Source organism: Rhizobium sp. BK251 (assembly GCF_004345245.1).
Lineage (GTDB): Bacteria > Pseudomonadota > Alphaproteobacteria > Rhizobiales > Rhizobiaceae > Rhizobium.
Genome location: NZ_SLUQ01000004.1, coordinates 57672 through 112261, shown reverse-complemented (window position 1 = coordinate 112261; position 54590 = coordinate 57672). Strand labels below are relative to the sequence as shown.

At 62.8% G+C, this 54590-nt stretch carries 60 protein-coding genes, 1 tRNA gene and 1 pseudogene (2 of these 62 cut by a window edge); 27 read left to right on the top strand and 35 right to left on the bottom strand.

Going from position 1 to position 54590, the window contains the following annotated elements:
• Nucleotides 1–270 carry the 5' portion of a 50S ribosomal protein L28 gene (gene rpmB / locus EV286_RS10600; RefSeq protein ID WP_132957007.1) on the bottom strand. The gene continues 30 nt to the left of window position 1, outside the view, so the window shows 270 of its 300 coding nt (coding positions 1–270); the start codon lies at nt 268–270; the stop codon falls past the left edge of the window.
• A gap of 237 nt (nt 271–507) precedes the next feature.
• Here rpmB and EV286_RS10595 point away from each other — a divergent pair, with 237 nt between their 5' ends.
• The gene (locus EV286_RS10595; protein ID WP_132957006.1) at nt 508–1281 is read left to right on the top strand and encodes a DUF3108 domain-containing protein; all 774 of its coding nucleotides are present in this window, start codon (nt 508–510) and stop codon (nt 1279–1281) included.
• 28 nt (nt 1282–1309) lie between these two features.
• A pseudogene (locus tag EV286_RS10590) lies at nt 1310–2167 on the top strand (EamA family transporter); the annotation flags it as partial.
• Nucleotides 2168–2217: 50 nt separating this feature from the next.
• Here the strand turns inward: EV286_RS10590 and EV286_RS10585 are convergent.
• The gene (locus EV286_RS10585) at nt 2218–2643 is read right to left on the bottom strand and encodes a cupin domain-containing protein (RefSeq protein ID WP_132957005.1); all 426 of its coding nucleotides are present in this window, start codon (nt 2641–2643) and stop codon (nt 2218–2220) included.
• The gene (gene gloB / locus EV286_RS10580) at nt 2643–3413 is read right to left on the bottom strand and encodes a hydroxyacylglutathione hydrolase (RefSeq protein WP_132957004.1); all 771 of its coding nucleotides are present in this window, start codon (nt 3411–3413) and stop codon (nt 2643–2645) included. Before gloB ends, EV286_RS10585 begins: the two co-directional genes overlap by 1 nt.
• A 53-nt stretch (nt 3414–3466) precedes the next feature.
• Here gloB and EV286_RS10575 point away from each other — a divergent pair, with 53 nt between their 5' ends.
• The 3 genes from EV286_RS10575 to EV286_RS10565 all read left to right on the top strand — a co-directional run bounded on the left by EV286_RS10575 (nt 3467) and on the right by EV286_RS10565 (nt 6394).
• On the top strand, nt 3467–4258 hold the full coding sequence (locus tag EV286_RS10575) for a class I SAM-dependent methyltransferase (RefSeq protein WP_132957003.1): 792 nt from the start codon (nt 3467–3469) through the stop codon (nt 4256–4258).
• Between the two features lie 97 nt (nt 4259–4355).
• The gene (hisC, locus tag EV286_RS10570) at nt 4356–5465 is read left to right on the top strand and encodes a histidinol-phosphate transaminase (protein WP_132957002.1); all 1110 of its coding nucleotides are present in this window, start codon (nt 4356–4358) and stop codon (nt 5463–5465) included.
• Nucleotides 5462–6394, top strand: a complete 933-nt coding sequence (locus EV286_RS10565) for a prephenate/arogenate dehydrogenase family protein (protein WP_132957001.1) — start codon at nt 5462–5464, stop codon at nt 6392–6394. Before hisC ends, EV286_RS10565 begins: the two co-directional genes overlap by 4 nt.
• A 6-nt stretch (nt 6395–6400) precedes the next feature.
• Here the strand turns inward: EV286_RS10565 and EV286_RS10560 are convergent, their stop codons facing one another.
• Nucleotides 6401–7414, bottom strand: coding sequence for a DUF2125 domain-containing protein (locus EV286_RS10560; protein WP_132957000.1), 1014 nt, complete (start codon nt 7412–7414; stop codon nt 6401–6403).
• 50 nt (nt 7415–7464) lie between these two features.
• On the opposite strand from EV286_RS10560, the gene EV286_RS10555 reads away from it, so the two are divergent.
• On the top strand, nt 7465–8028 hold the full coding sequence (locus tag EV286_RS10555; RefSeq protein WP_132956999.1) for a gamma-glutamylcyclotransferase: 564 nt from the start codon (nt 7465–7467) through the stop codon (nt 8026–8028).
• Here EV286_RS10555 and EV286_RS10550 read toward each other — a convergent pair.
• The 4 genes from EV286_RS10550 to ftsE form a co-directional block, all read right to left on the bottom strand.
• Nucleotides 8019–8819, bottom strand: coding sequence for a 1-acyl-sn-glycerol-3-phosphate acyltransferase (locus EV286_RS10550; RefSeq protein ID WP_132956998.1), 801 nt, complete (start codon nt 8817–8819; stop codon nt 8019–8021). The genes EV286_RS10555 and EV286_RS10550 overlap by 10 nt on opposite strands.
• A gap of 99 nt (nt 8820–8918) precedes the next feature.
• Nucleotides 8919–9629: a YdcF family protein gene (locus tag EV286_RS10545; RefSeq protein WP_245500678.1), complete on the bottom strand. Its 711-nt coding sequence runs from the start codon at nt 9627–9629 to the stop codon at nt 8919–8921.
• An 84-nt stretch (nt 9630–9713) separates the two neighbouring features.
• On the bottom strand, nt 9714–10733 hold the full coding sequence (locus EV286_RS10540; protein WP_165932821.1) for an ABC transporter permease: 1020 nt from the start codon (nt 10731–10733) through the stop codon (nt 9714–9716).
• Complete coding sequence (gene ftsE, locus EV286_RS10535) at nt 10726–11385, bottom strand: cell division ATP-binding protein FtsE (RefSeq protein WP_165932832.1); 660 nt, start codon at nt 11383–11385, stop codon at nt 10726–10728. Before ftsE ends, EV286_RS10540 begins: the two co-directional genes overlap by 8 nt.
• A gap of 180 nt (nt 11386–11565) precedes the next feature.
• Between ftsE and EV286_RS10530 the strand changes: the two genes are divergently transcribed.
• The 3 genes from EV286_RS10530 (at nt 11566) to EV286_RS10520 (ending at nt 13444) form a co-directional block, all read left to right on the top strand.
• Nucleotides 11566–12282 (top strand): hypothetical protein, encoded by a 717-nt coding sequence (locus EV286_RS10530; RefSeq protein WP_245500677.1) that lies wholly within the window; start codon nt 11566–11568, stop codon nt 12280–12282.
• 58 nt (nt 12283–12340) lie between these two features.
• A complete protein-coding gene (gene hpt, locus EV286_RS10525) occupies nt 12341–12883 on the top strand; it encodes a hypoxanthine phosphoribosyltransferase (RefSeq protein ID WP_132956994.1) in 543 nt (180 codons plus the stop codon).
• 201 nt (nt 12884–13084) lie between these two features.
• Complete coding sequence (locus EV286_RS10520) at nt 13085–13444, top strand: response regulator (RefSeq protein ID WP_132956993.1); 360 nt, start codon at nt 13085–13087, stop codon at nt 13442–13444.
• A gap of 14 nt (nt 13445–13458) precedes the next feature.
• Here EV286_RS10520 and EV286_RS10515 read toward each other — a convergent pair whose 3' ends face one another.
• From EV286_RS10515 to argH, 4 genes are all read right to left on the bottom strand, one after another.
• Nucleotides 13459–16113 (bottom strand): TIGR02302 family protein, encoded by a 2655-nt coding sequence (locus EV286_RS10515; protein ID WP_132956992.1) that lies wholly within the window; start codon nt 16111–16113, stop codon nt 13459–13461.
• A gap of 268 nt (nt 16114–16381) precedes the next feature.
• Nucleotides 16382–17650, bottom strand: coding sequence for a diaminopimelate decarboxylase (lysA, locus tag EV286_RS10510; protein WP_132956991.1), 1269 nt, complete (start codon nt 17648–17650; stop codon nt 16382–16384).
• A 12-nt stretch (nt 17651–17662) separates the two neighbouring features.
• Entirely contained in the window at nt 17663–17857 is a 195-nt protein-coding gene (locus tag EV286_RS10505; RefSeq protein ID WP_132956990.1) for a lipoprotein, read from the bottom strand.
• A gap of 93 nt (nt 17858–17950) precedes the next feature.
• The gene (gene argH, locus EV286_RS10500; RefSeq protein WP_132956989.1) at nt 17951–19354 is read right to left on the bottom strand and encodes an argininosuccinate lyase; all 1404 of its coding nucleotides are present in this window, start codon (nt 19352–19354) and stop codon (nt 17951–17953) included.
• Nucleotides 19355–19381: 27 nt separating this feature from the next.
• Between argH and EV286_RS10495 the strand changes: the two genes are divergently transcribed.
• The 7 genes from EV286_RS10495 to EV286_RS10465 all read left to right on the top strand — a co-directional run bounded on the left by EV286_RS10495 (nt 19382) and on the right by EV286_RS10465 (nt 22919).
• Nucleotides 19382–20044: a TlpA disulfide reductase family protein gene (locus tag EV286_RS10495; protein ID WP_132956988.1), complete on the top strand. Its 663-nt coding sequence runs from the start codon at nt 19382–19384 to the stop codon at nt 20042–20044.
• A 256-nt stretch (nt 20045–20300) separates the two neighbouring features.
• Complete coding sequence (locus EV286_RS10490; RefSeq protein WP_132956987.1) at nt 20301–20624, top strand: metalloregulator ArsR/SmtB family transcription factor; 324 nt, start codon at nt 20301–20303, stop codon at nt 20622–20624.
• Complete coding sequence (locus EV286_RS10485; RefSeq protein ID WP_132956986.1) at nt 20621–21031, top strand: SRPBCC domain-containing protein; 411 nt, start codon at nt 20621–20623, stop codon at nt 21029–21031. The genes EV286_RS10490 and EV286_RS10485 overlap by 4 nt, the downstream gene beginning before the upstream one ends.
• Nucleotides 21032–21083: 52 nt before the next feature.
• A complete protein-coding gene (locus EV286_RS10480; RefSeq protein ID WP_245500676.1) occupies nt 21084–21542 on the top strand; it encodes a DUF1801 domain-containing protein in 459 nt (152 codons plus the stop codon).
• Nucleotides 21543–21618: 76 nt separating this feature from the next.
• Nucleotides 21619–22053, top strand: a complete 435-nt coding sequence (locus tag EV286_RS10475; protein ID WP_132956984.1) for a DUF1801 domain-containing protein — start codon at nt 21619–21621, stop codon at nt 22051–22053.
• Nucleotides 22054–22097: 44 nt separating this feature from the next.
• Nucleotides 22098–22319, top strand: coding sequence for a hypothetical protein (locus EV286_RS10470; RefSeq protein ID WP_132956983.1), 222 nt, complete (start codon nt 22098–22100; stop codon nt 22317–22319).
• A gap of 291 nt (nt 22320–22610) precedes the next feature.
• Nucleotides 22611–22919, top strand: coding sequence for a hypothetical protein (locus EV286_RS10465; protein ID WP_132957512.1), 309 nt, complete (start codon nt 22611–22613; stop codon nt 22917–22919).
• Nucleotides 22920–22955: 36 nt separating this feature from the next.
• Here EV286_RS10465 and EV286_RS10460 read toward each other — a convergent pair whose 3' ends face one another.
• From EV286_RS10460 to EV286_RS10435, 6 genes are all read right to left on the bottom strand, one after another.
• Nucleotides 22956–23582, bottom strand: a complete 627-nt coding sequence (locus tag EV286_RS10460; protein WP_245500675.1) for a hypothetical protein — start codon at nt 23580–23582, stop codon at nt 22956–22958.
• Nucleotides 23583–23705: 123 nt separating this feature from the next.
• Complete coding sequence (locus tag EV286_RS10455; RefSeq protein ID WP_132956982.1) at nt 23706–24500, bottom strand: DUF899 domain-containing protein; 795 nt, start codon at nt 24498–24500, stop codon at nt 23706–23708.
• Nucleotides 24501–24774: 274 nt separating this feature from the next.
• A complete protein-coding gene (locus tag EV286_RS10450; protein ID WP_132956981.1) occupies nt 24775–26841 on the bottom strand; it encodes an alkyl sulfatase dimerization domain-containing protein in 2067 nt (688 codons plus the stop codon).
• Nucleotides 26842–27313: 472 nt separating this feature from the next.
• Complete coding sequence (locus EV286_RS10445; protein WP_132956980.1) at nt 27314–27598, bottom strand: hypothetical protein; 285 nt, start codon at nt 27596–27598, stop codon at nt 27314–27316.
• Between the two features lie 300 nt (nt 27599–27898).
• Nucleotides 27899–28300: a hypothetical protein gene (locus tag EV286_RS10440; protein ID WP_132956979.1), complete on the bottom strand. Its 402-nt coding sequence runs from the start codon at nt 28298–28300 to the stop codon at nt 27899–27901.
• 250 nt (nt 28301–28550) lie between these two features.
• On the bottom strand, nt 28551–28766 hold the full coding sequence (locus tag EV286_RS10435) for a hypothetical protein (protein WP_132956978.1): 216 nt from the start codon (nt 28764–28766) through the stop codon (nt 28551–28553).
• A gap of 467 nt (nt 28767–29233) precedes the next feature.
• Here EV286_RS10435 and EV286_RS10430 point away from each other — a divergent pair, with 467 nt between their 5' ends.
• From EV286_RS10430 to EV286_RS10410, 5 genes are all read left to right on the top strand, one after another.
• Nucleotides 29234–30499 carry an adenylate/guanylate cyclase domain-containing protein gene (locus tag EV286_RS10430; protein WP_165932820.1) on the top strand — a complete coding sequence of 422 codons (1266 nt, stop codon included), beginning with the start codon at nt 29234–29236 and terminating at the stop codon, nt 30497–30499.
• 354 nt (nt 30500–30853) lie between these two features.
• The gene (locus EV286_RS10425; protein WP_245500674.1) at nt 30854–33022 is read left to right on the top strand and encodes an FUSC family protein; all 2169 of its coding nucleotides are present in this window, start codon (nt 30854–30856) and stop codon (nt 33020–33022) included.
• A gap of 23 nt (nt 33023–33045) precedes the next feature.
• On the top strand, nt 33046–33276 hold the full coding sequence (locus tag EV286_RS10420) for a DUF1656 domain-containing protein (RefSeq protein ID WP_132956976.1): 231 nt from the start codon (nt 33046–33048) through the stop codon (nt 33274–33276).
• A complete protein-coding gene (locus EV286_RS10415; RefSeq protein WP_132956975.1) occupies nt 33267–34136 on the top strand; it encodes an efflux RND transporter periplasmic adaptor subunit in 870 nt (289 codons plus the stop codon). Before EV286_RS10420 ends, EV286_RS10415 begins: the two co-directional genes overlap by 10 nt.
• A 174-nt stretch (nt 34137–34310) precedes the next feature.
• The gene (locus EV286_RS10410; RefSeq protein ID WP_132956974.1) at nt 34311–34592 is read left to right on the top strand and encodes a hypothetical protein; all 282 of its coding nucleotides are present in this window, start codon (nt 34311–34313) and stop codon (nt 34590–34592) included.
• Between the two features lie 60 nt (nt 34593–34652).
• Here the strand turns inward: EV286_RS10410 and EV286_RS10405 are convergent, their stop codons facing one another.
• From EV286_RS10405 to EV286_RS10370, 7 genes are all read right to left on the bottom strand, one after another.
• On the bottom strand, nt 34653–35534 hold the full coding sequence (locus EV286_RS10405; RefSeq protein ID WP_132956973.1) for a 3-hydroxybutyryl-CoA dehydrogenase: 882 nt from the start codon (nt 35532–35534) through the stop codon (nt 34653–34655).
• A 151-nt stretch (nt 35535–35685) separates the two neighbouring features.
• Nucleotides 35686–36615: an electron transfer flavoprotein subunit alpha/FixB family protein gene (locus EV286_RS10400; RefSeq protein WP_132956972.1), complete on the bottom strand. Its 930-nt coding sequence runs from the start codon at nt 36613–36615 to the stop codon at nt 35686–35688.
• Nucleotides 36616–36639: 24 nt separating this feature from the next.
• Nucleotides 36640–37389, bottom strand: a complete 750-nt coding sequence (locus EV286_RS10395; protein ID WP_132956971.1) for an electron transfer flavoprotein subunit beta/FixA family protein — start codon at nt 37387–37389, stop codon at nt 36640–36642.
• A 141-nt stretch (nt 37390–37530) separates the two neighbouring features.
• Nucleotides 37531–38256, bottom strand: a complete 726-nt coding sequence (locus EV286_RS10385) for a rhomboid family intramembrane serine protease (RefSeq protein ID WP_132956969.1) — start codon at nt 38254–38256, stop codon at nt 37531–37533.
• A 34-nt stretch (nt 38257–38290) separates the two neighbouring features.
• The gene (locus tag EV286_RS10380) at nt 38291–38869 is read right to left on the bottom strand and encodes a cob(I)yrinic acid a,c-diamide adenosyltransferase (RefSeq protein WP_132956968.1); all 579 of its coding nucleotides are present in this window, start codon (nt 38867–38869) and stop codon (nt 38291–38293) included.
• A 12-nt stretch (nt 38870–38881) separates the two neighbouring features.
• Nucleotides 38882–39085 carry a twin transmembrane helix small protein gene (locus EV286_RS10375; protein ID WP_132956967.1) on the bottom strand — a complete coding sequence of 68 codons (204 nt, stop codon included), beginning with the start codon at nt 39083–39085 and terminating at the stop codon, nt 38882–38884.
• A gap of 20 nt (nt 39086–39105) precedes the next feature.
• Complete coding sequence (locus EV286_RS10370; RefSeq protein ID WP_132956966.1) at nt 39106–39936, bottom strand: SDR family oxidoreductase; 831 nt, start codon at nt 39934–39936, stop codon at nt 39106–39108.
• Nucleotides 39937–40021: 85 nt separating this feature from the next.
• Between EV286_RS10370 and EV286_RS10365 the strand changes: the two genes are divergently transcribed.
• On the top strand, nt 40022–40945 hold the full coding sequence (locus EV286_RS10365; protein WP_132956965.1) for a YihY/virulence factor BrkB family protein: 924 nt from the start codon (nt 40022–40024) through the stop codon (nt 40943–40945).
• On the opposite strand, the gene gluQRS is transcribed toward EV286_RS10365, so the two are convergent.
• Nucleotides 40910–41791, bottom strand: coding sequence for a tRNA glutamyl-Q(34) synthetase GluQRS (gluQRS, locus tag EV286_RS10360; RefSeq protein ID WP_132957509.1), 882 nt, complete (start codon nt 41789–41791; stop codon nt 40910–40912). The genes EV286_RS10365 and gluQRS overlap by 36 nt on opposite strands.
• A gap of 56 nt (nt 41792–41847) precedes the next feature.
• Between gluQRS and EV286_RS10355 the strand changes: the two genes are divergently transcribed.
• A complete protein-coding gene (locus EV286_RS10355; protein ID WP_132956964.1) occupies nt 41848–42492 on the top strand; it encodes a DNA-3-methyladenine glycosylase in 645 nt (214 codons plus the stop codon).
• 111 nt (nt 42493–42603) lie between these two features.
• Nucleotides 42604–43161, top strand: coding sequence for an HNH endonuclease (locus EV286_RS10350; RefSeq protein WP_132956963.1), 558 nt, complete (start codon nt 42604–42606; stop codon nt 43159–43161).
• 15 nt (nt 43162–43176) lie between these two features.
• Here EV286_RS10350 and EV286_RS10345 read toward each other — a convergent pair whose 3' ends face one another.
• Nucleotides 43177–43689, bottom strand: coding sequence for a disulfide bond formation protein B (locus EV286_RS10345; protein WP_132956962.1), 513 nt, complete (start codon nt 43687–43689; stop codon nt 43177–43179).
• Nucleotides 43690–43719: 30 nt separating this feature from the next.
• The gene (locus EV286_RS10340; RefSeq protein ID WP_132956961.1) at nt 43720–44310 is read right to left on the bottom strand and encodes a YqaA family protein; all 591 of its coding nucleotides are present in this window, start codon (nt 44308–44310) and stop codon (nt 43720–43722) included.
• Between the two features lie 688 nt (nt 44311–44998).
• On the opposite strand from EV286_RS10340, the gene EV286_RS10335 reads away from it, so the two are divergent.
• Complete coding sequence (locus EV286_RS10335) at nt 44999–45196, top strand: hypothetical protein (RefSeq protein WP_132956960.1); 198 nt, start codon at nt 44999–45001, stop codon at nt 45194–45196.
• Between the two features lie 129 nt (nt 45197–45325).
• Here the strand turns inward: EV286_RS10335 and EV286_RS10330 are convergent.
• Both EV286_RS10330 and EV286_RS10325 read right to left on the bottom strand, forming a co-directional pair.
• Nucleotides 45326–45410: transfer RNA gene (locus EV286_RS10330), tRNA-Leu, on the bottom strand.
• 132 nt (nt 45411–45542) lie between these two features.
• Nucleotides 45543–46841 carry an MFS transporter gene (locus EV286_RS10325; RefSeq protein ID WP_132956959.1) on the bottom strand — a complete coding sequence of 433 codons (1299 nt, stop codon included), beginning with the start codon at nt 46839–46841 and terminating at the stop codon, nt 45543–45545.
• 279 nt (nt 46842–47120) lie between these two features.
• On the opposite strand from EV286_RS10325, the gene EV286_RS10320 reads away from it, so the two are divergent.
• On the top strand, nt 47121–47696 hold the full coding sequence (locus EV286_RS10320) for a TetR/AcrR family transcriptional regulator (protein ID WP_132956958.1): 576 nt from the start codon (nt 47121–47123) through the stop codon (nt 47694–47696).
• A gap of 64 nt (nt 47697–47760) precedes the next feature.
• Here the strand turns inward: EV286_RS10320 and EV286_RS10315 are convergent, their stop codons facing one another.
• The 3 genes from EV286_RS10315 to EV286_RS10305 form a co-directional block, all read right to left on the bottom strand.
• The gene (locus EV286_RS10315; RefSeq protein WP_132956957.1) at nt 47761–48951 is read right to left on the bottom strand and encodes an acetyl-CoA C-acyltransferase; all 1191 of its coding nucleotides are present in this window, start codon (nt 48949–48951) and stop codon (nt 47761–47763) included.
• A gap of 111 nt (nt 48952–49062) precedes the next feature.
• The gene (locus tag EV286_RS10310) at nt 49063–49857 is read right to left on the bottom strand and encodes a methyltransferase domain-containing protein (protein ID WP_132956956.1); all 795 of its coding nucleotides are present in this window, start codon (nt 49855–49857) and stop codon (nt 49063–49065) included.
• 176 nt (nt 49858–50033) lie between these two features.
• A complete protein-coding gene (locus EV286_RS10305) occupies nt 50034–51014 on the bottom strand; it encodes an aldo/keto reductase (RefSeq protein WP_132956955.1) in 981 nt (326 codons plus the stop codon).
• A 220-nt stretch (nt 51015–51234) separates the two neighbouring features.
• Between EV286_RS10305 and EV286_RS10300 the strand changes: the two genes are divergently transcribed.
• Nucleotides 51235–52869 (top strand): AMP-binding protein, encoded by a 1635-nt coding sequence (locus tag EV286_RS10300; RefSeq protein ID WP_132956954.1) that lies wholly within the window; start codon nt 51235–51237, stop codon nt 52867–52869.
• Nucleotides 52870–52875: 6 nt separating this feature from the next.
• Here the strand turns inward: EV286_RS10300 and EV286_RS10295 are convergent, their stop codons facing one another.
• Nucleotides 52876–54156 carry a GNAT family N-acetyltransferase gene (locus tag EV286_RS10295; RefSeq protein ID WP_132956953.1) on the bottom strand — a complete coding sequence of 427 codons (1281 nt, stop codon included), beginning with the start codon at nt 54154–54156 and terminating at the stop codon, nt 52876–52878.
• On the bottom strand, nt 54153–54590 hold the 3' end of the coding sequence (locus EV286_RS10290) for a lipopolysaccharide biosynthesis protein (protein WP_132956952.1). Its footprint extends 984 nt past the window's final position; only the last 438 of its 1422 coding nucleotides appear in the window; the start codon falls outside the window, past its right edge; it ends in the stop codon at nt 54153–54155. The genes EV286_RS10295 and EV286_RS10290 overlap by 4 nt, the downstream gene beginning before the upstream one ends.

Genomic DNA, 54590 nt, shown 5'->3' with positions numbered 1-54590 from the left:
CTTGACGATCTGACGGCGCAGCAGACGAGCGCGCATCGACAGTTCGTTCTCGCTAGCCTTCAGCAGGAAGGCATCGAGGCCACCGCGATGCTCGACGGTACGAAGGGCCGCAGCCGAAACACGAAGACGGTAACGCTGGCCGAGCGCGTCGGAAATCAGCGTAACCTGGCACAGGTTCGGAAGGAAACGGCGCTTGGTCTTGTTGTTGGCATGGCTGACATTGTTGCCAACGAGGACGGCCTTGCCGGTCAATTCGCACACGCGAGACATGGAACACCTATTCTTGTTTTTCTAGGCCACTGAATTACATTGCCCGGACAAAGCCCGGTTCGCAATCCAACAGGCCATGATTGGAAAGTTGCGGTTCTATAGTCAGAGGTGCGGTCCGCGTCAAGCCAAACCTTGGCCTTTCCCGCAATTCTGTCAAAAACAGCCTGTTTTCTTAGCTTTCCGGCCAGCGTATAAACGGGCTGTCCAAGTCGCGGTCCAACCTAAAGGCATTCCGCAATGAGTCAAACAGGAAAACGCCTTCTTATCGCGACGGTCGCGACGCTCGTGGGCCTTGGCGCCCAGGCGAAGGAGGTCCAGCACGAGACGAGATACACCGTGGCGCTCGCCGGGCTTCCCATCGCCAGGGCGGCTTTCCGTACCCAGATAGAGGATGACAAGCGCTACACGATTGCCGGCGACATCAATTCGGCGGGCCTTGCCAACCTGCTGACGACGCTTTCCGCCAAGACCGTCGTCGACGGCGTCATCCAACGCAACAAGATGCAGGCATCGCGCTACTGGCTCTATTACAAGAGCGGCAAACGGGCGCGCACCTACGAGGTCCAGTATCGCAATGGCGACGTCTCCTCGACGACGATGAAGCCGGATCGCAAAAGACCGGATTCCTGGATCCCCGTGACGAAGGATGACTTGCGCTCGGTGCTCGATCCGATCTCCGGCCTGATATTCATGACTGATGCACGCATCTGCCAGCAGACGCTGCCGATCTATGATGGCGAGACGCGAATGGATCTTGTCCTCTCGCCGAAGGGATCGCGTCCGTTCTCGACGGATGGTTTCTCCGGCGAGGCGCTCGTCTGTAGCGTCCGCTTCGTGCCGAAATCGGGCTACAAGAAAGATCGCGACGATTACGAATATCTGAGCAAAAGCAATCGGATGGAGATCTGGTTTGCCAAATCCGATGCCGCGAATGTATATGCACCTGTCTATGCCAGGATCCCGACGCAATACGGGCCGGTGACGATTACCGCCGTCAAGTACGGCAGCTAGCGGGGCGGGGACCCCGCAAGGGGGCAGCGTGAAGCTTCGGGCGACTTTGATCGGATTCTCGGCGATCCTCATGTGGTCGTTCCTGGCGCTCTTCACCGCTGCCTCTGGCCAGGTCCCGCCGTTCCAGCTCTCCGCCATCTGCTTTGCCATCGGCAGCCTGCCGGGCATCGTCACCTTTATCGTCAGGCCTGAACGGCTCGTCCTTCTTCGCCAGCCGGCGAAGGTCTGGATCATCGGCATCGCCGGGCTCTTCGGCTATCATTTCCTCTATTTCACCGCGCTCCGGAACGCGCCGGCCGTTGAGGCGGGCCTGATCGCCTATCTCTGGCCGCTTCTCATCGTCGTCGGCTCGGCGCTGCTACCGGGTGAAAAGCTGCGGTGGTATCATGTAATCGGTGCGCTCCTGGGGCTCGCCGGAACCATCCTCATCGTGGGACGCAATGGCGTCGATTTCGACGGTGCCTATGCGGTCGGCTATGGCGCGGCGTTCCTCTGCGCCTTCACATGGTCGGGCTATTCGCTGCTGACGCGCCGCTTCGATGCCGTCTCCACCGATGTCGTGACGGGCTTCTGCCTTGCAACCTCAATCCTGTCGCTGCTCTGCCACCTCGCCCTCGAGACGACAACCTGGCCGAACGGCGCTTTCGAATGGCTTGCGGTGCTGGGGCTCGGGCTCTTCCCGGTCGGGGCCGCCTTCTATGCCTGGGATCATGGCGTGAAGAATGGCGATATCCAGATCCTCGGCGCGGCGAGCTATGCCGCGCCGCTGATGTCGACCCTGATCCTCACGCTGTTCGGTTTTGCCGAGCCGAGCTGGCGCATCGCCGCCGCCTGCCTGCTGGTGACGGGCGGCGCGGTACTCGCCGCCCAGGAGATGTTCCGGCGCAGGAAAGGACGAGTTCGGCCGCGCGGGCCGAGCGGGCCGTCTGAGGTTCGTCAGCCTGCCTTGGGCGCCCAGTTCGGTGACGCCATCTCGAAGCTGGCGAATTCGAAGCCCGGCGCGACCGTGCATCCGACGAGGGTGAAATCCCCGAGCGACTCGGCTGCCTGCCACCAGTCCGCGGGAACCACGGCCTGCGGGCGCTCTCCCTTGAGGATATCGGAGCCCAGCACGAGCGTCTCCGGCTCCTTGCCGTCCTCGGCCCGATGGAGGGCGAGCGGCGCACCGAGATAGTGGTGCCAGACCTCTGCCGCATCGCGCACGCGATGCCAGTGCGAACGCTGGCCGGCTTCGAGGAGATAGTAGATCGCCGTCGAATGAGCGCGCGTGCCCTCGGTCGCGTCGCGGAACGTCTCGACGTACCAGCCGCCCTCCGGATGCGGCTGCATCCCGAGTTCCCGCACGATATCCCCTGCCTTCATCAGAAATTGTCCTTGCGCTTGCGGATCTCGGCAAAGACATCCTCGTTGCTGCGGCTCTCCATCAGCAGGTTGCGGCGGATCGAGGGGTCGGCGGCGCGCAGGAAGGGGTTGGTCTCCTTTTCGAGCCCGAGCGTCGTCGGGATCGTGAACTTGCCCTCCGCCCTTATCGCCTCGATTTCGGCAGCCCGCGATTTCAGGCGCTCGTTATCAGGATCGATCGTCAGCGCAAAGCGTGCGTTGGATAGGGTGTATTCATGGCCGAAATAGATGGCCGTTTCGTCGGGCAGTGCCGCAAGTTTCTGCAGCGAATGCCACATGTCGACCGCTGCCCGCTCGAAGAGCCGCCCGCAGCCGAGCGCGAAGAGCGTGTCGGCCGAAAACAGCAGCTTGTCGTCGACGAAATGGTAGCAGACATGGCCAGCCGTATGGCCGGGCGTCTCGATGACGTCGACCGTATGTCCCGCAAATTCGAAGCTGTCGCCATCGCCGACCGCGCGGTCCAGACCGGGAATGGCGACCGCCTCGTTGATCGGTCCGATGATCTCGCAGCCGAACTGCTCCTTGAGCGCAAGATTGCCCTCGACATGGTCGGTGTGGTGATGGGTCGTGAAAATATGGCTGATCTCCCAGCCGCGGCGGTTGGCGGCTGCCAGAATCGGACCCACTTCCGGCGCGTCGATGCAGGCGGTCTGGCCCGTCTCGGGGTCGTGGACAAGAACGCCGTAATTGTCGGAACGGCAGATGAAAACTTCTATTTCCAAAGGCTTCATGTTGAGAAATACCCTTTCCCGCGTGACCTATGGCCAATGTAGAGGCTTCGCCCTTGAAGTCCAATTGCCGCCTGATAACATTTGCCGCGATGCATACCGATATCGTCGATCTCCGCGAATTCTATCACTCCGAGCTCGGGCATTTTGCCGAGCAGTCGATTGTCATGGCCCTGTCCTCCCTGTGGGTGCGCCTTCCGGAGGAGCGGCTGGTGGGGCTCGGCTATGCCGTCCCATTCCTCGATCGGTTCCGGGCGGACACGGAGCGCACCTTCGCCTTCATGCCCGCGGGCCAAGGGGCCGTGAACTGGCCGGTCGGTGCGCTTTCGGCGACGGCGCTCGTTTTCGACGAGGAACTGCCGCTGCCGGATTCCTCTATAGATCGCGTGCTGATGGTGCATTCGCTCGAATTTGCCGAAAGCCCGCGCGAAACGCTGAAGGAGGTCTGGCGGGTGCTCGCGCCGGGAGGGCGGCTTGTCATCGTCGTGCCGAACCGCCGCGGCGTATGGGCGCGCATGGAGCATACGCCCTTCGGTTCGGGGCGGCCCTATTCGCGTAGCCAGTTGACCGCGCTCCTGCGCGAGACGAATTTCACGCCGGGGGCGAGCGCGGAGGCGTTGTTCTTTCCGCCGTCGAAGCTCAGGACCGTCTTGCGGCTGCGCGGCGCCTTCGAGCGTGTCGGACGGGCGCTCTGGCCCGCCTTTTCCGGTGTCATCGTCGTCGAGGCGCAGAAGCGTCTCTATCAGGGCCTTCCGGTTGCGGCGCGCGCGTCACGCCGCGTCTTCGTGCCGGTCCTCGCGCCCGGCGGCGTGCGCACGACGCGCGGGCATGCCGTGTCCGGACGGTAGACCTGCCCACCCGCTTGCGCACTCGACAAATCTGCGTTTCCGCTTTAATGCGACAGCATATTTCGGCCGCTTGGCCGGCGCATCCAAGGTCGATCCGATGAGTATTGAGATTAGCAAGCCCGTTCCGCGTCCCGGTATACTCGATATCGCCACCTACGTGCCGGGCAAGGCTCATGCGCCGGGTGTTGCGCGCGTGTTCAAGCTGTCCTCCAACGAAACGCCCTTCGGCGCCAGCCCCAAGGCGCTCGAGGCCTTCCATGCGGCTGCCGATCATATGGAGAAATACCCCGACGGTCAGGCGAAGGAGCTTCGGAGCGCGATCGCTGCCGTCCACGCGCTCAATCCCGACAATATCCTGTGCGGCAACGGTTCGGACGAGTTCTTCAACCTGCTCTGCCACGTCTATCTCAGTCCGGGCGACGAAGGCATCGTCACCGAGCACGGCTTCCTGATCCACAAGATCCAGATCATGGGCGCAGGTGCTGTGCCGGTCGTGGTGAAGGAGAAAGATTGCACGGTCGATGTCGACGCGATCCTCGCCGCCGTGACCGAAAAGACGAAGATCGTCTTCATTGCCAATCCCGGCAATCCGACCGGAACCTATGTGCCTGTCAACGAAATCCGCCGCCTGCAGGCCGGCATGCCGAGGCATGTCATCCTGGTGCTGGACGGTGCCTATGCCGAATATGTCCGGCGCAACGACTACGAGGCCGGCATCGAGCTTGTCTCGTCGAATCCGAATGTGGTGATGACCCGCACGTTCTCGAAGATCTACGGCCTTGCCGCGATCCGCATCGGCTGGATGTACGGCCCTATCGACATCGTCGATGCGCTCGACCGGGTGCGCAGCCCGTTCAACCTCAACAAGGCGGCGATTGCCGCCGGCGCGGCCGCCATGCGCGACCAGGCATTCATCCAGCAGGCCATCTCGTTCAACCAGCTCTGGATCGAGAAGATGACCAGCGCGCTGGAGAGCATCGGACTGAGGGTCACGCCTTCGGTCACCAATTTCATCCTGATCCACTTCCCGGATGTCGACGGCAAGCGCGCAGCCGAGGCCGATGAGTTCCTGACGAGCCGCGGCTACGTGCTGCGTGCCGTGAGTGCCTACGGCTTCCCGAATGCGCTGCGCATGAGCATCGGGGCGGAAGAGGCCAATCGCGGCGTCATCGAGACGCTCGGCGAATTCATGGGACGGAAGGCATGACGAACGTGCAGTTTGAACGCATCGCACTGATCGGTATCGGCCTGATCGGATCGTCGATCGCCCGCGACATCAAGGAGCTCGGCCTTGCAAACGAGGTCGTGGTCTCGACCCGAAGCCCGGCGACCTTGAAGCGGGCCGAGGAACTCGGCCTCGGGGACCGCTATACCCTTTCAGCGGCCGAAGCCGTCGAAGGGGCGGATCTCGTCGTCGTGTCCGTTCCGGTCGGTGCATCGGGCGAAGTCGCGAGCGAGATCGCGCCGCACCTGAAGGCGGGGGCAATCGTCACCGATGTCGGCTCGACGAAGGCCTCGGTCATCGCGCAGATGCAGCCGCACATGCCGGAGCATGTCCACTTCATCCCTGGTCATCCGATCGCCGGTACGGAAAAGTCGGGTCCGGATGCCGGCTTCCCGGGGCTCTTCAGGGGCCGCTGGTGCATCTTCACGCCGCTTCCCGGCGCCGACAAGGCGGCAATCGCCAAGCTGCGCCACTTCTGGGAAACGCTCGGTTCGAACGTCGACGAGATGGATGCCGAGCATCATGACAAGGTTCTCGCCATCGTCTCCCATCTGCCGCATATCATCGCCTACAACATCGTCGGCACGGCGGACGACCTGGAGACGGTCACGGAATCGGAAGTCATCAAGTATTCGGCCTCGGGTTTCCGTGACTTTACCCGCCTTGCTGCATCCGATCCGACGATGTGGCGGGACGTGTGCCTGCACAACAAGGACGCTCTTCTGGAAATGCTTGCGCGCTTTTCCGAGGACCTCGCCTATCTGCAGCGTGCGATCCGCTGGGGCGAGGGCGACAAGCTGTTCGAGCTCTTCACCCGCACCCGGGCGATCCGCCGCTCGATCGTAGAGGCCGGGCAGGATGTCGACGCGCCGGACTTCGGCCGGCACGCTCTCGACCCGAAGAGGCCCTGAGGGCGCTCAGATCGGCGGCAGCGAGCCGAGCGGGATGAAGCCGTTGAGCGAGATCTGCCCGCGGTCGACCCTGAGATCGACCGAAACCTTGTCGCCGCCGGCAGCCAGCGCCTTGAGCAGCTTGCCCGCCATGTCGATCGTCGGCGCCAGCCCGGGGAAGACCTGCTTCAGGCTGTCGCGCCAGGGATCAAGCTGCTGGATCTCCAGCCGGAACTGGCCGGAGAGATAACCGCTATCGTCAAAAGAGAAGGGGCCGCTCAGCGTAATGATGCGCCCCTCGCCGATATCGGCGACCACCTTGTGCAGCGCCCCCTTCGATCCATAGAGCCCCTTGCCGTCGTCGCTGCCGTCGATCAGGCCGGCCTTTCCAGTGAGCGTCGCGTCGGCACTTGCTGTGAGCGCTGGAAAGACCTGCGGAAAGTCCTTCACTACCGTGTTCGAGTTCTCGACGGTCACGGCAGCATCGAGGTTGCCCTCGTTCTGCCGCAGATGGATTTCGGTGCGGGCAGCGTCGACATTGAAGGTCTGGTTGGTAAAGGCGGACACGATGGTCGCCTTCAGGTTCTCGATGACGGTGGACGTCCGCTCGACGCCGGTGAGCCTGGTAACCAGGCTTGACTGCAGGTTCGACCATTCGGCCGAGACCGTCAGCCCGTGGGCGGTGCGGATTTCCGCCGGCGAATCCAGCTCCCAGACGATGTGACCAGGTGCATAGACCTGCGCCGCGGAGCGCAGGTTGCCGAAGGATGCCGAAACGCCGTTCCTGTGGTCGTCGATCTGTACGCTGGAGCAGAAGAGGCCGATGCGGAAAGGAAAGCCGCGGAATGCGATATCGGAGCATTGTCCGGTTATCGCGGCAGTATCCTGCTTGCCGAGCGCCTTCAGGACGCTATCCTTCAACAGCGAGGCGGCGTAGAACCACCCCGCCGTATAACCGCCTATGACGAGAACGATGGCGAGGCCGAGCAGCCAGATCTTCTTGCTCACGCCGGAATAGCTGCCCTGGCTTGACGCTGCCATGATGTTCTCCAATGGTGATTTGCATTAGTGATATCGATTTGGCGTTGGATATGGACGAATTTTGGGTGTTTGGCTACGGATCGCTGATGTGGAATCCGGGCTTTGTCTATGTCGAGCGCGTCGAGGCGCAGATCTTCGGATATCGCCGGTCGCTTTGCGTGCGCTCCTGGGTCCATCGCGGCACGCAGGAGAAGCCGGGGCTTGTGCTCGGGCTCGACCGCGGCGGCTCGTGCCGCGGCATGGCTTTCCGGGTCACGCCGGACCGGACGCCCGAGGTTCTTGGCTATCTGAGAGAGCGGGAACTGGTGACCAATGTCTATCTGGAGCGTTCCCTGCCGCTGTGGCTTGCCGGTGGTCGCCGGGCGAAGGCGGTCGCGTATGTTGTAGATCGCGCGCACCCGCAATATGCCGGTGCACTCGACGCCGCACACGCAGCTGAGGTCGTCGGCACCGCGATAGGCCAGTCAGGGCCGAACGACGCCTATCTCTTCAACACGCTGACGCATCTGAAGGAAATGGGCATACGCGATCGTTGGCTCGAAAGCGTCGCCAACGACGTTACGCGCATGCGTGCGGGTGTCCATCGGCCCGAAGGCTTGCCCCGTCAGGCCTGAGCGGCTTTGCTCGCTGCGCCGAGTTCTGCAAGGCGGCGAGCAGCGGTCGGCGGCAGCGGCAGGTTGGGGTTTCTCTCGGCGGTATCGACGAGCAGTTCGTCGCTTGCCTTCTCCGTAACCTCGATCAGGCGGGCGAAGAAGGCGTCGGGGTCCATTCCCGGCTCGATCGGCGGCAGGATGCGCACCTTGAAGTGGCCGGGATAACGTCCGAATTTGCGCCGCGGCCAGAAAAGCCCGGGATGCATGGCGACGGGGACGACCGGAATGCCGAGATCGCGGTACATGCGGGCGATGCCGTACTTATAGAGCGGTTCGGCGCCGGGCGCTCGCCGCGTGCCTTCGGGATAGATGATCAGCTGACGGCCCGTCGCAAGCTCGGCCCGCGTCCGCGCCAGCACCTCTACCATTACCTTGCCGCGCGCGCCGCGATTGACCGGGATCATGCGCTGCTTCATCGCGTACCAGCCGAAGAGGGGGATCCACATCAGTTCGCGCTTGAGGATGTAGACCGGATCGTCGAGCCAGGGCAGCAGCGCATAGGTATCCCAGAAGGACTGGTGCTTCGGTGCTACGATGTAGCTTCCCGCGGGAATGTTCTCCAATCCCTCTATTTCAAAGCTCGTGCCGACGATCTTCTCCATCAGCCAGTGGTTGGAGAGCGCCCAGTTCTTGGGGACCGAATAGGCCTTCTTGCGCGGCGACAGGAAATAGACCGGCGAAAGAATGATCATCCGCAGGATCAGGTTGGCATAGAAGAGTGCATTGAAGAGAATGGAGCGAAGAACGATCATGGGCTTTCCTGTGCGGCGTTCGCAAGAAATGCTCAGTCCGCCTCGGTGTGCCTACACGATATTGCGTAGAAGCAAAAGCGCTCTTGCGCGCCCCTGGCTTCAGGGGCCTTTCTCGGCCGTGGTCGTCTCCGAGCGCAGCCCGGCATGCCTGCCGAAGCCGGTCAGGTTGCGTGCGCTCGCCAGGAGGACCTTCCCGTATTCGGCAAGCATCACGCGCATGGCGTTCGGGTCGCTGAACCAGTTCTTCGTCTTCAGGTCCGAGTTGACCACCGGATAGGCGATGAACTCGGTCTCGGGGTCGACGTATCTGAGCTCGGAGAGGCTGCGCGGCATATGGTAGTTGTTGGTGACGACCAGCACCGTCTTGTAGCCGCGGCTATGGATCCAGTTCACTGCCTCGCGCGCGTTGCCGATCGTGTCGAGCGCGTCGTAGCCGATGTCGATGCAGCAGGAGAAAAGCTCAGCGGGCCCCTGCGTCATCTTGCGGATCTGATTGGGCGTTGTCGAAGGATGCGCGCCGGAAATCAGCAGACGCTTGCCGGCGCCGTCGCGCAGCAGGTCTACGGCCTGGTCGATGCGCTGGTAGCCGCCGGTCAGCACGACAATGGCGTCTGCCTTCGGCTTGGCCGGTGGCCTCATGGTCGAAATCGAATCGGCAAATCGCAGGAAGCCGCCGAAGACGATTGCCGCAACAAGTATCGAGGCAAAGCCTCCCCAGCGCAGGACACGACGAAGCAGGCTCCGCCGCGCGGGCGGCTCGCCTCGAAAACGGCTACGCCTCGGCAAAGGGCGAATCATCTTGCTCGTCATCTGGCCCATTGTCATGAATCGTGATTATACGCAGATTGCGGCAAGGACCAGACTGTTTAATGGCAAAACGATCCGACTATGGCGTCAATTCGGCACTCCGTCCGAGCGCGCCGGATCGGACCGCAGCAGGTCGATCTCGTAGATGGTGCGCATGACGGTGAGCCTCGCCGTCAGCGTCGTCAGGAGCGCAATGACGATCATCGTCGCCAATATGCCGAGATAGCCGAGCACGCCCACCGAAAACGTGCCGAAAAGCGCTGTCGCCTGGTCGGTCTCGGGCGTTGCCAGCGTGCGGCTCTGCAGCAGGCCGGCGAGAGCGAAGAACAGCGCGGCAAGGGCGCTGCCCGCAGCCGATCCCTTCAGGCTTATCTTCAGGAAATGCTTCTGGAATTCCGTCGCCACGAAGGAGCTTTCCGCGCCGACGAAATGCAGCACCTCGACGATATGGCGGTTTCCGGAAAGGGCACCGCGGGTGGCAAAAATCACTGTCAGGACCATCGCCGTGAAGACAAGCAGGAGGATGCCGGTGCCGATCATTACCGTCGTATGGGCCATGGAAACAAGGCGGTCGACCCAGGTGCGGTGATCGTCCAGGAAGGCCTGCGGGATCGTGTTCTCGAGAAGCGCGCGCATCGCCTCGAAATCCGGCGGGTGGTTCTCGTCGATGGTGATGACGACCAGGCGCGGCACGGGCAGTTCCTTCAGGTCGAGGTTCGTCCCCAGCCACGGCTCCAGCAGGCGGGCCGTCGCTGCATCGTCGAGTATCTGGCCGGTCTTCGTGCCGACGAATGTCAACGCCAGGTCGCGCGCCTGGTTGAGCGCCTTTTCCATGTCGAGATTGTCGTCGGGCTTGATCTGGATGGTGATCTCGCGGGAAATCTGGCTTTCCCAGCTCGCCGCGGTCGATCGCACCATGCTGACGGCGCCGAGCGTCAGGCAGGCGAGGAAGGCCATGATGGCGATGACGACGATCAGCGCGTTGCCCTGGATGTTCGAGGGCGGCACGATCGGCGCCGTCGGCCGCACACGCATCTCCGGCCGCTTCTGTTGTGCGGGTGCTGCCTTCGCGGCGCTTCCGTTTCTGGTCGTGGCCGGGTCAGTCATAGATATCGAGATGACCCTCCGATAAAATCATGCGGCGGGCTTCGACCTGTTCCATTAGCCCAAGGTCGTGGGTCGCGATCACGACGGCCGTTCCGAGCCGGTTGAGCTCCATGAACAGATTGAGCAGACGCTTCGCCATCGGTGGGTCGACGTTGCCCGTCGGTTCGTCGGCAAGCAGGATTTCGGGGCGGTCGATCAGCGCGCGGGCGATCGCGGCACGCTGCTTCTCGCCGCCGGAAAGCACGGGCGGCAGCACGTTGATGCGCTCGCCGAGGCCGACCCATTTCAACAGTTCCAGCACGTCCGTGCGGTAGGAACCCTCGTCCTTTCCGCGCACGCGCAGCGGCAGGGCGACATTCTCGTAGGTCGTCAGGTGGTCGAGGAGACGGAAATCCTGGAAGACGATGCCGACACGGCGGCGCAGCAGCGGCAATTCCGGCCGCGGGATTTCGGAGATGTCGCGGCCGAACATGCGGATCAGGCCCCGCGTCGGCTGCAGCGACATGAACAGCAGGCGAAGCAGCGTAGTCTTGCCGGCGCCGGAAGGACCGGTCAGGAACTGGAACGACTTCTTGGGAATATCGAATGTCAGGTCCCGGAGGATCTCCGGTCCCATGCCATAGCGCAAACCGACATTCTCGAAATGAATCAACGCCCCGCTCGGTCTTTCATGGTTCATATGAGCCGGCTTGTTAAGCAAATCCATTAACAAGCCGTAAAATCTGCCAGAAAGATGCCTGTTTCGTGGCGATCTTTGCGAAGCATTAACCATTAAAATTTACGACTGAGCAGGATTCGTTTCAATGCCAGATTTCGTAGAGGCACTGAAACCATGTGGACACCGAAGAGGGACGTCATCATGGGTGCATTCCGCTACAAGGCTCAGCAGCAGCAACTTCGTTACGACTTTCTGCCGCCCGAACGCAAGCCGTCGTTTCGTCCGTCGAGACGACCCACAGAAATCGCGGACGCGGAATTCGTCGTCATCGGCAAGGGGAGCCCTGATGCGGCCCCGAAAGCGCGTCGTGCCGACGCGCGCAGGCCCTTGCCGCGAACCATGACTGCATGTCAACCTGCTGCGCTTGCGCTCTTGGCGGCGTGTGTGGAGGCATCGGAGCGCTGGCTGCAGCGTGCCTCATCCAGTACCTTCGCAGCATTTGTCGGCGCACTGTTCATTCTGGTGTTCGGCCTGATGGGCGGCTTCTCGGCGCTCTCCAGCGGGCCCGCCGAGGCCGCCTCTTCGGGTGATCCGGTGCATTTCACCCATGTCAGCCTGACGCCGCAAGATGCAAACGGCATGAGGGCGCTGCTGATCAACGGCATCGTCGAGAACGCGAGCGAAGTTCAGCAACCCTTGAGGCAAATCCGGGCCGATCTCCTCTCCGGCAATCGGCTCGTTGCGAGCGTCGTAATTGCGCCGCCAAGCGATGTCATTGAAGCCGGGCAAAGCAGGGGATTTTCCACGAGGCTGCAGCATCCCGGTGGAAAAACGCTGGATGTGCGGCTTTCGTTCATGCCAGAGGCTGCCTGCACATCGCAATTGTGCTAACGCCCTAGCTTGACCGCGACGGTCCCGTGCCGTCCCGAACCCGAGAAGGAAGCCCTGAATGCCCGTTGTGCGCGGAAAGAATATCGAGCCGCTGTTTACCGCCGAGCAGATCGCCGAGCGCAACCGGTCCATGGCCGTCGATATCGCCAACGGACCGACCAAAGACCTTCTCGTCATAGCGGTTCTGAAGGGTTCTTTCATCTTCGCAGCCGATCTCATCAGGTCGCTTCACGACAGCGGCCTTGCACCGGAGGTCGAGTTCATCACGCTGTCGAGCTATGGCCGCGGTACCGTCTCCCAGGGCGTCCGCATCATCAAGGACATCGACAGCGACGTGAAGGACCGGGACGTGCTGCTGATCGACGACATCCTGGAGTCCGGCCGCACGCTGCTCTTTGCCAAGGAGCTGATGTATGAGCGCGGCGCCCGCAACGTCACCATCGCTGTTCTCCTCGACAAGAGCGTAAAGCGCGAGGAGAAGCTCGAGGCCGATTACGTCGGTTTCGAATGCCCGGACTATTTCGTCGTCGGCTACGGCATGGACGTGAACTATGCCTTCCGCGAGCTTCCCTTCGTCGGTGTCGTCACCGGCGACGCCTGAGGGCATCGGGTCAGGTCGTTCCCCCGCCGCGCGTTGCGGTTAAGACGGGGACCCCGGACACTGGGCGCCATGACCCATTCCGGGACGGCCATGAAGACGGCTTGTTAACCACGACGCCCGAACAAGCCGGCCGTTTACCGATCGCAAAGGAAAGTCTGGTGATTTGCCTGCGGGGCATGACAGACGGAGCGATGGATACTCATGGCAAGAATTCTGATCACGGAAGACGAAGATTCTCTGCGCGTGTTCGTGGCCCGGGCCTTGCGTCTCGACGGGCATGAGACGGAAGAGGCGGCCGACGGCGCCGAGGGCCTGGAGAAGCTGAAGGCCGGCAGCTACGACCTGCTTCTTTCAGATATCCGCATGCCTGTCATGGACGGCATCGAGCTCGCGCACCAGGCGTCGTCGAGCTTTCCGGGGCTCAAGATACTGCTGATGACCGGCTATGCCGAGCAGCGTGAACGCGCCGACGACTTGATGACGAGGGTCGTCGACGTCGTTTCGAAGCCGTTCGCCTTGCCGGATATCCGCAAGGCCGTGGCGCGCGCGCTCGCTGCGTGATCGGAGCCTGATGGCTACCTGATGTCGAGCAGGCGCTCCAGATAGCGCCGCTCCATTTCCTGGGGCGGATTGTTTCCGAGCCTTTCGCGGATCGCGTCCAGGATCTCACGGGCGCGCTGCACATCGATCTCGTCGGGCACTTTCACCTGATCGCCGAAATCGGGGCCATCCGCCCGGCGCGGCCGGCCTAGGGGATCGCGGCCGCCCTGGTTGCCCTGTCCGACCTGGCCTTGCGGCCCCTGTCCCTGCTGGCCCTGCTGCTGCGCCTGCATCATCTGGTTCATCATGTCGCGCGCGCCCTGGCGCAGCGCTTCGAGCGCCCGGCCCTGGCCCTGGACGGCGCTCTCGCCGCGCCCCTGGCCAAGCTCGCCGGCGGCACCTTCCATCTCGCGCTGTGCCTGGCCGAAGCCCTGGCCGGGCTTCATGCCCATCTCGCCCAGTTTCTTCTGCAATTCGCCGAGCTGCTTCCCAAGTGAATCCTGCTGCTGGCGCAGTTGTTTCAGGGCTTCGCGCAGCTGCTCGGCAGTCATCTGGTCGGTCGGGGACTGCCCCTGCTGGCCCTGCTGCTGCTGTTGTCCCTGTTGCTGCTGCTCGTCCTGCTGGCCGTCCTGGCTCATGTCGGGGTCGCCGAGCTGCATGCGGTCCCGCAGCGCCTGGTCTAGGCGGAAGGTCTCCTCCATCAGCTTCTGCTGGTCGCGCATGATCTCGCCGAGCTTGTCTATCTGCTTGCGCATCGGACTGTTGTCCTGGCCCTGCTGACCTTGCTGTGGCCGGCCCGCCTGCAGGTTGTTCATCATGCGCTGCAGTTCGGAGAGCATCTGTTGGGCGGCGTCGCGATTGCCTGAGCGGGCGAGGTTCTCGATCTGGTCGAGCATGCGTTCCAGGTCCTGCTGGCGCAGGAAATTCTCGGCGTTCTGGTTCGGCTGCATCGGCGCATTCTGCATGCGCTCGGCAAGCTCGGCCATGTATTCCTGCATGGCCTTGCGCAACTCGTCCATGAGCTTCTTGATCTCTTCATCGCTGGCGTTGCGCTCAAGCGCGTCGGCGAGATTCTGCTGCGCATCGCGCAGCTGCCGCTCGGCGAGCGAGAGATCGCCGTCCTCCATGCCAAGCGCGATTTCCCAGAGATATTCCGCCGTATCCTTCAGCGCTTCATCGCCCTTGGCAAGCTTCATGCGGGCGAGTGCGGATTGCAGCAGCAAATAGTTCGTGAGATTCGGGATCGTCTCGTCGGCACGGATCGTCAGGGCCTCGTTGAGGGCGATTGCCTCTGGCATCTTGCGCGTATCGAGCGAGAAAACCTGCCGCTCCTCGACGACGGCACCGGCCAGCGGTTCGTTGAAGTTGCGCCCGGGCAGCACCATTTCATGCGGCGCGCTGCGGCCGGTCTGGCCGGCTGCGTCCTTCGCCACCAGCGTGATCCGTACGCGCTTGCCGGCAAGCGGGTGCTCCGAGAGGTTCCTGCTCGTCAGCCCCTTGGCGTTGCGGGCATTGCGGCGCGGTATGTCCAGCTTGAACTCCGGCGGCGGGTAGAGCGGCGTTGCGGAGGTATCGTTGTCCACGGCCACAATCTCGGCATGAGCCTCCTGCACGCCGTAATCGTCCTTGGCGGTGAAGCCGATTTCGAGAGCGCCGTTCACGCTCCTGCGCGGCATGCCGTTGAAGGCGATTTCCGGCGGCTCGTCGGGGATGACGTCGAATGACCATTCGCGGCCGTTCACGCTCATCGAGCCGCTTTCCTGGAGCTTCATGATGTGGGTATGGGCGGCAAGCGTGGTCGCGGCAGCCGACTCGGAGGCGTCTGGCGGCGTCACGGTTGCTGCGGGCACCCCTGGCGTGGCCGACGGCGTTCCAGGGGGCTTCTCCTGCGAGGGTACTTCAGCCGTCTGGCCGTTCGCGGCCTTGCGGAAGATCACCTTGCTGTCCGCTTCCCCGCCGCTCACGCGCACGGTCAGGTCCGAAAACTGCGGTATGCCGATCGGCCCCTGAGGCTCGGAGCCGGTACCCGTGAGGTAGATCGGCGCGCGTCCCGTATAGCCGGGCGGCGTCACCCAGGCGTCGATGCGTACCTCCGGGTTCGAAACCGTCACGACACGCTGCTGGAATGCATCCGTGATCGAGCCGGCACTGTTCGAAAGCGAATAGCCGAAGGCGATCGTCACCAGCAGCGCCGGGATGGCGCGCAAGGCAAAGCGGTCGTGATTGGCGACGTCAGGCCGTGGGAAACCGGCATCGAGCGTGGCGATCTTCTCCGCCATGCGCCGCTGGTGCTCCTGCCACAGCGTGCGGGCGAAGGGCGTATCGAGGACCGGTTCCTCTTCCTGTACCGTCACCGGTTGGTGTGGCAGGCCGTTGCGCTCCTCCAGCATCCGGTCTGCCTGAGCGGCGGTCGGCCAGCGAAGACGGCGGAAGGGTACGAGAACCGCAACCGCACCTACCAGGAAGGCGGTGAGCAGAAGCAGGCGCGCCCAGTCCGGGGCCACCCTGAAGAAGCCGAACCAGGCAACCGAGAGATAGAGGGCGATGAGTGCGAAAACGGGCAGGAGCAGCGGAAGGACCTGCTCCGATACGAGCACCAGACGGGCGAAGAGCCGCTTTGCCGCAACGAGACGGGCCAAAGACGGCCGAGACGCAAAAGCGCCTTTCTTCTCGCTGCCGGAGCCGTTCATCACTACAGTCTCCCGATGTTGCGTTGCAAAAACATAGCGCCCCGGGCGACCGCGAGGCAATATGCTCGTCGCTCAAAGATAACATTCATTGTGGCGAAGGCGAGGGCAAGGTCCGGAACAGGCCCGTTTTTCACGTTTGCATCGCTAAATTGTGATCGCGCGACGTGATGCGTCCCTAGATTTTTCAAGCTTGCTTGTCGCGCTCCTGGCTCTCGTCCGCAGGCATGTCTTGGCCCCGAAAGCGGTTCCCACCTTCGGGAGACCCGCGTCAGGCGAGCCAGTCCGGAACGGAATCGAGGCCGATGAGGTCCTCGTAGGTCGGTCGCGGACGGATGACGTGGAACTCCGAGCCCTTGACCAGCACTTCCGGCACCAACAGTCGGCTGTTGTAGGTCCCGGCCTGAACCGCGCCATAGGCACCGCCTGAACTGATTGCCACGAGGTCGCCGGGCTTGGGCATCGCCATCTCGCGGTCGAGCGCCAGGTAGTCGCCGGTTTCGCAGACAGGGCCGACGACGTCGGCCTTGATGCGCGGCGCATTCGCAGCCGTCACGACGACGGGGCGGATTTCGTGATAGGCCTCGTAGAGCGTGGGACGGATCAGGTCGTTCATCGCCGCGTCCACGATGACGAAGGTCTTCTCCCCGCCATCCTTCACATAGATGACCTCGGTCACGAGGATCCCTGCATTGCCGACGATCAGCCGGCCCGGCTCGGCTATGATCTTGCAGTCGAGGTCGCGAAGCTGCTTCTTGACGATGTTCGCATAGACCTCGGGAGCCGGCGGCGGATTGTTGTCGTCGCGGTAGGGTATGCCGAGGCCGCCGCCGATATCGACGTGATGGATCGTGTGGCCTTCGGCCCGCAGCGTGCCGACCAGCTGGTGCAGCAGCCGGAAGGCATCTTCGAACGGCTGCAGCTCGGTGATCTGGCTGCCGATATGCATGTCGATGCCGGTCACCTCGATGCCGGGCAGGCTCGCCGCCCGTGCATAGACGTTGCGCGCACGCTCCCAGGAGATGCCGAACTTGTTTTCCTTCTTGCCGGTCGAGATCTTCGCATGGGTGCGGGCATCGACATCAGGGTTGATGCGGAAGGAGACGGGCGCTCGCTTGCCGGCCTTGACGGCACGCTGGTTGAGGATTTCCAGTTCCGGCTCGGATTCCACGTTGAAGCAGTAGATGCCGGCTTCCAGTGCATAGTCCATCTCGCGGGCGGTCTTGCCGACGCCGGAGAACATGATGCGGCTGGCCGGAATGCCCGCGGCGAGCGCGCGACGCAGCTCACCCTCGGAAACGACGTCCACGCCAGCGCCGAGGCGGCCGAGCGTCCTCAGCACTGCCTGGTTGGAATTGGCCTTCATGGCGTAGCAGACCAGCGCGTCCACGTCGGCCAAGGCTTCGGAGAAGACGCGGTAGTGGCGCTCGAGCGTCGCGGTCGAATAGCAATAGAAAGGTGTGCCGACAGTCTTTGCGATATCCGGCAGCGGAACATTCTCCGCATAGAGGATGCCGTCACGATACTGGAAATGGTTCACGGACGTATGGCCTTAGAGAAGTGGGTCGAGGAAGAAGCGCTTGTCCTGTGTGCCGGGCTGCTGCACCGGCTTCGAAACGTCGCCACCCTTGGTCGCCGCCGCGCTCGGCGGCTCGAGGTCTCCCTTGCGGCCGCATCCGGCAACGGCGAGACCGGCGAGCGAGAGCACGACGGTCAGACGGATGAGCTGCGGAAAACTGGTCGGCATCGGTATCCTCTTATCGGGAAAGGCGGCTGAGACGGACCTTCATAGCGAAGTTTCTCCGCCTTGTGCACCCCGATTGTTCTGATCGTCTGTGGGTCAGTTGCGCGCGCGCCAGTAGGCGATCTGCTTGCGCACTTCCGAAGGCGCGGTGCCGCCGAAGCTCTTGCGGCTGGCCACAGACGCCTCGACCGTCAGGACCTCGTAGACCTTGTCGGTGATTGCCGGGTTGATTGCCTGCAATTCGGCGAGCGGCAGCTCGGAAAGATCGCAACCCTTGGTCTCGGCAAGCGCCACAGCATGGCCCGTCACGTGATGGGCGTCGCGGAAGGGAAGACCGGCTTCGCGCACCAGCCAGTCGGCGAGATCGGTCGCGGTCGAATAGCCGGAGCCGGCCGCTGCCTTCATGCGCGCCGTGTTGATCGTCAGGTCGCGGACCATGCCGGTCATGGCGGCGATCGCCAGTTCAAGGCTTTCGGCAGCATCGAAGACCTGCTCCTTGTCTTCCTGCATATCCTTGGAATAAGCGAGCGGCAGGCCCTTCATGATGGTCAGGAGGGCAATCAGCGAGCCGTTGATGCGGCCGGTCTTGGCGCGCACCAGTTCGGCTGCGTCCGGGTTCTTCTTCTGCGGCATGATCGAGGAGCCGGTCGAAAACGCATCCGAGAGCCGCACGAAGCCGAACTGCGGCGTCGACCAGATGACGATCTCTTCGGCAAGGCGCGACAGGTGCATGCTGCAGATAGCCGCGATCGACAGGAATTCGATGGCGAAATCGCGGTCGGAAACGGTGTCGATCGAGTTGCGGGTCGGCTCGCGGAAGCCGAGCGCCTTGGCGGTCATGTGCCGGTCGATCGGATAGCCGGTGCCGGCGAGCGCTGCAGCACCGATCGGGCTTTCATCAAGATGCTCGATCGCATGGCGCACGCGCGAGCGGTCGCGGCCGAACATTTCGACATAGGCCATGCAGTGATGGCCGAAGGTCACCGGCTGGGCGGTCTGCAGGTGCGTGAAGCCCGGCATGACGCTTTCGGCGTGCTCTTCGGCACGGTCGAGGAACGCCGCGATCAGGTCCGTCAGCATCTTCTCGGTCTTTTGCAGCTCTTCCTTCACCCAGAGGCGGAAGTCGAGCGCCACCTGGTCGTTGCGCGAGCGGGCGGTGTGCAGGCGTCCGGCAGCCGGTCCGATCAGGGTCGCGAGCCGCGCCTCGACATTCATGTGGATGTCTTCGAGCCGGCGCGAGAATTCGAACTTGCCGCCTTCGATTTCTGACAGGATCGTGTTTAGCCCTTGAACGATCTTGTCCTTATCCTCGGCGGAAATGATCCGCTGCTGGGCAAGCATCGTGGCATGGGCGATCGAACCGCGGATATCCTGGGCAAAGAGCTTCTTGTCGAAATCGATCGAGGCATTTATTTCCTCCATGATCGCATCGGGGCCGGAGGCGAAGCGTCCGCCCCACATCTGGTTTGAGGATTTGGTGTCCTTTGTGCCTTCAGCCATGAAAGATGCCCGTCCTGGAGAATGGAAATGACGACAAGAAGGCCTCTTCGGCTGCCATCCCTGAAACTGATCGCGATCGCAGCCATTGCGGGCATCGTTGCCGGTGCGGCAGCGGTATACGTGAAGGAGATGGGTTATGGCAATGGCGGCGGCGAAGCCGTGGCCGCCGAATGCGAGGCCGCAAAGGAACGTGCCGTCAGCCTCACTCCGTTCATGAAGGGCGATGTCGCCGCGATGGTCGCGGCAAACCAGCCGAAAAAGCTCCAGACGGTCGCCTTCACCGGGCCGGATGGCAAGCCGATGACGCTGGAAAATTTCGCCGGCAAGACCGTGCTTCTCAATCTCTGGGCCACTTGGTGCGTGCCTTGCCGCGAGGAGATGCCGGCGCTGAACGCGCTCGAGAAGGCTCTCGGCAGCGACAAGTTCCAGGTCGTGCCGATCAACATCGACACGGGCGACGACGAAAAGCCCAGGAATTTTCTCACGGATACCGGCGTCGACGCGCTCAAGCTCTATCGCGACAACACGATCGGCGTGTTCAACAGCCTGAAGAAGGAGGGCCTCGCCTTCGGCCTCCCGGTCACCCTGCTCCTCGACGAGAAGGGCTGCCTTATCTCCGCGATGAACGGCCCGGCCGCCTGGGACAGCGGCGATGCCAAGGCCCTGATCAAAGGCGCCATAGGGTTGTGAGGCGCAGGGCCGAAATCGGCCCGACTTCGGCACCGAGATAAAGCAGCGCCTGCGGACTTCGCGCTGCCGCGGCGCTCGCGTGCGGAATCGCGCCGCCGAACGAGCGCGCGCTTCATCCTGTAGGTGCAATACGAACAGAACGAAGGCCTCGCTGCGGACGATGACATTTTCCGCGGGGTCATCGACGTTCCCACTTGACTTATTCATACCTCGCTGGCTATACGTCAATCAATAGCCAGCGAGGTATGAATTCCAGGTGTCGAACGCTCACGACGTGCTCTTCAGGACGCTTGCGGACCCGACCCGGCGGGCTCTCTTCGAACGGCTGTGCCGCGAAGGAGAGAAGACGGTCGGGGCTCTGACGGCCAGGGCCGGGGTGTCGCAACCGGTCGTCTCGAAGCACCTTGCGATCCTGAAGGGGGCCGGCCTGGTGCGCGACCGCCACGAAGGTCGCCAGACGCACTACAGCGCGCAACTCGGGGCGCTCGCCCCACTGGTCGACTGGACAAGCCAAATGGCCGGATTCTGGGAGAGCCGGTTCGACGACCTCGAAAATTTGCTCAAAAGGATGGATCAATGACCGAAACGTCTATCGAAACACTCTCCGTCATCGTGGAACGGCAGGTCGCTTTTCCGCCGGAAAAGATCTGGCGGGCGCTTACGCAACCGCACCTGATCGCAGAGTGGCTCATAAAGAACGACTTCAAGCCTGTCACCGACCACCGTTTCAAGCTGAGCGCGGACTGGGGCGCCGTCGAGTGCAAGGTCCTGGAAGTCGAGCCGAACAAGACGCTGTCCTACACATGGGATGGCCATGGTCTCGAGAGCGTCGTCACCTGGACTCTCACGCCGACGAGCACGGGCACCCACCTGCGCATGGAGCAATCGGGCTTCCGGCCGGACCAGCAGCAGGCCTATCAGGGCGCCAGATACGGGTGGCCGAAATTCTTTGAAAACCTGGAGCAAGTCCTGGGGCGCGCCGGCTGAACTGTGCCAACACGATTGAAAGCGAAGGTCCTGGGCTGCAATGGCGAACAAGATGTCCACCAAGCCAACGAAGGTTGCGGGAAAGTTCGCCGCCAAGCGCGGTGGTGAGAAGCCGATCCTGCTCGCGGGTGGCAATCCCCAGATCGCCAAGGCTGACGGCGACGCCCCGGTGCAGGCGTATATCGCCGCGATGCCGGGCTGGAAAAGTGCCGTTGGGCAGCGCCTCGACGCGCTGATCGTGCATACCGTCCCCGGTGTAACCAAGGCGGTGAAATGGAACTCGCCGCTCTATGGGATCGAGGGCCAGGGCTGGTTCCTCGGCATCCATTGCCTGACGAAGTACGTCAAGGTGGCGTTCTTCCGCGGCGCATCGCTAACGCCCGTCCCTCCCGTTGCGTCCAAGGACATGAACATACGCTACTTCCATATCCACGAGGACGACCAGTTCGACGAGGAGCTCGTGGCGAGCTGGATCAGGCAGGCGGCCGGACTGCCCGGCTGGATCCCGTAGCAATGGCAAGAAACACAGGCGGTCGCCATGCTTGGCCTGACCCGGCAAACACGAGGGACGAAAGGTAGAAGGCATTATGACGAAGAGCGAGGCTCCGGAGCAATCTCCATCTCGGCTGATAGACGGCAGGATCGAGGAGCTAGGCGACTGGCGGGGTGAGATGCTCTCGCGGCTGCGCGCCTTGATCAGGCAGGCGGACCCAGAAGTGGTCGAGGAGTGGAAGTGGAGAGGCGTCCCGGTGTGGGAGCATGCCGGGATCATCTGCACCGGCGAGACCTACAAGACTGCTGTGAAGATGACCTTCGCCAAGGGTGCCTCGCTGGAGGATCCTTCCGGCCTGTTCAACTCCAGCCTCGAGGGCAATACGAGGCGTGCCATCGATTTCCATGAAGGCGACAAGATTGACGAAGCGGCGTTGAAGGCGCTCATTCGCGCCGCCGTCGCACTCAACACATCTTCGGCCGCCTCGCGACGGGCGACGAAAAAAGCGTCGGCGCGTACCGGCGAGTGAGCGTTCGACCGCTGACATGCGGCGCGTTTTTGAGGGAGGTCTCATTGAATCTGAACAATTTTATCCGGCGGGCGCACCGTTGGCTGTCCATTGCTTTTACGGTGGCCGTCATCGCCAACTTCGTCGCCATGGGCCTCGGCAAACCTCCCTCTTGGGTGGTCTACTCGCCGCTGCCCCCGCTCTTCCTGTTATTGTTCAGCGGCCTGTACATGTTCGTACTGCCATATGCCGGCAGGCGGCACAGCGCTCAGCGCGCCGGCGGATAAAGGCTGAATGGGTCGCGAGCAGGCCCGATTTCCAATGCCGTTCGATTGGCCGATTTAAGCGTCGGAGCTGCACACCGGGAACGCCCGTCTGCACTCGACTTGGACTGGTGATGGTAGTAGCATAAACTCTAAATTAGAAAATATGCACATTACGACTCACGGGACCCGGCGGACGCCTGCGCCGGCAGAACTTATCTAGAGCCAATAGTTCGATTCACCTGAGGTTATCGGAGCTTTTCGATGATGGCCCATATGTCGCCTTGGAAAAGGCTGTGCATCAGAGGTGCGGCAATGCCAATCGCCGCCTGCGCGTTGCTTCAATTTCCAACCATATACAGTTCAGAAGCCCACGCGCAGGATCCGTTTGACGACTTTCCGGTTGTCATCAGCTGCGAATACAAAGAAATGCAACACGTCTACTATCTGTCGAGAGTAACGCCGGAGGGAATGGCGACCTACGTCTCCTCGGACAGTATGGCGGGCACGATTTCCTTGGACGGGAAAGCCAAGGCGGTTGGCGGATCGAACGCCGGAACTTGCGTCGGCAAGACGCTGGCGGAGCTACGAGCGTCGGGCCAGGCCCACGACCTGAAGCGTTAGCAAGCCAGCGGCAAGAGCCACGCCGTGACACGTGCCTCACGAGGACGGTATCTGCGGGTCCTGCACCAGGTAGAATTCGGGAACCGGCGTGACGTCAGTAACAAAAAAGCCGAACGCCGCCCGGTCCAGCGGATCGGCGTGACCGCTTTCGAAGCGCAGCCGATCAAAGCTCTCGAAGCGGTTCTCGAAGCGGTCGAAGCGGTTGGACGAAATGAATTTCGGATTGGGACTAGTCTGACCAAATGACAGACCGTCATCGAAGTCGCTCGGTTTGCCGCGAATCTCCTGAAGCTCGAAGTCGAACCCGATCCAGGCCAGCCCGCTCTTGTTCAGGATGACAACGCGCACATGGAAGGCACCCTGCGGAAGTGTGTGAAGTTGAATTGGCTTTGCCGCCCTGATCACCAGCGTGACGGGCGTGGCAGAGTTGAGTTCCTCGCTGATTTCGATCGGGTCGGCTTCTGTACCTGAGCCTTTGACCGACAGGATGCGGAACCCGCCAAGCTCATCGGAGAAGGAATACTCCCCGCTATACCAGCGCCCGTCGTCGGCCGGTCCGGCACTGATGAACGACAGTGCCAGCAAAGCAGCCAGAATTCGCAGGTGACGCGTCATCGCTTCGGCCCCCTTAGCGCAGTATCGCAGCGATCCGGCGAATTTCAACACAGTTGCGACGATGCGGTCGCTCGTGGTGAAAACCGGACGGTTGCGCCGTCCGGTTTGGGTGGTTTCGTGCCGTCCACTCGGTTGGCCGGAACGAGCAACAAGCGCCAGTTAAGGTCCGGTTCAGCCCTTCCTGCTTGCTTGTTCGGCCCGGAACGCCGCCTCGCCGGCCTCCGACACCTCGACCCATTTCTTGTCGGGCGCGGCGTCTGCGACGTAGCTGTCGTGCCAGTTCCACCACTTGTAGGTCGGAGTCTGGGGATAGCCTTCGGGCGAGTCCTCCCATACTTCCTGCCGGCCGAGTGGCGTGATGTCGAGATAGTTCCAGGTATTCCCCATCTGCTCGTCGCCGCGGTTGTTGATGAAATAGGTCCGGAACACGCGGTTGCCGTCGCGATAGAACACGTTCGTGCCGTGCCATTCGGCGACGCCGAAGTCGGCGTCGAAGCTATCAGTGACGGTGTACCACGGCATCTCCCAGCCCATCCGTGCCTTCAGCCGCGCGATGTCGGCCTGGGGCGCACGCGAGACGAAGGCGAGGGTCGTGTCGCGTGCGTTGAGGTGAGCGACGTGCGCGACCTGGTCCGCCACCATGGAGCAGCCCCTGCAGGCCTGGTCGGGCCAGCCGAACACTCCCGGCTCGAAGAAGGCGCGGTAGACGATCAATTGGTGCCGGCCTTCAAACAGGTCGAGCAGGCTGGTTTTGCCGGCAGGCCCCTCGAACGTGTACGTCGTCTCCACGGCCATCCACGGCATTCGCCTTCGCTCGGCGGCCAGGGCGTCACTGGCGCGGGTGTGGGCCTTTTCCTTCACGAGCAGTTGCTCGCGGGCCGTCTCCCACGCCTGCGGCGACACGACCGCCGGCGTGTGCATGCCCGGTTGCTCCCCATTCCGTTCGCTCTCGGCTGATGTAGTCATGGCTTTTGAACCTCCTCATTTGGACGAATTCCCGCGCCTTCGCCCGAAGCGTGTTGGCGTTCACTGCTGACCGCTTGTCCTCAGTCGTGAGATAGTCTGAAGCCGGAAATAGGAAAGTGGGAGTAACAAGTGTGGCGGCATCCCGACTGGCCGTTGGCATGGCTGCAGCGCGGGTGTCGCCTACTTTGGTCTTGTCCTTGCCAGAGGGGACACTACCGGAAAGCGGCTCCAGCCGCTTTCCCTCGGTGCCGGATCGGAGTGACGGCGAGCTCTTCTAGGGCCCCTCGTAATAAGTCGCGTCGTCCTGCAAGAGCTCGGGCTTTGGCAGGGCCGCGGTCTGCTGCTTTGTCCCCGGCAAGACCTCGAACCAGTTGTCGAACGTGACCATCGTCGAAGCGAGCTGCGCAAGCACCTGGGGATTTCCCTCCATCCTGGCCTTGCCGGCAGCCACCTTGTCAGCAAGTTTCGTCGCACCGATCATCACGTCCTCCAACTCCCGGCGATCGATGGTGATCGTCAGATCAGCATCCTTCGCCTGGAAGCCGGCAATCGTGGTCAGCGTCGCATTGCTCATCTCGACCACGAATTTCTCGCCGTTGTCGGGCGTCGAGATGTTGATCTTGAATGCCATGCCTTCCGCCTTGCGGCTGTCCATCTGGATACCAAGGTAGGTGAGGAAGGCTTCGGTGCTCGTGCCGCGAACAAAGTCGGGACTACCCGCCTTCGCGGCCTTCACGGCTACGACTCCGTCGCGCAGTTCCTTGGCGCCTGCCAGGAAGCTGTTGCGGAGGCTGGGGCTCTCGAACTGGTATCCCATTTGCTCGTAGGTGTCGGCAAGGAGATCCTTTGCCGGCTGGTTGCCCGGTTCCGCGTAGACCAGCTTGTTGAGAATCTCGGTCGCAAGGCGATATTCGCCCTTGTCGAAGAGCTCCTGGCCCTTTGCCATGACCTTGCCCGCACCACCCATCATCTCGATGTAGAGCGGGGCCGAATCCTCCGGCGAGAGCGGCACCAGCGTTGCCGGGTTCAAATCCCAGAAGCCGAGATAGCGCTGAATGATGGCCCGGCTGTTGTGAAGATAGGAACCGTGGTAGCCGCGATCGTACCACAATGCCTGCAGGCTCTTGGGCGGCTCATAGACGTTGTGTATCTGATTGATGGTCACGCCGCTGTTGGCCAGATGAAGCACCTGGTTGTTCAGGTTCGCGTACATGTCGCGTTGTCCGCGCATCACCTCTTCGATGCGCTCCTTTCCCCAGCGCGGCCAGCTGTGCGAGGCAAACATCACGTCCGCCTGTTCGCCGAACCGGTAGAGCGCGATGTTGATGTACTGCGACCAGGCCAATGCATCGCGCACTGGCGCTCCCCGCAGCGTCAGGATGTTGTGCTGGCTGGCGACGACGTTCTCGGCTGCCCAGAATGCCTTGAAGTCCGGAAACCAAGTGTTCATCTCGGCAGGCGCTTCAGTGCCCGGGGTGTTTTGGAAGACTACCTTGACACCGTCGATGGTCATTTCCTCGAACGGCTGCTCGATGCTCTTTGTGGGCGGCAGGATGCCGGTATCGCCGGCAGCGACGCCCTTGCCGATGGAGGCATCCACCTGGCCGTATGGGCTTTTCGGAAGAAGATCACCGTAGGTGTAGCTCTTGCGGCGGGTCATCGCATTGCCGGCATAGAGGTTTTCCGAGATCGCCTCGTTCACGAACCCCTTGGGAGCGATGATCTCGACTTTCCCGGCCGCCAGGGCGGCATCGTCGACCACGCCGCGAATGCCGCCGAAATGGTCGCCATGGGAGTGAGAGATAATGACCGCGACCACCGGCCGCTCGCCGAGCTTCTCGTTGACGAACTCGAGCGCAGCGCGCGCAGTCTCTTTCACCGTCAGTGGATCGATGACGATCCAGCCTGTGTTGCCCTTGATGAACGAGATGTTCGCCAGGTCGAAGCCTCGCACCTGATAGATGCCGGGCACCACTTCGAAAAGCCCATACTCCATGTTGAGCAGGGCCTGGCGCTGCAGTGACGGGTGGATGCTGTCGTAGTCCTTCCCGTTCAAGAGGAAGGCCCAGTTGTCGATGTCCCAGGCGACGTCGCCATTTTCATTCATGATCTTGCGGTAGGGAGGCGCCGCGATAAATCCGCGCCGTGCCTCCTCGAAGTCTCGCTTGTCGGCGAGGGGTAGTATCTGCCGCTGATGCTGCTGCGCCTCGATGGTAAATTTCGAAGGCATCTTGCCTTTCGCGTTGAAATGCTGCTGGTCCTGCGCGACCGATGCGCCTCCCAGCGCTCCAGCGAAGACCGCGCCAAGCACAAGCGTCCAAAGTGTCACCGATCCGCTCATTTTAGCCCCCTTTTCCATTGGCCGGATGAGGCTCCTCTCGCGGACACGTGCACAAGTCGGCCTCCTGGGCAGGCATTCTGGCGCGCCGGGGGGCGAATTGCTATTGCACTTTGGGGAAGGCGCGAAGGGGAACGCTGATCTCGGTCGTTTCGGGCCTAAGGTCGACCGTCGTCACATCCGCGCATGAAACGGGTGGATGGTGTCGGCGTTTCCGACTCTAGTACTCCGGTCTCAAGAACACTGGAGCTCGATCATGTCTTCGTTGCTGGCACTGCACGCCATCGCCGCTGAACGTGGCGAAGGTCTTCACCCGGACTTGCTTGAAGCCCTGCGGCGCCAGGAAGCAAGCCGGGCGTGTGAACTTGCGGCGACGCCGAGCCAGGCCGTTGAGGCCTCTCGGTGGGAGGTGCTCACTCAGGGCCTCGGCATGCCAATGCGCCAAGCCGTCCAACCTCAACTGGAGTAAACGAACTCACCGCGATTGCGTGCTTTGCCATTCGGAAACGTCGGCCCTTTGGACCCATATGGTCTCTTCCGCGCCGGCGCGGCCATGTTCGAGCTTGTAGGTCGCGACCTCGCCAAACGTGGCGGCATAGTCCCGCAGACGCTCCACCGAGGCCTCCGGCGGTGACGCAATTCCTTCCAATGCTTCCCGTGTCACAATCACCAGCCACCGCGCGGTGCCGTCGATCATGGGGATGTGACCGTTCTCGTCGACGATGAACGGAGGCATGTCCGGACGCATCTTGAGTGGCATTTTTTCTCCTCAGTCGAAGGATGAAGCGACAGGCACATTCGGGCAGAGTCGAGAGGCTGCGAGGGCGATGATGTCACGAAATCGAAAATGCCTGCCATGAGGCAACCTCAACCAACCCCGGGGAAAGTATAGGGCACGGCTGATGCCTTCGCCACCTCATCTCGGTTGCCTCGGCTCAAACGAAAGTCCGACCAGCCCCAAAGCGGGCGCTCGAAATCTGTCGAGCCATGACCCTTCATGACGCTATTTCGAAAAGACGAACCGTCTTCAAACGCGGTGATGGCCGCGTTCGCCAACCACCTATTCGGCGGCTGTCAGGAAGACGCTGTTTTGTGAGGAAGCGGCGAGAGCGTGAACCTTGGCTTCCGCCTTGGCGATCAGTTGGTAGAATTCGTTCTGTGCCTCGACATCCAGCTGAATGACGGCATTCACGTCGTCCGGCGTGTCGCAGACGCAGGCGACCGCCGAAATAGGACAGACGCCGCCCGGATAGCGCTTGCCGGTGCCGCTATAGGCGCGGCGGCCCCAACGCTCGGAATAGACGGTTTCTTCTCGGTCGATATGCAGGATCGATCCCTTGCAGGCGGTCACGATGCCGGCCTTGCCGTAGGCGAACCAATGATAGTTCAGCTTCCGCAGGATATATTTGCCAGTGATGTCTTCACCCGCCAATTCGGCCGGGTCTTGTATCATTCTGATCATGGCGGCCCTCGCATTGGAGCAATATCCGTTAAGTCGGTCAGCGCGGCAAGCTAAAAAATGCTGCTTTCGGAACCACTTAGTCACAAAGTGTTTCCGATTTTTACATAGTTTCCGGTGTCTTTCCGGCGTTTGGAAGCACGGCATCTCGGTTACATGCCACTCAGATGCAATTCGCCAGTGAAGCGGCATGCCATGGCGACGCAGTGTTATACGAGGCTCGCCGCATCCGGCGGCGGCGTTTTTCCGCACGCTACCAGTTGCCCGGGTCAGCGGTGTGGTCGACGCTGGCAAACTCTTCCGCCTTTGCCCGGTCCAGCGTCACGTCAGTCGTCGTCCTTGCCTCGTCCGTGGCCGAAAAGCGTAGCGGTGGCAGGCCCTTGGCCAGCTCCTGATACATGAGCAAGGCAGCCTCCTCGGCAGTGTCGGCCCCGATCTGCTGAGTGACGGTGACGGTAAACTTGTGCATAGCCTCAACCTCGGTCTGTGCTGGCTTCGACGCCTCGCGCCCGGGACGTCTCATGGCCGGAAGTCGACTCTGAGCGCGTCGCGGACTTGCGATTTAAGTGGCGCTGCCGCGACAATTTGCAATCGCGCCCTCGACCGCAGGCGCGGTATATCTGTGAAACCACTCGATCATTTCGCGCGTGCCTTACTTGCCGGATCGGTTTCAGCGGCTCCTATCAGTTCTGCGACCGCCGCAAATGCCACCTTAGCCTCAAGCTAGCCTTCTGTCCGGGCGCGCCCGGCGTCATTGATTAAGCGGCGAGGCTGGAGTAAATTTCGGGCGGCAGCAGGTGTCGGACGGGTGGCGGGGGCCGCTTCGGTAGGGCAAGGCCCGACAATAGCACCGGACCCATGATATCCAGATCGAAACCGCGCCGGCCGGACCCGAAAGGTCGGACCGTCTTCGCCTTCGCACAATGGAGTGCCGGCATGGACTTTCCCCTACCTGAGAACGAGGCTGAACGCCTTTCCGCGCTAGAGGCATATGCCGTCTACGGCACGGAGCCCGAAGCCGGATTCGATGACCTCACGGAGCTCGCCGCCCTGATTGCCGGCACCCCGATCTCGATGGTCAACATAGTCGGGGATACCAAGGTTTGGCTCAAGTCCCGACACGGCGTTCCTCCGGGCATCGAGGAGGTGCCCCGCGGCGGCGTCTGCTGCGGCTACGCGATCAGCCGTGCCGACATGCTTGTGGTGCCCGACACCCATGATGACAACCGCTTCAAGGCGCTTCCGTTCATCGCGACCGAACCCTTCCTCCGCTTCTACGCAGGCATGCCGCTGATCGATTCAGGCGGCCATGCGCTGGGCACGATCTGCATCATGGACCTCGTCCCGCGCGAACTCACCTTCGAGGCCGCCGAAGGCATCCGGCGCCTCGCCCGCCAGACCATCGCTCAGCTCGAGCTGCGCCTCAAGCTGATCGAGGTTCAGCGCTCGCAGCAGGAACTGGCCGCAGAGAAACAACGCGCCGACAGCTTGATACTCAACATCCTGCCGAACAAGATCGCCGCAGAGTTGATCGAGAGAGGCGCGGTCGAGCCCCGCCACCACCCTTCCACCACGATCCTCTTCACAGACTTCGTCGACTTCACCAAGTCTGCGGCCGAACTCTCTCCCCGGGAGTTGATCGATGACCTCGACATGTACTTCACCGAGTTCGATGGCATCATCGCCCGGCACGGGCTGGAGAAAGTCAAGACGATCGGAGACTCCTACATGTGTGCCGGTGGGCTGATGCTGGGTCGCAAGGACCACGCTGTCCGATGCTGCCTTGCGGCTCTCGAAATGCAGCGCTTCGTCGTTGCGTCGAACCAGCGCCTGGCGGCGGTCGGGCAGATGCCGTGGCACGCCCGCGTCGGCCTGCACAGCGGCAGCGTCGTGTCGGGCGTCGTCGGCCGGAAGAAGTTCAGCTACGACGTGTGGGGCGATGCGGTGAACATCGCGGCCCGCATGGAGAATGCCGGCGAACTGGATCGCGTGAACATCTCCGAAAGCACCTACCAGCACGTAAAGTTGTATTTCGACTGCACCCCGCGAGGTGCCCTCGACGTGAAGAACAAGGGCAAGATGACGATGTATTTCCTCGACCGCCTGAAGCCGGAATATTCGGCGGATGCTGCGGGCGTGGAGGCGAACGAGCGTCTGAGGAACACGCTCGCCGGTACCTCCGTCACCTGGTCCCTGCACTGACCGCGCGCACACCGGACGGCCTCCGCGTTCCCTGCGCTTGAGGAACGCCACATAATAGCGCGCGGCCCCTGACCTTCCCTCCATAGGTGGAAGGCACGATCGTGCCTCCGCCAAAATAGGCCATTCAGAACTGGAATTTTCCGCCTATGATCCCTGCGGGGAAGGAGAGGGGATTTCCATGAGGGCACCGACGGTTTCGGAGGCAGAGGAGGGCGCGTCTTTTGCAGCCGCGCTGCTGCGTCACGGCGGGATCGAATGGATGTGTGTTCGCCAGGTGGGGGATCTCGCGTCGCCAGCGAGAATGCCGACAGTTGCGAACGGTGCGAGCAGGCATCCCTGTAGAATGGGCTGCCCATGAACAGCGCCGTCGGGATGACGCACTTTGTGGATGCGGCGAGCGCGGCGGGGCGGCGCCTTCTTTCCGTCGATCTCGGCTGGCGCAACTTCGTCTTCTCGCTGAGGATGGCAGCCGCCGCCATTCTCGCCATGGCGATCGCCTACAGGCTGGAACTGAGCGATCCGCAATGGGCGACGCTGACGGTCTACCTGCTCGCGCAGCCAACGGTGGGTGGTGCACTTTCGAAGGGCACCTGGCGTGCCATTGGCACGGTGGGAGGCGGGCTACTTGGGCTTCTGATCGTGGGGTTGTTCTCACAAGCACCCGAATTGCTCGTTGCGGCCACTGTGCTCATGGTGGGCGTGATCTTCTACACCGGGGCCAGGCTTCGCAACTTCGCCTCCTATGGCGTGCTCCTCGCCGGCTATACTGCCGTACTGGTTGCCTATGAAGGATCGAGCGATCCCCTGAATGCCTGGTCGATCGCCATCGACCGCATCGGTGCGATCCTGATCGGCATCGGCTGCATCACTGCAGTCAGCATGATCGTCCTGCCGCGTTACGCGGGCGATGCCCTGCGCGAGGCGCTGACCAATACGTTTCGCGACTTGGCGGGCTATGTTGCGACGGCGCTTCGCCTCTCGGCGTCGCCCGATGTCTTTGCCCGGCAGCGTCAGCATATGGTCGCCGAGGTGGTCTCGTTCGACGCGCTTCGTTCCTCCGCGCTTTTTGAAGCTCCCGAAATGCGCGCAAACGCAACCGGACTCCAGCGCATCGTCCGCGAGTTCCTGATCCTGCTCGCCGTCGCACGCGGCCTGTTCGTCCGCCTCGACGCGTTTGAAGGCGAGGGCGCGCAGGCGGTCGGGGAACGGTTCCGTCCGACACTGGAAGCGATCGCCTCGCGTGTCGAGCGTGTGTCGGCCGATCCGCTGATCTGGCGCGATCCGGGCCAATTGCGCGGTGAACTGCTGACCGCGCGCAAGGAATTGGACAAGGCCTCAGCCGACCTCGAGGGCATGGCCGGGACTGCCCCCTTCGATCCGCTCGCCAATGGGGTGTTGATCGTGAGCCGCGTCGGCAAGCTCCTGCACGGCCTTGCGATGGTCGTGGTCGCGGAAGCGGCGAGCCGGAGAGCCCAGGACGTCAGGATGCCGTCGCGCTCCGGTGCTCGGCCCCTCGATCGCGAGGACCGGCGGGAGGCGCTGCTGATCGCCATCCGGGCCTCGGTCGCCATGCTGCTGCTCAGCGCCGCATGGATGGCGAGCGGCTGGAGCGAAGGCTTCACGGCGGTTTCGGGTGGCGCGATCATGCTGTTCTTCGCCGTCAACCAGGACAATCCGCAGGCGGCCGCGCGCACCTATCTGGTCTGGACTGCAGTCGGCATTCTGCTTGGCTATCTCGTGATGGTCCTGTTGCTTCCGCATCTTGAAGGTTTCGAGGCGCTCGCCCTGGTCTTGTTGATAGCACTGCTGCCGGCGGGCCTGATGGCGGGAACGCCGAGCCGCTCGCTCGCCGGCGTCGCGTTCGGCGCCTTCACGCTCTCGAACCTCACCACGGGCAATAGCTTTACGCCGAACGAGCTTGGTTTCGTCAGCAACGCAGTCGCGATCCTTCTCGGCATGGTGATCTGCCTTGCCGTGATCGTCGCGATGCCCGTGACCTCGCAGGCGAAGCGGGAGCGAATCTGGCGGCACACGATCGGCACGATCCTGCCTGCAGTGGCGCGCGGGGCAAGTCCGCCGCGCCGCGCCGCGGGCGATATCGTCGCCGCGCTGACCGCCCTGCTGCCGCGTCTTGCGCTCGATCGCCAGCGCGACGAGGAATTCCTCAGGGGTACGCTCGGCGCCGCGTCTTGCGCAGTCGAGCTCGGCCGGCTGGTGGAACTCAAGGCCGACCCCGATATGCCGCAGGATATTGCGCTTTCCCTCGGGCACTTTCTCCAGCGGTTCGCATCGGCGCTCGAGGGGCTCGTCACGGAGCGGCGCATGGGTCCTGCAGATCGCCTGTCGCGCCTCGCCGAGGCCGAAACCATCGTCGCCGACATGCGTGCAGCACTTTCCTCCTGGCCGCTCGCGCCCGGCCCGGCCGCCCGATCCCTATTGCACGCCGGCGCCTCATTGCGCTTCATTTCCGACCGCTTCGACATCGACCGCGCCTATCTCGGGCACGGGTTTGACGAAGATTGACAACGCTGGAACGAGGATCGAACATGGATGTGCCAAGCCTCGCCGTGTTTCATACCGTGGAGTTTCTCGGCTTCTATCTGCCGCCGCTGGCGCTTTGGGCTGGCGGCGCACTCGTTGTGTTTGCCATTCTGCGCTGGCTGATCGAGCGGCTCGGTCTCTACCGTTTCGTCTGGCATCGTTCGCTTTTCAATATCGCGCTTTATGCGCTGCTCATGGGTGGCCTAGTCTATTTCGGGAATCTTGCATGGCGGTAATTGCGACACTGCGCGTCCTCGTGACCCTCGCTGCCGTGGTGGCAGCAGTGCTCGCAGGCTGGTGGCTGTGGAATTTCTACACGCTTTCCCCCTGGACGCGGGATGCGCGTGTTCAGGCGACGGTCGTCGAGGTTGCTCCCGACGTTTCGGGACCGATCACCTCGATCAACGTCATCGACAATCAGAAGGTAGCAAAGGGTGACGTGCTCTACGTCATCGACCAGCAGCGCTTCACCCTGGCAGTCGAGCAGGCACAGGCGACTGTCGCCGAGAGCCAATGGACGCTGAAGCTCGCCCAGGACGACGCCGACCGAGACGCGGAGATGATAACGAACGGCTCGGGCGCCATATCGGCCGAGGCGGCGGAGACGTCGCGCGCCAAGGCGGCCGAGGCCTCGGCGGCGTTGCAGGTCGCCCAGTCGCAACTGGCCACGGCGCAACTCGATCTGCAGCGTAGTACGGTGCATTCTCCAGTGAACGGCTTCGTCACCAACCTGACTGCCGGCGCCGGTGACTACGCGAACAAGGGAAATAGCGTTCTGGCGGTGGTCGACAGCGAGTCTTTCTACATCTACGCCTATTTCATGGAGACCAAGCTTCCCGCGATCAAGGCGGGCAGCGAAGCCGAGATACGCCTGATGGCAGGAGGGCTTCTCCTGCGCGGCAAGGTCCAGGGATTGAGCCGTGCCATCGCCAATCCGACCGGGGCAGGCGGCGGCCTTCTCGCCTCGGTCGATCCGAATTTCGAATGGATCCGCCTCGCCCAACGCATCCCCGTGCGTATCACGCTGGAAGATGTGCCCGCAGATGTGGAACTCGCCGCCGGCATGTCGGCAACCGTGGTGGTCCGTCCCCCGTGATCGGCGTCGCAAGAGGACGCCTCCTGCGCTTAAAATATCTGCGCTTGCTCAGTCCTCTATGTCTTAGTTAATAGCCAGCCGTAGCCGCAGGCGGTAAAGTCAGCCATCGGTCGGCATTCTTTGGCGATGACCGCTTGGAAGTCACGTGCTTCTGCCTGAACGGAGCGGTGACGAATGACCAACCTACTCCAAGCCATTTGCTTCAAGGACGACATCAACGTCGTGTTCGAGGCGCTCTCCGAATGGTGCGACCTTCGCAAGAAAAGCCCCAACAGTCTCGAAGCCTGCCGTGCGGCGTCGGCGCTGTTCGATCTCTTCCAGGCTGGCTACGAGACAAAGGAACTGCTGCTGGCCGCGCTGGAGCGAAGCAATTCCGCCCAGCATGTGTCAGCGGTCACCTACGACTTTACCGAGACCGCCGGTGCTATGGCCGCGAGTGTGCACACTCGGGAATGATTTTCTGAAAGCCCTGGGTGTGGGTTCAGCCGTGCGGATGCGACGGCGTTCTCTGACGCTTCAGCGCGTCGGAACCGGTACTTCGCCGCGGTAGTCGTAGAAGCCGCGGCCGGATTTGCGGCCGAGCCAGCCCGCCTCGACATATTTGACGAGCAGCGGGCAGGGGCGGTACTTCGAGTCCGCCAGGCCGTCGTGCAGAACCTGCATGATCGAAAGGCAGGTGTCGAGCCCGATGAAATCGGCAAGTTGCAGCGGGCCCATCGGATGGTTCGCACCAAGCCGCATCGCCGTATCGATGGCGTCGACCGAGCCGACGCCCTCGTAAAGCGTGTAGATCGCCTCGTTGATCATCGGAAGCAGGATGCGGTTGACGATGAAAGCCGGAAAATCCTCCGCCACAGTGGCGGTCTTGTCGAGCGATGCGACATAGGCCTTGGCGGCCTCGAAGGTCGGTTCGTCGGTGGCGATGCCCCGCACCAGTTCCACGAGCTTCATCACCGGCACCGGGTTCATGAAATGAATGCCCATGAAGCGTTCCGGACGATCGGTGGCCGCGGCAAGCCGGGTGATCGAAAGCGAGGAGGTGTTGGTCGCGAGGATGGCGTCGGGCTTCAGAACCGGACAGACCAGCGTGTAGATCTTCTTCTTGACCGTCTCGTCTTCGGTCGCCGCCTCGACGACGAGGTCCATCGGCGCGAAATCGTTGAGGTCGGTCGAGCCGCTGATGAGGGCGAGCGTCGCCTTGCGCTCCTCTTCCGTCATCTTGCCGTTCGCCACCTGCCGGGCGAGGTTGCCGTGGATGGTGGCGAGCCCGGATTCGATGCGCTCCTGGTTGAGGTCGTAGATGTGGACCTTGTAGCCCGCAGCAGCTGAAACATGGGCGATGCCGCATCCCATCTGGCCCGCGCCAACAATACCGATAGACTTCAGCACCGCACTCATCGCCAACTCCCCAGGCTGCTCGCACCCCAAGGCACGGCTGCATCATTTAAAAATAATATGCCGGGCAAAAGGTTTGCCCGGCAAGAGTGATAGACCGATAACGGATAATTTTCCAGTCATTCGCAGATGCGAAAAACTACGGTGCGTATGCTCAGAGCGCCTTTTGCAATTCAGGCAGCGCCTCGAACAGATCGGCGACCAGACCATAGTCGGCAATCTGGAAGATCGGCGCTTCCTCGTCCTTGTTGATCGCTACGATCACCTTGGAGTCCTTCATGCCCGCGAGATGCTGGATCGCGCCGGAAATGCCGCAGGCGATGTAGAGCTGTGGGGCGACGACCTTGCCGGTCTGGCCGACCTGCCAGTCGTTCGGGGCGTAGCCGGCATCGACGGCGGCGCGGGAGGCACCCACGGCAGCGCCGAGCTTGTCGGCGACCGGCAGGATGACTTCCTTGAATTTCTCCGCCGAGCCGAGCGCACGGCCGCCGGAGATGATGATCCTGGCCGAGGTCAGTTCCGGGCGGTCGGAGGTCGAGAGCGCATCCTTGACGAAGGTCGAAAGGCCCGGACCGGAGACGGCCGGGATCGCCTCGACGGCGGCGGAACCGCCTTCGGCCGCGGCCGCAAAGGCGGCGGTGCGGACCGTGATGACCTTCTTGGCGTCGGTCGCCTGCACCGTCTGGATCGCGTTGCCGGCATAGATCGGACGCTTGAAGGTATCGGGCGAGACGACCTCGATGATTTCCGAGACCTGGGCGACGTCAAGCAGGGCTGCGACGCGCGGCATGACGTTCTTGCCGACCGAGGTCGCGGCCGAGATGATGGTCTCATAGGAACCGGCCAGCGAGACGATGAGGTCTGCCAGCGGTTCGGCGAGATTGTGGGCAAGCTCGTCGCTCTCGGCGAGCAGGACCTTCGAGACGCCGGAAAGCTTGGCGGCCTGATCGGCAGCAGCCTTGGCGCCCTTGCCGGCGACCAGCACATGCACGTCGCCGCCGATCTTGGCAGCTGCCGTCAGCGTCTTGGCGGTCTGGTCGGAGAGGTGGTTGTTGTCGTGGTCAGCCAGAAGAAGAATGGCCATGATGATATCTCCCTTGTCTTGACCTTAGAGGACGCCGGCTTCGGTCTTGAGCTTTTCGACGAGCTCGGCGACCGACTTCACCTTGACGCCCGCCTTGCGGCCCGAGGGTTCCTCGGTCTTCAGCACCTTGAGGCGCGCGGCTGTCGAAACGCCGAAATCGGCAGGCGTTTTCTTGTCGAGCGGCTTCTTCTTGGCCTTCATGATGTTCGGCAGGGAGGCGTAGCGCGGCTCGTTGAGGCGCAGGTCCGTGGTAACCACGGCCGGAAGCTTGATATCGATGGTCTGTAGACCGCCGTCGACTTCGCGGGTAACCGTCGCCTTGCCGTCGCCGATCTCTACCTTCGAGGCGAACGTCGCCTGCGCGGTGCCGAGCAGGGCCGCGAGCATCTGGCCGGTCTGGTTCGAATCGTCGTCGATCGCCTGCTTGCCGACGATGATCAGGCCCGGCTTCTCGGCGTCTGCCACACCCTTGAGGATCTTGGCGACCGCGAGCGGCTCGACGGCGTCGTCTGTCTCGACCAGGATGGCGCGGTCGGCGCCCATGGCGAGCGCAGTGCGCAGCGTCTCTTCGGCCTTTGCCGGGCCGATCGACACGACGACCACTTCCTCGGCCTTGCCGGCTTCCTTCAGGCGTAGCGCTTCTTCAACGGAGATCTCGTCGAAGGGGTTCATGGACATCTTGACGTTCGCAAGTTCCACGCCCGAACCATCCGGCTTGACGCGGATCTTCACGTTGTAATCAACCACCCGCTTCACGGGAACGAGTATCTTCATGAGGCCCTTCCTTCAAAACTGTCTGCAGGAAAATGCGCTGTTTGACGCCTATCCGATTGTCGATTGGCGACATGGATACGCGTTTTTCCCCCAATTACAACGTCGTCATGACGCATAAAGGCAAATTGTGGCCGGGATGGATTAGGTTGAGGTGTGGACCTGCGCCGCCCTCGGCGTCACAAGGCGCCGGTCGAAGAGCGGCACGCCCGGCCGGCGCAGGACGAGCACGAGAACTGCGCCCGCAATGATGCCGCCGGCATGGGCACCCCAGGAAACGTCCCCGCCGCGATCGATCAACAGCATCAGGAACTGCTGGCCGATCCAGAGGAGCAGCGGGATGAAGGCGGGAAGCGGCAGCGGGATGCGGAAGAAGACGAGCACCCAGACCCGCACGCGCGGATGCAGCATGAGGTAAGCCGTCACGACGCCCGAGACCGCGCCGGACGCGCCGACCAGCGGCGCCTCCGACACAGGCCCGAGCAAGCCGTGGAAAAGAGCGGCGGCCACTGCGCACAGCAGGTAGAAGACGAGGAAACGCAGGTGGCCCATCGCATCCTCGACGTTGTCGCCGAAGACCCAGAGGAAGAGCATGTTGCCGGCAAGGTGGAAGAAGCCGGTGTGCAGGAAGGAATAAGTCACATAGGTGGCCGCTTCCGGCACGATGGCAAGGCCGGGAGCGAGCTCGGCATAGTCGAAAGCGACGGCCGGGATATAGCCGAGGCCTACGACCGCAGCCTGGTATACAGGGACGGTTGCGATGACGCCCGTCAGGAACCAGATAACGATGTTCGCGCCGATCAGCGCCAGCGTCACATATTGCAGCCGGATATGCTTGAGCGAATTGGTATCGTGCAGCGGTATGAACATCAGGTCCTACTCCCGGCGAGCTTGCGGCGGGACCTTACCTGTTTTTCCCCGGCACCCAAAGCACATCCGCCCTGCCGTCATCATTTGCGTGGCGGGCTGCGACGAAGAGGAAGTCGGAAAGCCGGTTGATGTATTTCAACGCGGCCGGACTGACCTGCTCGCCTTCCGTTCGGGCGAGAGCCACCATCTGCCGTTCGCCGCGTCTCGCAATGGTACGGGCAAGATGCAGATGGGCTGCGGCGGGGCTTCCGCCGGGCAGCACAAAGGATTTCAGCGGCTCGAGGCGCTCGTTCAGCACGTCGATTTCCCGTTCGAGACGGGCGACCTGTGCTTCGACGATGCGCAGCGGTTCATAGTCGAGCGGCTTGCCGGTGTCCGGTGTCGCAAGATCGGCACCGAGATCGAAGAGATCGTTCTGGATGCGCATCAGCATCTCATCGAGTTCGCCCATCGCCGCCGTGTGCAGCCGCGCGACACCGATGCAGGAGTTCGCCTCGTCGATGGTGCCATAGGCCTCGACCCGCAGGTCGTGCTTGAGCCGCCGTGGCCCGGAGACAAGGCCGGTCGTGCCGTCATCACCGGTCTTGGTGTAGATCCTGTTCAGCTTTACCATGAATGCCCCGCCTCAGGATGGCCGCCCGCCGCCGGTCAGCCACAGTGTCAGCATGATGAGAATGACGGCGATTGCCTGCAGGAGCACGCGCAACTGCATCAGCTTGTTGGAAAGGTTCGCGTCGCCGCCCTTCATCATGTTGAACAGGCCGCGGATCAGGACGATCGCGACGAGGCCCATGACGATGATTGCGAGAATATAGGTAAAGGTGGACATGAAAAATTGAGCCCCTGGTATCAATCCACCCACCGCAGGACGCGGTAGAGCAGCCCGGCCGGAAGTAACCTTTTCAAGAGTATACCCTGTTTTGCCGGAGTCGTTATCACATAATGCGGCCTCGGATTTCTCGCCGTCAACGCATGGTCGAGCGCGGCGTAGACTGCTTCCGGGCCGAGCTTGTAGCGGTTGACCGGGCCGGTGCCGCTCAACCGCGCGATCTGGCGCCGGTAGTCGGCAGCGTGCGGCGAGTTTTCCATGTCGATATCGCGGATATGGGTGAGCGCGTTCGCCGTGAAGCGCGAGGCGATCGCACCCGGCTCGATCAGGCTGACATGGATGCCGCTGCCCTGAAGTTCCATCCGCAATGTCACGCTCAGTCCCTCGACAGCAGACTTGGAGGCCGCATAGGCGCCGCGAAAGCGGTAGGGCACGATCCCGAGGATGGAGGAGCATTGCACGATGCGGCCGCTGCCGCGCCGGCGCATCAACGGGATCACCTGCCGCGTGAGCTCGTGCCAGCCGAAGACGTTTGTCTCGAACTGGGCGCGCAGCATGTCCGTGGAAATATCCTCGACGGCGCCGGGCTGGCCATAGCCACCATTGTTGAAGAGGGCATCGATGCGTCCGCCGGTGCGTTCGGAAACCGTGGCAACGAGTGCGGATATGCTCTCCGGCTCGGTATAGTCCATAGTCAGCGCCTCGATGCCATCCCTCTCGAGCGGCGCAAGGTCTTCGGCCCTGCGCACGGTGGCAAAGACGCGCCAGCCCGCGGCCTTCAGGGCACGTGCGCAATGGGCGCCGATGCCGGAGGAGCAGCCGGTCACGATGATGGTGCGTTGATCCGCCATCGATTGATTCCTGTACAAAGAGGAAGTCGTTTCCCATATTCGGGCCGAGGACACAATCGACCCGGTCGAGACAAGGCGAGGTGGAATGCCGACGATACTCCGTACGCTCTACAAAGTGGCATATGACGCATTCTGCCACTTCACGGAAGACGACGGCTGGGCAATGGCAAGCCATGTGGCACTTTCGAGCCTGCTTGCGGTCTTCCCTTTCCTGATCTTCGGCACTGCGCTTGCGACATTTCTCGGAGCAGACCAGTTTTCGGCAACGGCGATCCACCTCATCTTCGATACCTGGCCGGAGGCGATCGCCAAGCCGCTCGCCGACCAGGTCCTGCAAGTCCTCACGATCCCCCGCGGCGGCCTGCTCACCGTATCCGTGCTGCTCGCTGCCTATTTCGCTTCCAACGGCGTGGAAGCTCTCCGCATCGCCCTCAACCGCGCCTATCGCGTCGCGGAGACGCGGCCGTGGTATCTCACCCGCCTGGCGAGCCTCGGCTATGTCCTTATCGCGGTGCTGATCTTTGCGGCGATCAGCATCATGCTGGTGGCCGTGCCGCTCGCGCTTGCCTATGCGCGCCAGTGGCTGCCTTGGCTTGCGGACATCCTGGAAGTCGTCTTCAGCTGGCGTATCTACGGCACGCTCTTCGTGCTGACGGCCGGGCTGCTCATCGTCCATCTCTGGCTACCTGCGGCGCGGCGGCGGATATTCGATGTGATCCCGGGTGTGCTCTTCACGCTGATATGCTGGTTCGCCGGCGCGCTCATCTTCGCCTACTATCTGACCACCTTCGCAAACTATACGGCGACCTATGCGGGCCTCGCCTCGGTCATGATCGTGCTGGTGTTTCTCTACATGATCGGGGTCATTTTCCTGCTTGGGGCAGAGCTCAATGCGGCGCTCCTGAAGTTCCGTGTCCTCAGGCTCTTCGCGCGCGGGCTTTCCTCGTCGCAGAACGCCGCTGCGGCACGGCGCTCAGAGGCCGACAAGGCGACGAACATCCGCCGCTGAGACGCCCTCGCCCCGCAATTCGGCGAGGCCGGTATCCCCGAGGCTCTTCGAGAGCTTCTTGCCGTCAGGCCCGAGCACGAGCCGGTGATGGTGATAGCTGGGCTGCGGCAGGCCGAGCAGCACCTGAAGGAGCCGATGCACCGACGTCGCGTGATAGAGGTCAAGCCCGCGCACGACATTGGTGACGCCCTGCAGCGCATCGTCGAGCACGACCGAGAGATGATAGCTCGAGGGCGCATCGGAGCGCGAGAGCACCACGTCGCCCCATATGGCGGGATCGGCGACGATCGTGCCCCTGTCGCCGTCGCCGGTTTCGTTCCAGGAGACACCGGCAGGGACTTCTGCAATCGCGCGGCGCATGTCCAGCCGCCATGCATGCTTCATTCCGGTATCGAGCAGCCGCAGGCGTTCCTCGGTGCTCCGCTCCCGGTCATCAGGCGGGTAGTGTGGCGACCCGTCCGGGTCCCGTGGCCATATGTTTCCATCCGCCTCGAAAGCTGCGACGCGCGCCTTGACCTCGCCGCGGGTCATGAAGGACGGATAGACGAGCCCGCGATCCGCAAGCAGCCGCAGGGCAAAGCTGTATTCGGCAAAGTGCTCCGATTGCCTGCGCACAGGCTTCTCCCAGTCGATGCCCAGCCATTCGAGATCCCGATAGATCGCGGCTTCGAATTCGGGTGTGCAGCGGCTCTGGTCGATGTCTTCTATGCGAAGGAGAAGCCTGCCGTCGGCAGCGCGCGCCATGTCATGGTTGAGGAAGGCGGAGAGTGCGTGGCCGAGATGCAGCGGCCCGTTGGGGCTCGGCGCGAATCGAAAGACCGGCTTTTGACGGGCGGGGGCGATCATGCTTTCTTCTGCCACGGATTCGGCCTTCGGGCCAAGATTGAGTTTCGAAGGCATTCATGCGGATTATCCGGAACGAGATGGACATCGAGGAAGGCCTGGAGGCACTGGTCGGGCTCGATCCGCGGCTGCGGCAGATTGTCTCGGAGGCCGGGCCGGTGCCCCTTCGGCTTGCCGAGCCTGGCTTTGCCGGCCTTGCCCATATCGTCGTGTCGCAGATGGTGTCGCGCGCCAGCGCCGGTGCAATCTGGGGCAGGATGCAGGGGCAGGGCGAAGCCTTGACGGCCGAGGCCTATGCGGCCCTGCATTCCGAGGCGTGGCGCGAATTCGGCCTCTCGCGCGGCAAGGCCGACACGCTGTCGCGCGTGGCACTCGCGGTCGCTTCCGGCAGCCTCGATCTCCAGTCGCTCTTGCTGAAACCGCCGGAGGAAGCGCGCGCTGCGCTTACCGCTATCAAGGGAATCGGCCCATGGACGGCGGAGGTCTACCTGATGTTCTGCGGTGGTCATGCCGACATTTTCCCGGCCGGCGACGTCGCCCTGCAGAATGCTGTCGGCGCAGGCCTCGGCCTCGAGGCGCGGCCCGAGCCGAAGGTGCTCTCCGTTCTTGCCGAAGGATGGAGCCCGTGGCGCTCCGTCGCCGCGAGGCTTTTCTGGGCGTACTATGCCGCGAAACTGCGCCGCGACGTGCTCCCGATTGGTTGATTGGCAGCGCCCGCCTTTTTGCCGCTATACACTGAATTTATTGGACTTCACAATCCTGTAACAACCGGCCTAATATACAGATGCAGATGCCGAATCGATCAGGAGGGCTCCTTGACGATTGCAGTCTCACCACAGGCCCTGCCGGCGCTCGTTCTGAACGCTGACTACCGGCCTCTGAGCTACTACCCCTTGTCGCTGTGGTCCTGGCAGGACGCGATCAAGGCGGTTTTTCTTGACCGTGTAAACATCATCGCCGAGTACGAACATTCCGTATCGTCGCCGAGCTTCTCCATGAAGCTGCCGAGCGTCGTGTGCCTCAAGACTTACGTTCAACCGTCGCGCAATCCGGCCTTCACCCGCTTCAACGTGTTCCTGCGCGATCGCTTTGAGTGCCAGTATTGCGGCGAGCATGACGACCTGACCTTCGACCACGTCATCCCGCGTGCGCATGGCGGCGAGACGACCTGGGAAAACGTCGTCGCGGCCTGTTCGCCCTGCAATCTCAGGAAGGGCAGCAAGCTGCCGAAACAGGCCGGTATGTTCCCGGCCCAGAAGCCATACCAGCCGACCGTGCAGGACCTCCATAACAACGGCCGTCTGTTCCCGCCGAACTATCTCCACGACAGCTGGCTCGACTATCTCTACTGGGATACCGAACTGCAGCCCTGACGCTCTAGCGCTTCTTCAGGCAGCCTTGCGCGCGCCCGCAAAAGCGATCGCGGCAAGAATGATGCTCGCAATGACGTTCCAGCCGGCAAAGGAGAGGCCGAGGACACGCAGCGCCGCGTCGGTGCAGGACGGGCCCTTCACGCTGTTCAGTTCGCCGAGCAGGTCGCCGGCGTTTGAGGTCATGCTGCTTGCGGACGTGGAGCAGGTCGCGGGGCCGGCCCAGAAGTGCCATTCGACGCCCGAGTGATAGACCCCCATGCCCGCGCCGACGACCATCAGGATGCCTGCAATGGCAAGCAGCCCGCGGGTGATCCAGGAGGGAAGACCGAGGAGGGCGGAGAGCGCCGCGAGAATCGCGACCGGGATGCCGTAGTAATAGGGCTGGCGCTGCAGCAGGCAGAGTGCGCAGGGGATATAGCCGCCGATGTATTGGAAACCGAGAGCAGTGCCGACGGTGGCCGCCATGCCAAGCGCGAGCAGCACGGAATAGCCGAAGCCGGGTCGGGCGGGCAGGGACGTCTGTGCCATGGAGATGCTCCTAGAAGGTTTCCGTGCCGCTCAGTGCGCCAGCAGGCGATAGGCGCCATAGAGCGCGAGAACGACGGCCGCCACGACGCCGACGATCTGGCCCAGGCGCTTTTCGATGAAGTGGCGGATGGAGTCACCATAGCGCTGCAGCAGCCAGGCGAGAAAGAAAAACCGGGCGCCGCGGGCAATGATCGCCGAGATGATGAACAGCGGCAGGCTGATATGCGCGACGCCGGCGAGGATCGTCACGACCTTGATCGGCGGCAGATGCGCCAGTCCCGAGGTGACCAGAAGCAGGACCATCGTCTCGTAGTTGACGTAGGAACGCAGCTGGTCGAAGGCGTCGAGCTTTCCGTAGAACTCGAGGATCGGCTTGGCGATCGCCTCGAAGGCGTAGTAGCCGAGCGCCCAGCCCGCAATGCCGCCGAGGACCGAGGCGACGGTCGCCACCAGCGCGTAGCGATAGGCGCGTTCCGGCCGGGCAAGCGCCATCGGCAGGTAGAGGACGTCGGCTGGAACCAGAAAAACGGAGCTTTCTACGAAGGCGATGACGGCGAGCCAGATTTCGGCCGATTTGCGTCCGGCCAGCGACATGGTCCAATCATAAAGGCGTCGTAGCATGCTTCTTCCCTTGTTGCGGTGCACAGGAATAGGGGGGCAAAGCCGCGCTGTAAATCCCCGAGCTTGCCGGGCTCGGCGCGGAACGGAAAAATTTCCGTGAGGGGAAGCGCTCCGCCGACCGGCGTCGAGAACGTCTTTCTGGCGAAAAGACGCTGATTCTGTTATGATCTTGGCGGAGGAGGAGAAGATGAGCTGGCTTCAGCACTATTCCCTGTTCGATTTCGGCTTGATCGCGGCCCTCGGCCTGCTTTTCATCGCATCGATCCTCGGCGAAGTCGAAGATTGACCGGACCACCCATGGTGGTACTCGCGCGGCCGCGCCGGCCGGAGGCGTAGCTTTTTTCGCCTTTCTCCTGACCTCGCAAATCCCGTTTTGAAACACTGTGGACGAGTGGCATTCATCGAAAAGATGAGGCCCTACGCCGTTGACTATTGCATGTTGCGGTGCGGTAATACAGGCGGGCTGATGGCCAGAGACCGCCGCTTTGGACGCGCTTTTCCTTGTAATGCGGCGGTCTCACCAAAATGGGACAGGGACATGATCCCGGCCGTCATCGCTGCGAAGATGTGGCATTTCGGGACCGGCGCGCGGGGCGCCAGAAAGCAGGGTTTGCGGCGTAAACCTTAATCTTTAACCAGTCGTTAAGCATTCACTTGTGCGTGTAAAAAAATCGGCCATTCTCCCGCCATGACAAACATCCGCTCCCCCAAATATGCCGCCGGCCACCCCAACCGCCCTCACGATTGCGAAGAGGTCATGGAGTTGGCTTTCAAGGATCTCATCAACAGCGCCGTCGCCTCTGGCTGGCGAGAAGCCGAAGTTGCAATAGCCATCGCCGATCTCGCCGAAGAGCATGTCATCGCGCTCGCCCGCAAGGGCGAGTAACCGAAACTCGAAAAGCCATTGGATTTGAACTGCGGCCGCTCCTGGCGTCCGCAGCAATATTGATTTTCCGCACGCCACGAAAGGGGCTGCGAACAACTGAATATTAGGATTTTTCCGCGCGCGGCTTGATGGTGCCCCATGCCGGAGTCGAACCAGCACTTCTTTCGAAACTCGATTTTGAGTCGAGCGCGTCTACCAATTCCGCCAATGGGGCACGAAGCTGGTGCGCGGCGTCTCTAACATGCCGGCGCCGGCGCATGCAAGTCAGGCGGCGAACTTATCGGCACCTGCCATTCCCGTTCCGGGATGGAGCCGGGGCTGCGCGCTTGCAGCCCCGACGTTGCCGTCAATGGGCCATGGCGGGTGCTCTGCCCGCAACACCCGATTTCTTCAACGTGATGGCGAGAACCGCCGCGAGCAGGCAGAAGGCGCCGGCGATGAAGAACGCCGGAAGATAGCTCGAAAGCTCGGTGCGCGAGAGGCCTGCGCCATAGGCGGCGGTTGCCGCGCCCAGCTGGTGGCCGGCAAAGACCCAGCCGAAGACAAGACCCGCCTTTTCGCGCCCGAAGCGGTCCGCGGCGATCTTCACGGTCGGTGGTACGGTAGCGATCCAGTCCAGGCCGTAGAAAATGGCGAAGAGCGAAAGGCCGTAGAAGCTGAAGTCGCTGAAGGGCAGGAAGAGCAGCGACAGGCCGCGCAGGCCGTAGTACCAGAAGAGAAGCCAGCGATTGTCGAAGCGGTCGGACAGCCAGCCCGAGCCGATGGTGCCGAAGAAGTCGAAGATGCCCATGACTGCGAGCACGCTGGCAGCGGCGACCGGAACGATGCCGAAATCGCCGCAGAGTGTTACGAAATGGGTCTGGATCAGTCCGTTGGTGCTCAATCCGCAGATGAAGAAGGTCGCAAAGAGGATCCAGAAGGTCGAGGTCTTCGACACGTCGCGAAGGACGATCAACGGCGAGAGCAGGAGCGAAGCGAGGCCCGTTCCCGTCGCCGGGGCGGGCGTGACGGCAGTCTCGCCGTACGCCGGCAGATTGAGGTCGGCCGGACGGTCCCGCATGACGGCAAGCACGACGAGCGCCGTCACCGCGATCATGCAGCAGACGAAGATCACGGTCGCGCGCCAGCCATAGTTCTCCGTCAGTTGCGCCATCAGCGGCAGGAAGACGAGCTGTCCGGTGGCCGAGCTTGCCGACAGCATGCCGACGACAAGGCCGCGGCTCTTGGTGAACCAGCGCGTCGAGACGGTTGCCCCGAGCACCATGGCCGTCAGCCCGGTGCCGAAGCCGACGACGATGCCCCAGAGCACTAGGAGCTGCCAGAGCTCGGTCATGAAGAGCGAAGCCACGAAACCAGCGCTGATGAGGAGCAGCGCGAAGACGATCACCGGTCGCAGTCCGAACCTGTTCATGAAGGCGGCGGCAAAGGGACCCATCAGGCCAAAAAGAACCAGGCGGATGGCAAGTGCGGAGGAGATGGCGGAGGTGCTCCACCCGAACTCGTCCTGCAGCGGCTTGATGAGGACGCCCGGAGCGCCCATCGCGCCGGCCGTTACGAGCATGGTCAGAAAGGTCGCGCCGACCACGACCCACCCATAGTGGACGTTGCGCCGTGCAAGGCTGGAGGCAAGAACGGTAGAAACCATCAGTCTTTCCAAAGGGTTGTCTGCGCCGGCCAAAGGCGCGGATGTCTGTGGACCGTCGCCGCTTTGAGAGCGAGCGGCGGCGGGATATCACGCGTATCGTCGAACCTAACCAGTCCGCTCGGGGATATGGAGCGTCGAAACGAAATGAAAACCACACCCTTGCGCCGGATCGCAATCGCTTGCCCTCCGGACGGCCAGACTTAGATGATATGCGTCATATTTCTTGCGTATTGATGATGCATGTCATATAAACTGTCAAGCGGGTGTTTGGAGATTGCGATGAGAGTGAGCCGGGAGAAATTCGCCGAGAACCGGCAGAAGATCCTTGAAGTGGCGGGCGTGCTGTTTCGCGAGAACGGCTTCGACGGCATCGGTGTCGCCGACATCATGAAAGCTGCCGGGCTCACCCATGGCGGGTTCTACGGCCATTTCGGTTCGAAGGACGACCTGGCCTTCGAGGTGAGCCGCGGCCTCATAGTGAGGGTGGAAGAGCGCTGGAAGGCGATCATCGCCTCGGCGCCGGAAAGGCCGCTTGCTGCCTTGCTCGACCATTATCTTTCCCAGCGAAATGTCCTGGAGCACGGGGATAGCTGCATTTTTGCATCGATGATGCAGGAGGTGAGCCGTCAGACCGGCCCGGTGCGCGATACATTCTCGCAGGGGCTCGTCCGCCTCGTCGATCTCCTCGAGGGCATTGTCCCCGGCCAAAGTGCCGAGGAGCGTCGGGCAAACGCCTTCTCGACACTGTCGGCCATCATGGGCGCAGTGATCCTTGCGCGCGTGGTTGAAGATCCCGAAGACGCCGAAATGTTCCTGAAGGGCACACGCCGCCAGCTCCTTCCCGATAGCGCATAGGCCTCGCCGGATACCCGACGGATCCCGAGGAAGACCGGAAATCCCGCGCTTATGGCTCCGTCTCTTATTGCACGCGCTCGATGCTGATCGCGGTTGCTTCGCCGCCACCGATGCAGAGCGCCGCGACCCCCTTTCGAAGGTCCCGCTGCTCCAGCGCGTGAAGCAGCGTCACGATGATGCGGGCGCCTGTCGCGCCGATCGGGTGGCCGAGCGCACAGGCGCCGCCATTGACGTTCAGCCGGTCGCGTTCGATGCCGAGTTCGCGTGCGGCGGCCATGGCGACGACAGCGAAGGCCTCGTTGATCTCGAAGAGATCGACGTCACCGACGTTCCAGCCGCTCTTTTCCAGAACCTTGCGGATCGCCGGGATTGGCGCGGTCGTATACCATTCCGGTGCCTGCGAGTGCGTGGCATGCGCCTTGATCTCGGCAAGGATCGGCAGGCCCTCGCGTTCTGCGACCGAGCGGCGGGTGAGCACGAGCGCCGCCGCGCCGTCGGCATTGGCCGAGGCGCTTGCAGCAGTGATCGTGCCGTCGGGCCGGAAGGCGGGACGCAGCGAAGGTATCTTTTCCGGCGAGACCTTCAGCGGATGCTCGTCGTCGCGCACGACAGTCTCGCCGCCCTTGCCGGAGATGGTGACGGGGGTGATTTCGGCGGTGAACGCGCCTGTTTCCACAGCGTGCCGGGCTCGCGTCAGCGTTTCGACCGCATAGGCGTCCTGGTCGTCACGGGTGAACTGATAGGCCTCGACCGCAAGTTCGCCGAAGTCGCCCATCGAGCGCCCCTTTTCATAGGCGTCCTCCAGCCCGTCCAGCATCATGTGGTCGAAGATCCGATCGTGGCCCATGCGGTAGCCGCCCCGAGCCTTTGCGAGAAGGTAGGGGGCGTTGGACATGGACTCCATGCCGCCGGAGACCGCGATCGAGGCCGAGCCGGCAAGGATCAGGTCGTGGGCGAGCATCGTCGCCTTCATTCCAGAGCCGCAGACCTTGTTGACGGTGGTCGCGCCCACGGCATCGGGCAGGCCGCCGCCACGGGCCGCCTGGCGAGCCGGCGCCTGTCCCTGTCCGGCGGGCAGAACGCACCCGAAGAGTACTTCGTCGACGCGCTCCGGCGCCAGATGCGCCCTTTCGAGTGCCGCGCGGATGACCAGGGAGCCAAGCTCCGGTGCCGCCTGGCCCGAGAGGGCTCCCTGGAAACGCCCGAGCGGGGTGCGGGTGGCGGAAACGATCACGACGGGGTCATGGGCTGACATGGCTGCCTCCTTGCGGGAAATAGATGACGGCCATCATTTTATATTTGATGACGCACATCATTAAAAGCGAAAACACGCCGCCCAAGTAAAATTCCCGTGGCTGCCGTCGTCTCAGCCGCGGAAAGCGATCAATCCGTTGACCTCGACGATCTCGGTCAGGCGACCTTCCGGCGCGAGACGCAGGAGTTCGGCCCGCAGCGCGGCCTCGAAATCCTCGGCCCTGTCGCCAAGCGCCTGCGGGGAGGTCACGGAGGTCGAGTAGGCGCGCCCGACGATGTCGTCGATATCGAGCTCGCGCTCGCGCAGCACGCCGATGCGCTCGAGATCGCAGAATGGCGAGCGCATCAGCACCGCCTCATGCGGTATCCAGTCGGGGCTGCGGCGTCTCTCGCGGTCGGCGTTCTTCTCCGGCGAATAGGTCTCGGCGAGCTGATTGACGACCGAGCGCCAATCCGGGGTGGAGCTGATATGCCGGTCGTGGAAGAGCACGACCGAGCCGCCGGGCTCGATGAGACGATCAAGCGCCTCCAGCGTCGCGGTACGGTCCATCCAGTGAAAGGAGCGGCCCATCACCGTCATGTGCAGCCGGCCAAGATCCGGTTCAAGATCGTAGGAGGAGCCCTGTCGCAGCGTGATCGCCACATTCGCCTGCCGCGCATCCTCGGCGGCCGCAGCGAGCATTTCCGGTTCCGGGTCCAGGCCGATTACCTCGGCGCCCGTGAGGCGGGCAAAGGCGATGCCGAGCTGGCCGGGGCCGCAGCCGAGATCGAGGAGCCTGCCACCAGGCCTGAGCTTGGCGCGATCCGCAATTCTCTCGATCAATGCATCGGGATAGGGAACCCGATAGCGCGTGTAATAGGCGGCGGTCGAACGGAAGCGATTGGGCTCGAAGGGAATGGTGGTCATCGCGAGGATCCTGCACGCGGAGGGAGACAGATGCTTGTTAGAGCGCAACTGTGACCGGCTCGTGATAAGCCGCAAGCCGCGATACCGTGGATTGCGGGATCACCCCCGCTGCGCGGCTTGAAACTGCCCGGTCGCAGGCGGCGGACCCGCCTGCGACCTTCGTCCTTCGACAGCGTTTAATTGAAACCCGCAACCTGGTGCGGAACGTAGGGTGCTTCGAGCGCTGCCACCTCTTCGGGGCTCAGCTTGACCGAAACCGCGGCCACCGCGTCCTTCAGATGATTGGGCTGCGAGGCCCCGACGATCGGAGCGGTCACGACGCTCTTCTGCAGGATCCAGGCCGTGGCGACCTGTGCGCGCGGAAGATCGCGAGCCTTCGCCACCGCACCAACCGCATCGACGACCTTGCGATCGGCGTCGGCTGTGTGCGTGTACAGCCTCTTGCCGACCTCGTCCGTCTCGATGCGCGCGGTGTTGTCGTCCCAGTCGCGGGTCAGCCGCCCGCGCGCCAGCGGGCTCCACGGAATTACGCCGATCTTCTGATCCGCGCAGAAGGGGAGCATCTCGCGCTCTTCCTCGCGATAGAGCAGGTTCAGGTGGTTCTGCATGCTGACAAACTGCGTCCAGCCGTTGAGGCGCTGTGTATAGACCGCCTTGGCGAACTGCCAGGCATGCATGGAGGAGGCACCGATATAACGTGCCTTGCCCGCCTTGACGATGTCGTGCAGAGCCTCCAGCGTCTCCTCGAGCGGCGTCGTGTAGTCCCAGCGATGAATCTGGTAGAGGTCGACATAGTCGGTGCCGAGGCGGCGCAGGCTGTTGTCGATCTCGTCGAAGATCGCCTTGCGGGAAAGGCCTGCGCCATTCGGGCCGGGGCGCATGCGGTTGTAGACCTTGGTTGCGAGGACGATAGCCTCGCGGCGCGAGAAATCCTTGATCGCACGCCCGACGATCTCCTCCGAGGAGCCGTCGGAATATGTATTGGCCGTGTCGAGGAAATTGATGCCGAGCTCGATGGCCTGCTTGATCAGCGGGCGGCTCAGTTCTTCGCCCATCGTCCAGGGGTGACTGCCACGGTCCGGGGTGCCGTAGGTCATGCAGCCGAGGCAAATGCGAGAAACTTCAAGGCCCGTCGAACCAAGCTTTACATATTCCATAGGACGTTCTCCTTCGTGAATGCCGGCGCTATTGCAGCGAAGCGGCAACGGCGCTTCGCTGCAATCTATCGGACAACTACTCGGGTGATTAGCCGCAATATGGACAAAGAGCCATGAAGTATTGCTAAAGACTGCCGCCTCCCGCATGGCGTGGCGGCGGCGTATTGCCTAAGCCGACATGAGAGTGTTAGCTGCGCCTAGCGACCACCGGACTACATGAATGCAATTGCCCGCCCGCCAGAGTTACGCCGCGCTATACCGCGATTTCTCCTGGGATATTCCTGAGCGTTTCAATATCGGCGTTGCCGTCAGCGATGCTTGGGCCGAACGCGAGCCGGATCGCGTCTGCCTCGAGCATTTCAGCCCGACAGGCGATCACCTCTCGATGACCTATGGCGAGCTTTCCGCCGGGTCGGCGGCCTTCGCCAATGCGCTCGTCTCCCTCGGCATCAAGGCCGGCGAGCGCGTCGCGCTGCTGCTGCCACAGAGTTTCGAAACGGTGGTCGCGCATGTCGCGATCTACAAGATGGGCGCCATCGCCCTGCCGCTTGCGCTTCTCTTCGGCGTCGAAGCCCTCGAATACCGGCTGCGCATAGCGGGCGCCAGCGCAATCGTCACGAACCGCTTCGGGCTCGCGCGGCTGCAGCAGATCAGGGACCGCCTGCCGGATCTCGTCCACATCATCAGCATCGACGGTGGCGAAGCGCCGGGCTTCCAGGAACTCGTATCTGCGCATGCGTCCGCCTTTCCGGCCGTCGATACCCGGCCGGACGATCCGGCGCTGATGATCTTCACCTCCGGGACCACCGGCCCGCCGAAGGGTGCACTGCACGGCCACCGCGTCCTGCCGGGCCACATTCCCGGCATGCAGTTCGCCCATGAGTTCTTTCCGCAGCCGGGCGACAAGCTGTGGACGCCTTCCGACTGGGCCTGGGCCGGGGGCCTGTTGAATGCGCTTCTGCCGAGCCTCATGCTCGGCGTGCCGGTCGTTTCCTCCCCGGCGCAGAAATTCGATGCCGACATGGCCTTTCGCATCATGGCGGAGATGGGCGTGCGCAACGCATTCATTCCGCCGACGGCGCTGAGGCTCCTCAAATCCGTGGAGAGGCCACGCGAGAAATATAACCTCAGCCTCAGGACCATCGGCTCGGCCGGGGAATCGCTCGGGCGCGAGACCTACGAATGGGCGCGCGCGACGCTCGGCGTCACGGTCAACGAGTTCTACGGTCAGACCGAATGCAATTTCGTGCTTTCTTCCAGCGCCCGCCTCGGCGTCAGCCGTGCCGGTGCGATCGGCCGCGCCGTGCCTGGTCATCGGGTGGCGATCGTCGACGAGAGGGGCAGCGTTCTACCCATCGGGGAGACCGGCCAGATCGCAGTGCACCGGCCGGATCCCGTGATGTTTCTCGGCTACTGGCAGAACCCTGAAGCGACCGAGGCGAAATTCGCGGGCGACTGGCTGCTGACCGGCGATCTCGGACGGCAGGATGCAGACGGCTTCGTCGAGTTCATCGGACGCGACGACGATATCATCACTTCTTCCGGCTACCGCATCGGTCCGAGCGAGATCGAGGATTGCCTCGCCGGCCATCCCGCTGTGCAGCTTGCCGCTGCGGTCGGAAAGCCGGATCCCGTGCGCACGGAGATCGTCAAGGCCTATGTCGTGCTCGCGCCGGGCCATCAGCCTTCCGAGGCGCTTGCGGCCGAAATCCGCGAATGGGTGAAGACGCGCCTGTCCATGCACGAATATCCGCGCGAGGTGGAGTTCGTCGACGCGCTGCCGCTGACGACGAGCGGCAAGGTGATCCGCCGCGAATTGCGGGCAAGGGCTGCGGCAGAGGCCGGATCACCCTGAGGTGAGCTAGTCGCCCCGGCCGGTGAGCGACAGTATCCTCGCGCGCAGGAGCCGCGCCATGTTGCGCGTGCTGCGATACATGTGCAGCTGTGCGGCGACCTGGCGGACGTCCCGGTCGCCATTCGGCGTCAGGCCGATCACCAGCGTTCCCATCTCCTCGCGCTCGCGCCAGAAGCGGCTCATGATGGGGTGGTCGGGGATGGCGCAGGAGTCGGAGCGGTCGATGTTCGGATCGTCCAGATGCCATTCCGTCAGCTCCGCCATCAGCAGCTTGCCGGGCGAATAGCGGGCGTAGTCCTCGTTGTAGGCGGTCTTCCAGGTATAGGCGTCGCCGCCCATCATCAGCACGATCATGGAAGCGATCGCCTTGCCGTCGAGATCGATCGTATGGATGCGCACGGCATCGACTTCGGAGAGGTTGGTGATCGCCTCGCGGGCGAAGGCCGCATGGTAGCGGTCGAGCACGAGGGCGCTGCGGTTCTTGCCCTTCCAGCCGCGTGCCTCCAGTGCCAGGAATTCCTCGAGCCGGTGCCGTATTTCCTTCGGCTGCCGGGCTACGCTGTAGGCGACCGTGCCCTTTTCCTCGAGCAGGCGCCATTGGCGGCGCATCTCGCGCATGTGGTTGGAAGAGATTGCCCGTCGCAGGTAGGCATCTGCCTCCTCCGTGCTTTGCAGCATGGGACGTGCGTATGGATTTGCCACCGTGAGCGGCAGGTCGCGGCCGAGCGCCACGGCTTTGGTCATCTGCGTGAAGAGGCCGTTCAACCGCATGTCGGGCAGCACTAGCACGCCGGGAAGCCGCGCCTCCCGCGACGTCAGCGCCTCGAACAGGTTGTCGATCGTTTCAGCAGCCTCCTCGCTGTCGATGAGGGGCGTGCCGACCGGGCTGAAGGCGTTCGACCAGCCGCGGATGATCGACGGTCCCACCGAGAAGCCGGGCTTCTCGATCGAAAACGGCATCAGGAAGCGGATGCGGCTGCGCTTGCCGTTATCGTCGCGGATCAGCGCCAGCTTGACCTGCCGGTCTTCGAGCCTCGGCATCGCCGGAGCCAGGAAGCGGCCGGTGAAGAAGACGTTCGGCTCCATGGCCCGGTTCGAGAGGAAGTCGAGCTCCTCCTGGAGTTCGTAGCCGAGCTTGCCCGGATAGAAGCACAGCTCGCGGCCGGGCCGGCCGACGCGAATGTGCACCTCGGCGCGTGGGGCCTCGAAACTGAGAGAGGCGAGCTCGTGCACCATCCGGTTGGCGGTGCTGTCCGTACTCTCTGTCACGATGGGCGGGCGCGTCATGTCTTGGACCCCTTAACGTTGAGAGCAGGGCTCTGCGGGCGCGCGAAGGCAAAGAGCACGATGCCCAGCGCGCGGCGCACGCCGACGTGCAGCAATACTGCCTCGACCGTCATGGCCGAAGCGGTTGCGATCGCCGTGCCCGCAATGCCGAAATTCGGAATGAGGGTGAGGTTCAGGATGACGTTCGTCGCGAGCGCGCCGGCATAGAGCAGCACGCAGAGGTTCTGCTTGCCGGCCATCATCAGCAGCACCTCGGCAGGCCCGACGAGCGCCTTCGCCAATATGCCGGCAAGCAGGATCGCCATCAGCACGTAGCCGGCCGTGAACGCGCCGCCGAAAAGCGAAAGCAGGAAGTGTCCGGCGGCAAGAACGGCGAGGCCGACGGCGAGCGCCGGCCAGAAGGTCCAGCGTGCCGCGTCTGCAGCGATTATCGC

Coding starts and splice junctions, on each gene's coding strand:
- EV286_RS10595 (WP_132957006.1), top strand. CDS start 508: ATGAGTCAAACAGGAAAACGCCTTCTTATCGCGACGGTCGCGACGCTC.
- EV286_RS10585 (WP_132957005.1), bottom strand. CDS start 2,643: ATGAAGGCAGGGGATATCGTGCGGGAACTCGGGATGCAGCCGCATCCG.
- gloB (WP_132957004.1), bottom strand. CDS start 3,413: ATGAAGCCTTTGGAAATAGAAGTTTTCATCTGCCGTTCCGACAATTAC.
- hisC (WP_132957002.1), top strand. CDS start 4,356: ATGAGTATTGAGATTAGCAAGCCCGTTCCGCGTCCCGGTATACTCGAT.
- EV286_RS10565 (WP_132957001.1), top strand. CDS start 5,462: ATGACGAACGTGCAGTTTGAACGCATCGCACTGATCGGTATCGGCCTG.
- EV286_RS10560 (WP_132957000.1), bottom strand. CDS start 7,414: ATGGCAGCGTCAAGCCAGGGCAGCTATTCCGGCGTGAGCAAGAAGATC.
- EV286_RS10555 (WP_132956999.1), top strand. CDS start 7,465: ATGGACGAATTTTGGGTGTTTGGCTACGGATCGCTGATGTGGAATCCG.
- EV286_RS10550 (WP_132956998.1), bottom strand. CDS start 8,819: ATGATCGTTCTTCGCTCCATTCTCTTCAATGCACTCTTCTATGCCAAC.
- EV286_RS10545 (WP_245500678.1), bottom strand. CDS start 9,629: ATGACGAGCAAGATGATTCGCCCTTTGCCGAGGCGTAGCCGTTTTCGA.
- EV286_RS10540 (WP_165932821.1), bottom strand. CDS start 10,733: ATGACTGACCCGGCCACGACCAGAAACGGAAGCGCCGCGAAGGCAGCA.
- EV286_RS10530 (WP_245500677.1), top strand. CDS start 11,566: ATGTGGACACCGAAGAGGGACGTCATCATGGGTGCATTCCGCTACAAG.
- hpt (WP_132956994.1), top strand. CDS start 12,341: ATGCCCGTTGTGCGCGGAAAGAATATCGAGCCGCTGTTTACCGCCGAG.
- EV286_RS10520 (WP_132956993.1), top strand. CDS start 13,085: ATGGCAAGAATTCTGATCACGGAAGACGAAGATTCTCTGCGCGTGTTC.
- EV286_RS10515 (WP_132956992.1), bottom strand. CDS start 16,113: ATGAACGGCTCCGGCAGCGAGAAGAAAGGCGCTTTTGCGTCTCGGCCG.
- EV286_RS10505 (WP_132956990.1), bottom strand. CDS start 17,857: ATGCCGACCAGTTTTCCGCAGCTCATCCGTCTGACCGTCGTGCTCTCG.
- argH (WP_132956989.1), bottom strand. CDS start 19,354: ATGGCTGAAGGCACAAAGGACACCAAATCCTCAAACCAGATGTGGGGC.
- EV286_RS10495 (WP_132956988.1), top strand. CDS start 19,382: ATGACGACAAGAAGGCCTCTTCGGCTGCCATCCCTGAAACTGATCGCG.
- EV286_RS10485 (WP_132956986.1), top strand. CDS start 20,621: ATGACCGAAACGTCTATCGAAACACTCTCCGTCATCGTGGAACGGCAG.
- EV286_RS10480 (WP_245500676.1), top strand. CDS start 21,084: ATGTCCACCAAGCCAACGAAGGTTGCGGGAAAGTTCGCCGCCAAGCGC.
- EV286_RS10475 (WP_132956984.1), top strand. CDS start 21,619: ATGACGAAGAGCGAGGCTCCGGAGCAATCTCCATCTCGGCTGATAGAC.
- EV286_RS10465 (WP_132957512.1), top strand. CDS start 22,611: ATGCCAATCGCCGCCTGCGCGTTGCTTCAATTTCCAACCATATACAGT.
- EV286_RS10455 (WP_132956982.1), bottom strand. CDS start 24,500: ATGACTACATCAGCCGAGAGCGAACGGAATGGGGAGCAACCGGGCATG.
- EV286_RS10450 (WP_132956981.1), bottom strand. CDS start 26,841: ATGAGCGGATCGGTGACACTTTGGACGCTTGTGCTTGGCGCGGTCTTC.
- EV286_RS10445 (WP_132956980.1), bottom strand. CDS start 27,598: ATGCCACTCAAGATGCGTCCGGACATGCCTCCGTTCATCGTCGACGAG.
- EV286_RS10440 (WP_132956979.1), bottom strand. CDS start 28,300: ATGATCAGAATGATACAAGACCCGGCCGAATTGGCGGGTGAAGACATC.
- EV286_RS10435 (WP_132956978.1), bottom strand. CDS start 28,766: ATGCACAAGTTTACCGTCACCGTCACTCAGCAGATCGGGGCCGACACT.
- EV286_RS10430 (WP_165932820.1), top strand. CDS start 29,234: ATGGACTTTCCCCTACCTGAGAACGAGGCTGAACGCCTTTCCGCGCTA.
- EV286_RS10425 (WP_245500674.1), top strand. CDS start 30,854: ATGAACAGCGCCGTCGGGATGACGCACTTTGTGGATGCGGCGAGCGCG.
- EV286_RS10420 (WP_132956976.1), top strand. CDS start 33,046: ATGGATGTGCCAAGCCTCGCCGTGTTTCATACCGTGGAGTTTCTCGGC.
- EV286_RS10415 (WP_132956975.1), top strand. CDS start 33,267: ATGGCGGTAATTGCGACACTGCGCGTCCTCGTGACCCTCGCTGCCGTG.
- EV286_RS10410 (WP_132956974.1), top strand. CDS start 34,311: ATGACCAACCTACTCCAAGCCATTTGCTTCAAGGACGACATCAACGTC.
- EV286_RS10405 (WP_132956973.1), bottom strand. CDS start 35,534: ATGAGTGCGGTGCTGAAGTCTATCGGTATTGTTGGCGCGGGCCAGATG.
- EV286_RS10400 (WP_132956972.1), bottom strand. CDS start 36,615: ATGGCCATTCTTCTTCTGGCTGACCACGACAACAACCACCTCTCCGAC.
- EV286_RS10395 (WP_132956971.1), bottom strand. CDS start 37,389: ATGAAGATACTCGTTCCCGTGAAGCGGGTGGTTGATTACAACGTGAAG.
- EV286_RS10385 (WP_132956969.1), bottom strand. CDS start 38,256: ATGTTCATACCGCTGCACGATACCAATTCGCTCAAGCATATCCGGCTG.
- EV286_RS10380 (WP_132956968.1), bottom strand. CDS start 38,869: ATGGTAAAGCTGAACAGGATCTACACCAAGACCGGTGATGACGGCACG.
- EV286_RS10375 (WP_132956967.1), bottom strand. CDS start 39,085: ATGTCCACCTTTACCTATATTCTCGCAATCATCGTCATGGGCCTCGTC.
- EV286_RS10370 (WP_132956966.1), bottom strand. CDS start 39,936: ATGGCGGATCAACGCACCATCATCGTGACCGGCTGCTCCTCCGGCATC.
- EV286_RS10365 (WP_132956965.1), top strand. CDS start 40,022: ATGCCGACGATACTCCGTACGCTCTACAAAGTGGCATATGACGCATTC.
- gluQRS (WP_132957509.1), bottom strand. CDS start 41,791: ATGATCGCCCCCGCCCGTCAAAAGCCGGTCTTTCGATTCGCGCCGAGC.
- EV286_RS10355 (WP_132956964.1), top strand. CDS start 41,848: ATGCGGATTATCCGGAACGAGATGGACATCGAGGAAGGCCTGGAGGCA.
- EV286_RS10345 (WP_132956962.1), bottom strand. CDS start 43,689: ATGGCACAGACGTCCCTGCCCGCCCGACCCGGCTTCGGCTATTCCGTG.
- EV286_RS10340 (WP_132956961.1), bottom strand. CDS start 44,310: ATGCTACGACGCCTTTATGATTGGACCATGTCGCTGGCCGGACGCAAA.
- EV286_RS10335 (WP_132956960.1), top strand. CDS start 44,999: ATGACAAACATCCGCTCCCCCAAATATGCCGCCGGCCACCCCAACCGC.
- EV286_RS10325 (WP_132956959.1), bottom strand. CDS start 46,841: ATGGTTTCTACCGTTCTTGCCTCCAGCCTTGCACGGCGCAACGTCCAC.
- EV286_RS10320 (WP_132956958.1), top strand. CDS start 47,121: ATGAGAGTGAGCCGGGAGAAATTCGCCGAGAACCGGCAGAAGATCCTT.
- EV286_RS10315 (WP_132956957.1), bottom strand. CDS start 48,951: ATGTCAGCCCATGACCCCGTCGTGATCGTTTCCGCCACCCGCACCCCG.
- EV286_RS10310 (WP_132956956.1), bottom strand. CDS start 49,857: ATGACCACCATTCCCTTCGAGCCCAATCGCTTCCGTTCGACCGCCGCC.
- EV286_RS10305 (WP_132956955.1), bottom strand. CDS start 51,014: ATGGAATATGTAAAGCTTGGTTCGACGGGCCTTGAAGTTTCTCGCATT.
- EV286_RS10300 (WP_132956954.1), top strand. CDS start 51,235: ATGCAATTGCCCGCCCGCCAGAGTTACGCCGCGCTATACCGCGATTTC.
- EV286_RS10295 (WP_132956953.1), bottom strand. CDS start 54,156: ATGACGCGCCCGCCCATCGTGACAGAGAGTACGGACAGCACCGCCAAC.